The organism is Thioclava sp. 'Guangxiensis', assembly GCF_045348365.1.
Classification (GTDB): domain Bacteria; phylum Pseudomonadota; class Alphaproteobacteria; order Rhodobacterales; family Rhodobacteraceae; genus Thioclava; species Thioclava kandeliae.
Genome location: NZ_CP155823.1, coordinates 519,044 through 576,714, shown reverse-complemented (window position 1 = coordinate 576,714; position 57,671 = coordinate 519,044). Strand labels below are relative to the sequence as shown.

Below are 57,671 nucleotides of genomic sequence, written 5' to 3'. Positions count from 1 at the left end.
GCGCTACGCGGCGTGAGCTTCTGCATATGCTGATGGTCGCAGGCGTTGGCCTGAGCGCGGGCGGCACACTTTTAGGCCTTGCAGGGCGCGCGAATGCCGCAACCCCCATGCGCGGTGGCCATCTGAAAGCGGCAGGCTGGTCGGCCTCGATTGCCGATACGCTCGATCCGGCCAAGGGCTCGAACACGACCGATTATGTCCGCGCCTGCACATTCTATAACCGGCTGACCTTCATCGACCGCGCGGGCGTGCCGCAGATGGAACTGGCCGAGAGCATCGAGACACCAGATGCCCAGACATGGCAGATCACTCTGCGCAAGGGTGTCACGTTCCACAACGGCAAGAGCTTTGGTGCGGAGGATGTGGTCTATTCGCTCCAGCGCCATCTGGATCCGGAGGTCGGCTCCAAGGTCAATGCGATTGCCAAGCAGATGGTCGAGATCTCGGCCACCGGAGCACTCGGCGTCCGGATCGTGCTGGCCGAGCCCAATGCCGACCTGCCCACGATCCTCGGGCTCCATCATTTCGCCATCATCGCGGATGGAACGACCGACTTCACCACAGCCAACGGAACCGGTCCCTTTACCTGCGAGGTCTTCGAGCCGGGCGTGCGCTCTGTCGGGCAGCGTAACGACAGCTACTTCAAATCCGAAGGCCCCTATCTCGACAGTGTCGAGTTCTTCGCGATCGCCGATGCCAGCGCGCGCCTCAATGCGCTGATGTCGGGCGATATCCAGATCGCGGCCAAGATCAACCCGCGTGCCATGCGGACGCTCGAGGGACGGGACGGTATCTCGACGCTGACCACGACCGCTGGCAATTACACCGATCTCAATATGCGTATGGACCTTGATCCAGGGTCGAAGGCGGGTTTCATCGAAGGCATGAAGCATCTGGTCAATCGCGAGGCGATCCAGAAATCCGTGCTGCGCGGCTTTGCCGATATCGGCAATGACCAGCCCGTCTCGCCGGCCAGCCGCTATTACAACACCGAGTTGAAACCTGCGGAATTCGATCCCGACCGTGCCAAGGCAGCCTTCGATAAGGCGGGCCTGTTGGGGGTCGAAATCCCGATTGTGGCCTCGGAGGCCGCCGCGTCCTCGGTCGATATGGCGACGCTCATCCAGCAGGCAGGGGCAGGGATCGGGATGAATATCAGGATCGATCAGGTGCCCGCGGATGGCTACTGGTCGAATTACTGGCTCAAGGCGCCAGTCCATTTCGGGCATATCAACCCGCGGCCCACACCCGATATCCTCTTCTCATTGCTTTACAGCTCGGACGCGCCCTGGAACGAGAGCCGCTATATCTCCTCCCGTTTTGACAGTCTTCTGAAAGAGGCGCGCGGTTTGACCGACGAAAGCAAGCGCACCGAGATCTACTGGGATCTGCAGGAGATGGTCGCGCAGCAGGCAGGGACGATCATTCCGGCCTATATGAGCAATATCGACGCCTATACCGACCGGCTCGGCGGGTTGGAGCCCAACCCCTTGGGCGGATTGAACGGCTACGCATTCTCGGAATATGTCTGGCTCAACAGTTGATGGCAGCGCTTTCTCGGATGCGATTGTGGGAGCAGGGGAGGCGGAGGGAAACCGCCTGTCCCGACATGGCGCCATGACCCGCGGCGACTTATGGTTTGATCGGCGCCTGTTCGATCGGGCCGGGTCTACGCTGTGTCATCTCAGATGGAGTTTGCAGGGCACCTTGATGAGTTTATGCGCGGCCGGAGCTTCCTCCATCTGGGCCATCAGGCGGGCGATCAGGTTGGGCACATCCTGTTCGATCATGCCGACATTCTGCGGCAGCAATGCGGCAAACGGATCGTAGTCGAAGGTGCCATAACGGATGGCGGCTGCCTCCGGTGGTGGTAGTGCCTGCATCCAATGCACCACCCCTTCAAGGGTAATGGTCGAATTCACAAAGAGCCCGTGCGGCCGCGAGGGGAGATCTTCCAAGACCCGACGCGCTTTCAGCGGTGCATAGCCGGGCGTCAGTATATGCTCCGCTGGCACGTCGAGCCCTCGTGCGGCATGCGCATCGAGGAAGCCACGCCGCCGTTCCCGCGTGTTATGATCGTCCAGCCGCCCGCCGATAAACACCAAGGCCTCACATATGCCGAGATCCCTTTTGCAGGCATCGAGGATGGCATTGGTCAGGCTGAAGGCGCCCGCGTAGCTGTCGGATATGATGGAGGGGGCCAGGCTGCCCGGCAGATCGAGATTGATTGTCGGCACGCCATTTGCGGCACATAGTTCCGCGATGCGGTCCGGATTGGTGCTGCCACAGGCAACGAGGCGATCCACCTGATAGGAAAGCAGCCCCCTTGCAGCCTCGATCTCCAGATCGGGGTCGCGCTGTGTGCAGGTGATGACAGGGAAGAGCCCCGTCGCCCGCGCGGCTTCCTCGAATTGCTCGGCGATCGCGCCGAAGAAACGGTTGTCGTATTTCGGCACGACCATGCCGACGATCTTGGATTTGTCGCGCCGCAGGACACTTGCCTGAATATTGACCGCATAGCCCTGCTCCTCGGCCGCGCGCAGGACGCGATCGGCCAGATTCTGGCTGATTCGGCGCTTCTTCCACGATCCGTTCAGCACAGAGGACACCGCTGTGGGTGAGGTTCCGACGATCTCGGCCAGATCGTAGATCGTTGTCCGCCTTGCAGAATTGGCGTTGCTGGCTGACATCCTGCCCATCTCCCGCGTGTACGTCCCGTTGACGGATGTTGACAGCTCTGATGCGCAATGGCAATGATGCTCCATCGGTTGAGCATCTTGAGGAGAGGATGCTCTATCGAAAGAGCGCCCGAAGGTGGCGCATGGGGATCAGCTATGTGTCCTGCGATGTCTGTCGGGGGCCCAAGTTGTCTTGTGCATCATCCGGAAGGCCGGTCTGACAGGAGGAGTAACATGACCAAATTCCGTATTTTCGCCGCATCCGCACTTGCGGTCGCTGCGGCCCATGCCGCCCATGCCGAAGCCACCGTGGCCTTTCTGATGCCCGATCAGGCATCCACCCGCTACGAGCAGCATGACTATCCCGGTTTCCAGGCCGCGATGGACAAGCTCTGTGCCGAGTGCAAGGTGATCTACCAGAACGCCAATGGCGACGTCTCGCTCCAGCAGCAGCAATTCAACTCGGTCATCGCGCAAGGCGCCTCGGTGGTCGTTCTTGATCCGGTCGATAGTTCGGCTGCCGCGACGCTGGTCCAGATCGCCCATAGTCAGGATGTGAAGGTCGTCGCCTATGACCGCCCGATCCCCGATGTTCCGGCGGATTTCTATGTGTCCTTCGACAATGAGGGCATCGGCCGGGCGATCGCGCAATCGCTGGTGGATCATCTGAAGGCCGAGGGGGTCCCGGAGGGCGAGGGGGTGCTGCAGATCAACGGTTCTCCGACCGATGCCGCCGCAGGACTGATCCGCGACGGGATCGACAGCGCGCTCGACAATTCCGCCTATAAGACCCTGTCCGAATTCGATACGCCGGATTGGGCGCCGCCCAAGGCGCAGGAATGGGCGGCTGGCCAGATCACCCGTTTCGGAGACGAGATCAAAGGGATCGTGGCGGCCAATGACGGCACTGCCGGTGGGGCGATCGCCGCGATGAAGGCCGCGGGCGTCAGCCCGCTGCCGCCGGTGACCGGCAATGACGCGACCATCGCGGCACTGCAGCTCATCATTGCGGGCGATCAATACAACACCATTTCCAAACCCTCCGAAATCGTGGCCGAAGCCGCCGCCGGGGTGGCGATGAAACTCGTGAGGGGCGAGACACCCGATGCGACGACCGAACTCTATGACACGCCGTCGCAGCTCTTTGTCCCCGCCGTGGTGACGCAGGAGAACATCAAGGCGGAGATCTTCGACAAGGGCATCCAGACCGCCGCCGAAGTCTGCACCGGTGAATATGCCGAACCCTGCGCAAAGCTGGGTCTCGAATAAGCGGCTGCCGGGGGCGGAGACCCGCCCCCGGCTTTCAAGGGAGGAGACTGGATATGCACAAGGGTGATCTCATCCTGAAGCTGCGCGGCGTGACCAAGCAGTTCGGCGCGGTGACCGCGCTTCACGATATCGAACTCGACGTTCATGCGGGCGAAGTGGTGGCGCTCGTGGGCGACAATGGCGCGGGGAAATCCACGCTGATCAAGGTTCTGGCGGGTGTGCACCAGCCCACCAGCGGGAGCATCGAATGGTGTGGCAGGCCGGTGACGCTCGATAGCCCCGGCACCGCGCTGGAACTGGGAATTGCCACCGTCTTTCAGGATCTCGCCCTTTGCGAGAATCTCGATGTGGTGGCGAACCTCTTTCTCGGGCACGAGAAGGGCCCCTGGGCGCTCGACGAGGTCGAGATGGAAGTCCGCGCCTGGACATTGCTGCAGGAACTGGCCGCGCGTATCCCCTCGGTGCGCGAACCGATCGCCTCGCTCTCTGGCGGCCAGAGACAGACGGTGGCCATCGCGCGCTCGCTGCTGCTCGACCCCAAGATCATCATGCTGGACGAGCCGACCGCAACACTGGGTGTCGCCCAGACCGCCGAGGTGCTGAACCTGATCGAGCGGGTGCGTGACAGGGGGCACGGGGTGATCCTCATCTCGCATAACATGGAGGATGTGCGCGCGGTGGCCGACCGGATCGTCGTGCTGCGCCTTGGCGAGAACAACGGTGTGTTCACCGCACAGACCTCGCATCAGGATCTGGTCGCGGCGATCACCGGCGCCTCCGAGAATTCTGTCTCGCGCCGTATGGCCCGCAAGCAGGGAGAAATCGCATGAGCAATGCACAGCTCGACCGCGCCGATACGCGCGTGCGCCATGACGAGGGCCTCGCGGGCGCGGGTCGCGCCTTCATCGACCGGGTCCGCTCCGGCGATCTGGGGATGCTGCCTGTCCTTTCGGGACTGGTGCTGATCACATTAGTCTTCAGCACATTGAATCCGGTGTTTCTGGCACCGAACAATCTCGTGAACCTGCTATTCGATGCCGCCGCTATCGGGCTGATCTCGCTTGGCGTGGTCTGCGTGCTGCTGCTGGGCGAGATAGATCTGTCTATTGGGTCGATGTCGGGCCTTGCCTCGGCGCTGACCGGTGTGCTCTGGGTCAATTCCGGCCTTCCGATGCCGGTGGCCGTTCTCGGGGCGGTTCTCGCAGGAGCGGCAGTGGGCTTCATCTACGGCGTCCTGCGCAACAAATTCGAGATGCCGTCCTTCGTGGCGACCCTCTCGGGTCTGCTGGCGCTGCTGGGATTGCAGCTCTATCTCCTTGGCGCCACCGGTTCGATCAATCTGCCCTATACCTCGCCGCTTGTGAAATTCGGCCAGATCCTCATCATGCCGGCATGGTTGTCCTATCTGGCGGCGATCCTGCCGGGCGCGCTGATGCTCTATGGGGGGATGAAGACCATGCGCCGCCGCCGTGCGGTCAATCTCTCGAGCCCCGGCCTGTCCGTGCTACTGGTCAAGGCAGGGGTGATCACCGTCGCGCTTCTGGCCTGCGTCGCCTATCTCGAGCAGGGCCGTGGCGTGCCCTATATGTTCGGCGTCTTCACCCTGTTCGTCTTCGCGCTCGACTATGCGCTGCGCCGCACCAAATGGGGCCGTTCCATGTTTGCGGTCGGCGGCAATGCCGAAGCCGCGCGCCGCTCAGGTATCGACGTCAAGAAGATCCGCCTGTCGGCCTTCATGGCCTGCTCCTCGCTTGCGGCACTGGGCGGTGTTTTCGCCGCCTCGCGCCTTGCCTCCGCCTCCCAGCAGGCCGGAACCGGCGATGTGAACCTCAACGCGATCGCGGCCGCGGTCATCGGGGGCACGTCGCTGTTCGGGGGCAGGGGCTCCGCCTGGTCGGCGCTTTTCGGGATCATCGTCATCCAGGCGATCTCCAACGGCCTGACCCTTCTCAACCTCTCGTCGAGCCTGCGCTACATGATTACGGGGGCCGTGCTGGCCATCGCCGTGATCGTCGATAGCCTCGCCCGCCGCTCCCGTGCCTCGCATGGCCGTGCCTAAGGATCCGACATGAAACTCGAAAACAAAACAGCAGCGATTACCGGCGCGGCGTCCGGTATCGGACTTGCCTGCGCCAAGGGCCTTCTGGACGAGGGGGCCAGCGTCGTCCTGATCGACCGTGACGCCGAGAAGCTGTCCCAGCTCTGCGAGGCGCTGGGAGACAGGGCCCACCCGCTGGTGCTCGATCTCTTCGACGGGCAGGCCGTCTCGGCAATGGTGCCGCAGATCGAAGCACGGGTAGGGCCGCTTGACATCTTCCATGCCAATGCCGGCGCCTATGTCGGTGGTGCCGCAGCCGAAGGTGATCCGGATGCCTGGGACCGGATGCTCAATCTCAATATCAACGCGGCATTCCGTTGTGTGAATGCCGTCCTTCCCGGCATGATCGAACGGAAATCGGGGGACATCCTGTTCACCTCTTCTGTGGCAGGTGTCATCCCCGTGGTCTGGGAGCCGGTCTATACCGCGTCCAAATTCGCCGTGCAGGCGTTCTTGCATTCCACCCGTCGTCAGGTCGCGCCGCATGGCATCCGGATGGGGGCCGTCCTGCCCGGTCCCGTGGTGACCGCATTGCTCGATGACTGGCCGCAGGAAAAGATGGACGAGGCATTGGCCAACGGGTCCCTCATGCAGCCCGAGGAGGTGGCGGAAGCCGTTGTCTTCATGCTGACCCGTAAGAAAGGTGTCGTCATCCGCGACATGGTGATCCTTCCCAATAGCGTGGATCTGTAAGATGCATCTGATCGGCATAGACGTGGGAACGGGCTCGGCGCGCGCGGGTGTCTTCGATCTGCGGGGCGCTCTCAAAGGCACATCCGTGCAGGAGATCGCGCTCTGGAAGGGGCAGGGCAACCGCGTCGAGCAATCCTCGGATGATATCTGGCGCGCGGTCTGCGGCGCGGTGCGCGGGGCCGTTGAAGCCTCGGGTATCGACCCCGCAACCGTCGGCGGCATCGGATTCGATGCGACCTGTTCGCTTGTGATCCTCGGGGCGGGCGGCGTGCCGCTCCCGGTTGCGCAGGACCGCAACATCATCGTCTGGATGGATCACCGCGCCACCGGGCAGGCCGAGCGTATCAACGCCTCGGGACATCGGGTCCTCGATTATGTCGGCGGCATCATCTCGCCCGAGATGGAAACGCCGAAGCTCCTCTGGCTCAAGGAGAACATGCCGGAGATCTATGCGCAGGCATGGCAGTTCATGGATCTTACCGACTTCCTGACATGGCGCGCCTCCGGTGATCTTGCGCGCTCCATCTGCACGGTGACCTGCAAGTGGACCTATCTGGGCCATGAGAACCGATGGGATGCGAGTTATTTCGAGCAGATCGGACTGGCCGATCTTTGTGCGGACGGGTTTGACCGGATCGGTCGGCGCGTGGTACCTGTCGGAACAGCGCTCGGTCAGGGGCTGACCGCTGCGGCGGCGCGGGAGATGGGGCTGCCCGAGGGAATCCCCGTCGGCGCGGGGCTGATCGATGCGCATGCGGGCGGGCTTGGCACCGTCGGCACTGCGGGGGATCCGACCGCCGATCTGGCCTATGTCTTCGGCACCTCTTCCTGCACCATGACGACCACCCGCGATCCGGCCTTTGTGCCGGGGGTCTGGGGGCCGTATCATTCGGCGATGGTGCCGGGTATGTGGTTGAACGAAGGCGGGCAGAGCGCGGCCGGAGCGGCGGTGGACCAGCTGCTGGATCACCATCCCTATGCGCCCGAAGCGCATCGGCAGGCCGCAGCTTGTGGCCAGTCCTTGCCCGCGTGGCTGGCCGCGCAACTCGGCGACAGGCCGGTTCTCGATCTGGTGGCGGGGCTGCATGTGGTGCCCGAGGTGCTGGGCAATCGTGCACCGCATGCCAACCCGCATCGTCGCGCGACGGTCATGGGGATCGGCATGGATCGGGGGCTGGAAAGCCTGCTGGCGCTCTATCTCGCGACGCTTTGCGGCCTGGGCTACGGGCTGCGCCAGATCATCGAGGCGCAGGACGCTCTCGGTGCCAAGGTGGAGCGTATCGCGATTAGCGGCGGAGCGGGGCGACATCCGCTGGTGCGCCAGATCCTTGCCGATACCACCGGCAAACCCGTGATTGCCCCCGAAACGGAGGAGCCGGTGCTTCTCGGGGCGGCGATGCTGGGGGCGCTGGCGGGGGGCGTCCATGCCGATACGGAGACGGTTATGCAGTCGATGTCGCGCAGCGGCAGCGTGAACCAGCCCGATATGGAGGCCTTCGCGCGTCATACCGCCCGTTTCGGGGTCTTTACCCGCCTGCAGGACATAGGAAGCGCGGCAACCGCGTGACCCGCAGACGCTGTCCATCATGGGGAAAGGTGTAGGCTGCTGGCAGGACAGGAGAAATTCGCTTGGCGTCTTGGACACCATTTGACGCAAAGCGCGGGAGAATGCCGCAGTGCACGAAAACACGGCCTTTCCCGCGACTGGCAAGATGGCCTTGCCGTGTCCGAGTTCCGAGACTGCCCACAGGATACGGGTGACGTGTTTGACCGTGTCATTGCGGCGGGGGGCAGTCCCGTTGACGGGAAGATCTGCAATGGCGATGGCACAAGGAGGGAATGACGCTTCTTCTCCGTCTGGGCAGTGAGTTTTTTGGATCATCGAGGAGACTGCCGAGGGCATTACGGGCTTCGCCTGCGGCGACACGGTTTACGGAATGATCAGAATCGGTGCCTTCTCGGACTCTCGCGTCGTCCCTGCGACGGATATCGCGCGGTCGCCCGAACGGATCACGGCCCTTGTCGAGGCCGGAACGGTCACGCCCTATGTGGAGCGGATCTTCCGTTTGGCAGTGGTCCGGCAGGCTCTGGAGTTACCGGAAGCCGGACGCACGCGCGGCAAGATCGTCCTGTCCATGGGCTGAAGGGGAAAGGTGATGCGGAATTCGGGAGATGGACCCTGCGCCGCGGAACATCCGTCGGCTCAGGTCTGCCGGCTCGCCTCGCGCGGTCTGGTAAGGACGGATGGCCTTTTGGGTGAAGCGCCTGCCCGAAGGGGGCAGGTGCGACGGGTCAGTGGTTGTGGCGCGGGAGTTTGCGCGAGATCGCGCGAAATTTCTCGGCTCCGCGGATGGTGGCGCCATCCTGCATCTGGGTGACCGTCTCGCGATAGAGCTGTTGCCATGGGGTGGCCGAGGGGGGCACCTTCGGTAGCCCTTCCGCCTTGCGCCGGTCCAGTTCGGCATCGGAGACCAGCATATCGCAGCGTCCTCCGGTCAGATCGATGCGCAGCCGGTCGCCCGTGCGGATCCAGGCCAGCCCGCCGCCCGCCGCGCTTTCGGGCGAGGCATTGAGGATCGAGGGGCTATCGGCGGTGCCCGATTGCCGCCCGTCGCCAAGTGTCGGCAGAGAGGTTATGCCGCGTTTCAGAAGCCGGTCCGGCGGCTGCATATTGACCACCTCCGCCGAGCCGGGCCAACCCAGTGGCCCTGCGCCGCGGATCACAAGTATGGAGTGTTCGTCGATGTCCAGCGCGGGATCATTGATGCGCGCATGGTAATCCTCCGAGCCGTCGAAGACGAAGGCCGTGCCCTCGAAGACCCCCTCCGAGCCGGGGGTCGTCAGATACCGCCGGCGGAAGTCCTCGGAGATCACGCTGGTCTTCATGATCGCGAAATCGAAGAGATTTCCCGTGAGGACAAAGAACCCCGCGCGCTCCATCATCGGTGCGCCATAGGGCAGGATGACCTCGCGGTCCGAACTCTGACGGCCCTCGAGATTCGCGCCCATATTTTGGCCCGTGACCGTCCGGCACGAGAGGTCCAGCTTGCCCGCCCCCATTAGCTCCCACATGATTGCTGGCACCCCGCCTGCACGGTGGAACCGCTCGCCCAGATATTTGCCCGCAGGCTGCACATTGGCCAGAAGCGGAATGTCATAGCCGTAGGTCTGCCAATCCTTGGCGGTGATCTCGACGCCCGCATGTTTGGCCATGGCCGCGATATGGGGCTGGGCATTGGTCGAGCCACCGATTGCCGCATTCACGCGGATCGCGTTCAGGAAAGCGGGCCGTGTCATGATATCGGAGGGGCGCAGATCCTCGTGAACCAGCTCGACCGCGCGTTTGCCGGTGCGATAGGCCATCTGTCCGCGCTCGCGATAGGCGGCAGGGATCGCGGCGCAGCCCGTCAGCGACATGCCAAGCGCCTCGGCAATCGCGTTCATCGTGGAGGCCGTGCCCATGGTGTTACAGTGACCCACCGAGGGAGCACTTTCCAGAGCGGTTTCCAGAAACTCCTCGCGGGTGATCTCGCCTGCGCCATATTTGCGCCGCGAGCGCCAGATGACGGTGCCCGAGCCCACCAGATCGCCCTCGTGCCAGCCATCGAGCATGGGCCCGCCCGACAGCACGATGGCCGGAATGTCGACCGTGGCCGCCGCCATCAATGCCGAAGGCGTGGTCTTGTCGCAGCCGGTGGTCAGCACCACCCCGTCAAAAGGATAGCCGTAAAGCAGCTCGACAAGTCCCAGATAGGCCAGATTGCGGTCCAGCGCGGCCGTGGGACGCTTGCAGTTCTCGAATAGGGTGTGGGTTGGAAACTCGATCGGGATACCGCCGGCATCGCGGATGCCGTCGCGCACCCGTTTGGCCAGATCCAGATGGTGGCGGTTGCAGGGGCTGAGGTCGCTGCCGGATTGTGCGATCCCGATGATCGGGCGTCCCGCGCGCAGCTCCTCGGGGGTGGTGCCATAATTCATGAAACGCTCGAGATAGAGCGCCGTCATATCGGCATGGTCGGGATTGTCGAACCAGTCCTGCGAGCGCAGACGGGGTTTGGGCGGGGTCTTGGTCATTGTGTCTCCTCCACAGGGTCGCAGGCATTCAGCGCCTCGAGATGCATCAGCAGGCCTGAATGGTCCGTCTCAGCATGGCCCTGTGCGACGAATTGCGCAAACAGGCGCCGGATCTCCTTTGAAAGGGGCAGGTCCAGCGCATGGGTGGCGGCCTGACTTAGCACCCCGTCAAGGTCTTTCAGTTGTAACCGGGAGGGGCCTCCGGGGGTAAAATCACGGTCGATCATCCGCTGGCCATGCAGCTCCAGAATACGGCTTTCGGCAAAGCCGCCACGAATGGCATCGCGGAAACGGGCGCGGTTCGCGCCGGCGGCCCCGACCATCACCATTGCCTCGGCAAGGGCGCCGATGGTGATGGCGACAATCTGCTGGTTGGCCAGTTTGCACACCTGCCCCGCACCGGTGGGCCCGACATGGGTCAACCTGCCGAGCGCGGCCATGACCGGTGCGATACGGGCGATGCTGTCGGCGGACCCACCGGCCATAAGCGCCAATGTGCCCGCACGCGCGCCATCGACGCCGCCAGAGACAGGGCAATCCACATAGTCGATCCCCGCTTGCGCCAGCCGTCGGGCGTGCGCGCGCGCGACGTCGGGCGCAATCGAGGAACAATCGACAAATGTGGCCCCTTTTTGCGGCAGGCCCCCTTGGACAAACAGCACATCGTCCACCGCCGCACCGTCGCTAAGCATCGTAAAGACCAGCTCGGCCCGTGCCACGGCCTCGCGCGGCGTCTGTGCGTGCCGCGCGCCGTCCTCGACCAGCGCCGCCGCCTTTTCCGGCGCGCGGTTCCAGACGGTGACATGATGCCCCGCGCGCAGCAGGCAGCGCACCATCGGCGCGCCCATCAGGCCGGTCCCCAGAAAAGCGATCGTCATTGGACCCCCTCCAGCTCGTCCTCGATATGGGCCTTGATAATCTGGGTGAAGTCACTCTCGGCGCGAAAGCCCAGAGCGCGGGCGCGGCTGGCCTCGAACCCCGGAGCCCAGCCCTCGCACATGGCGGTAATCGCGGGATCGGGGACGCGCCGGATCAGTTTGACCGCAGTGTCGCCCGCAATGCGGCGCAGGGCTTCTATCTGTTCGGCGACCGTGGCCGAGACACCGGGCATTGAGAGATTGCGCCGCGGACCAATGGCCGCGGTGTCCATGCTGGCAGCATGGAGCATGAACCCCACGGCCGAGCGCGGCGAGGCATGCCAGTGGCGGATGGTGTCGGGGACCGGAAGCACGGCGTCCTTGCCGACGAGAGGCTCGCGCAGGATGCCCGAGAAGAAGCCCGAGGCCGCTTTGTTGGGCGCGCCCGGACGGATGCAGATCGTGGGCAGGCGCAGGCCCACACCGTCAAGGATCCCGCGCCGCGTATAATCCGCCAGCAGTAGCTCGCAGATGGCTTTCTGGGTTCCATAGCTGGTAAGCGGGGTGTAGTGGAAGTCATCTGGGATAGGATAGGGCAGCGGTGCCCCCACCACCGCGATCGAGGAGGCAAAGACCACACGCGGGCAGTAGCTTTGCGTATGACGGATCGCCTCGAACAGGGCGCGGGTGCCGTCGAGATTTATGCGGTATCCCTTGTCGAAATCGGCCTCCGCCTCGCCCGAGACAATGGCCGCGAGGTGGAAGATCACATCGGGGCGGCGGGCGATCAGCGCGGGTGCCGTATGGGGGGTAGACAGATCCGCGGCCTCGCAGTGGATATCGATCTCGCTTTGCGGCTCATGCGGGGGGATGACATCGACCAGATCCATCCGCTGGATGAGCGTTCCGCCGAGATGGCCGGTTGTCAGAAGTTTTGCCGTCAGCTTGCGCCCGACCATACCGGCGGCGCCGATTATCAGAATATGCATGATGTCTCCTCCGTTAAGGGCCAGCCTCCCAACTGGTCCAATCTTGTAATGTTGTCTGACAACATGGTAGGAAAAACAAGAGAGGATTTGCCCGATGGGAGGGCATAGAGAGGGAGGAACGGGGATGACCGAGGTGAATGTGCCGTCAGTCGCCAGAGAATTGCTGCAGCGATTGGGGCCGGAACTTGTTGTGACGGGGGAGGATGTCCTGCGCTATTGCCATGATTGGCATGGCGATGTGCAGTCTTCCGCGTTGGCGGTGCTGCGCCCCCGCAACACGCCGGAGGTGCAAGAGTGCGTGCGTGCGGCTGGAGCGCTGGGATTGAATATCGTGCCGCAGGGCGGCAATACGGGGCTTGTTCTGGGGGCGGTGCCAGATATGCCCGATCATCAGGTGGTGCTCACCCTGGAGCGCATGACCGCGATACGCCAGCTTGATTGTGACAATTTCTCGGCGGTGGTCGAATCGGGTATCGTCCTGGAGGAGTTCAAGGCCAAGGTGGCCGAGGCAGGGCTGTTCTTTCCCTTGACGCTCGGGGCGCAGGGGAGCTGCCGTCTGGGCGGGAATGTCTCGACCAATGCGGGTGGAGTGAATGTGCTGCGCTACGGGATGACCCGCGATCTGGTGCTGGGGCTTGAGGTCGTCTTGCCCGATGGCAGTCTTTTCGAGGGGCTCTCGAGCCTACGGAAAGACAACAGAGGTATTGATCTTAAACATCTTTTCATCGGTTCGGAAGGAACCATCGGTATCATTACAGCAGTCTCCGTCAAGCTGCTGCCCGCTCCCGATCAGGTGGCGACGGCGCTGTTGGCGCTCGAGTCGCTGGAGGATGCGATCACGCTTTACCGGCATGCGCGGCGGCAATGTTGTGACCTCATGTCGGCCTTCGAATTTTTGCCGCCACTGGCATTCGATCTGGCCAAGGAAGGCATCCCCGATCTGGTCCTGCCGATGGCGGCGGAGCATCCCGCCTATGTGCTCATGGAAATCGCGGGCTCGGGGCTGGTGGATATGGACGACCTCATGGCGCGCTTTGTGGAATACGCGTTCGAGGCGGGGCTGGTGCTGGACGGGGTGGTGGCCCAGTCGCAAGCGCAGGCGCGTAATCTCTGGCTGATCCGGGAAGGCATGAACGAAGGTCAGGCCAAGCGCGGCAAGCATCTGCGCACCGATCTGTCCGTGCCATTGTCGCGGGTGGCGGCATTTGTGGCCGAAACCGAGGCCGCCATTCTGGCCGATATGCCCGATGTTATCTGTGTCTCCTACGGGCATGTGGGCGATGGCAATGTGCACCTGAATGTGTTGCCCGATCTGTCCGGTGATATCGATGCGCAGATCTGCCGCGCCAAGCAGATCGCCAATCGGGTGCTGGATGGGTATCACGGTTCGATCAGCGCCGAGCATGGCATTGGTCGGCTGAAAAAAGGTGATTTTTCTGAGAGGCTTCCTGAAGTTCAGCGCCGTTTGAATGTCGCGATCCGCAAGTCGGTCGATCCGGCGATGGTGATGAATAAAGGGTGCCAGATCGACCTTTGACTGCTATGGTCTGCTTGTCTGGTAAGAGGAAATGGTATGGAAAGCGGTTTCGAACAGATCAAGCGTGTGGCGCATCTTCCGACGCGGATCGCGTCGGAATTTGCCAAGCGTATCTATGACGGTGCGTTGCAACCCGGCGACAAGCTGCCCACCGAGCATGCGCTGTCGAAAAGCTTCGGCGTCAGCAGGACAGTTGTGCGCGAGGCGATTGCACAGCTGCGCAGCGAGGGGCTGGTCGAGACACGGCAGGGGGTCGGGGCGTTTGTGCGTGAGCGCCCCGCGCGGCAGATCCTCCTCGAAGATGCCAAGTCTATGGACCGGCGTAACTTTCGGGATCTCTATCAGTTGCGTGTTCCGCTAGAGATGGAGGCCGCTGCTCTTGCTGCAACCCATCATACCGCCGAACAGATGGAGGCGCTGAACGCGGCCTTGGCGCAGATCTGTGCCTCTGAGGATTGGGGCAACTCGGGTGTGGCTGCCGATCTGGACTTTCATCGCATCATCGCGGAATCGACGGGAAATAATTATTTCGCACAGTTTATCGGCGCGATTTCCGACCGGATCAGCCACGTCATCGCGATCGCCCGCACGGAGGGTCAGCTGGAAGAGGTGATCGAGCGCACGATCGAGGAACATACGGCTATTCGTGACGCGATCAGAACTAAAGATCCGGTAATGGCACGAGCGGCGATGCGCCGTCATCTGATCGGTTCTGCCCAGAGAGTTGGTCTAACTCTCGAATTTTACGTATAAAAACCTACTTCCGACATTTTCCTGACTTTGCCGAAGTTTTCTCTTGCGCCGGTTGGCGCGCTGCTGTTGTAATGTTGTCAGACATCTAATGTCGTGCGCAACGAGTGGAGGCGGTGCGTAAAATCAAGGGAGGAGATTTTGGCTTCAGCATCTGTGTTGAAGGCCAATCGGGTTTTGCCGGATGATGCACATCTGGCAAAGCTTGTTGGTCGTGTCTGGTCGCAGGCACAAGGTGGCCCCTGTATTGTCACAATCCGTGATGGGAAACTTTATGATCTGACGGCGCAGGCCGTTACGATGTCCCATCTTCTCGAAAACAAGAATGTCTTGACGCTGTTGGCGGCGGAGGATCTGCCCTGTCTCGGACCGCTTGACGCATTCCTTGACGGCTCGGAAGGACGGCTGCTGGCGCCTGTGGATCTGCAGGCCATCAAGGCTGCGGGCGTAACTTTTGCCGAGAGTATGCTTGAGCGGGTGATCGAGGAACAGGCGCGCGGCGATGCAGGGCGTGCTGCCGAAATCCGCGCCCACCTCGCGCCGGTAATCGGCGAGAATCTGCGCGACCTGCAGGCCGGATCGGAACAGGCGATGCAGGTCAAAGGGCTCCTGCAGGAAATGGATCTGTGGTCGCAATATCTCGAGGTGGGCATCGGTCCGGATGCCGAGATTTTCACCAAATCCCAGCCGATGTCGGCGATGGGCTGCGGCGAGACGGTCGGTATCCATCCGATGTCGCATTGGAACAACCCCGAGCCGGAAGTGGTGCTTGTCACGCGCTCCGACGGCGAGATCCTCGGGGCCGCACTGGGCAATGATGTCAATCTACGTGATGTCGAAGGGCGCTCGGCATTGTTGCTGGGCAAGGCCAAGGACAATAACGCCTCTTGTGCGATCGGTCCGTTCATCCGCCTCTTCGATGCCCATTTCTCCTTACAAGATGTTGAAAGCACAACGGTTTCCTTGACGGTTACAGGCGAGGACGGCTTCATCATGTCAGGCGAGAGCCCGATGCGGGCCATCTCGCGCCGCCCGGTCGATCTGGTGAGCCAGATGCGCAACCGCAGCCATCAGTATCCCGACGGTGCGGTGCTGTTTCTGGGCACGATGTTTGCCCCCACCAAGGACCGCCACGGCGAGGGGCAGGGGTTCACCCATGTGGTGGGGGACCGTGTCGAGATCGCGGCGCCGCAACTGGGGTGCCTGACCAACTGGGTCGACCGCGCCGATCATTGCCCCGAATGGAGCTTCGGTATCACGGCCCTCATGCGCAACCTTGCCGCCCGGGGTCTCGGGGAAAGGTTCTGACCATGACCCGATTGATCACATTATTCTATCGTCTGCTGGACCTCGTGCTGGTCGCCCTCCTGTCGGGCATGGCGCTGATGGTCTTTCTCAATGTCGTGCTGCGCTACGGGTTCAATTCGGGCATTGCGGTGTCCGAGGAGCTGTCGCGGTTCTTCTTCGTCTGGCTGACCTTTATCGGCGCGGTCGTGGCCCATCACCATCACATGCATATGGGGATGGAGACCTTTGTCGCAGCACTTGGCCGCAGGGGCCGGATGCTGATGATGGGCGTGGCCGAGCTGCTCATTCTGGGCTGTGCCTGGGTGCTGTTCATCGGCACCTGGAAACAGCTGCCGATCAATATGTCGATGGGCGCGCCCGTGACGGGGCTGTCGATGGCATGGGTCTACGGGACTGGGCTGTTCACGGCGGCGATGATCGCGCTGATCTCCGGGACGCGGCTTCTCCGCCTTGTCACGGGGCGGATCACCGAGAAGGAGATCGCGGCCTTCGCGGGCGAGCGCCATCTGATCGACGAGCCACTCCATGAGCCGGAAGGAGATGCGAAATGACGCTTGTTGTCTTTATCGCCTCGCTGATCGGATCGATGCTGACAGGGGTGCCGGTGGCCTTCGCGCTGATCGTCTGCGGTGTCGCGCTCATGAGCTATATGGGCATGTTCAATACGCAGATCATCGCCCAGAACATGATGATCGGCGCGGATACCTTCACCCTTCTGGCCATCCCTTTCTTCATTCTGGCGGGGGAGCTGATGAATGCGGGCGGGCTGTCCAAACGCATTATCGATTTCTCCGTAGCCTGTGTTGGCCATATCCGCGGCGGGCTTGGGATCGTGGCGATCTTTGCCGCCATCATTCTGGCCAGTATCTCGGGATCGGCGGCCGCCGACAGTGCGGCGCTGGCGGCGATCCTGCTGCCGATGATGGCGCGGGCGGGGTATAACCTGCCACGTTCGGCGGGGCTGATCGCGGCAGGCGGTGTCATCGCGCCGGTCATTCCCCCCTCCATGGCCTTCATCATCTTCGGTGTGGCTGGCAATATCTCGATCTCCAAGCTGTTCATGGCGGGGATCGTGCCGGGGGTGCTGATGGGGCTCGTGCTGATCGTCACCTGGATCATCGTGGCGCGCAATGACGATGTCGCCACGCTGCCCAAGGCCGGTTGGGCCGAACGTGGTCGGACGGGCGCGCGCGCCATCTGGGCGCTCGGCATGCCGGTGATTATTCTGGGCGGCATCAAGTTCGGCATCGTCACCCCGACGGAGGCTGCCGTTATCGCCGCGTTCTACGCGTTGTTCGTGGGGACCTGCGTCTATCGCGAGTTGCACCTGCGGGATCTGCCCAAGGTGATCCGGAATGCGGGCCGCACGACGGCGGCGATCATGTTCCTTGTCTGCGCGGCGCTTGTGTCCGCATGGCTGATTACGGCGGCCAATATTCCCGCCGAGATCTCGGGCTATATCGAGCCACTGATCGACCGTCCCATCCTGCTGATGCTCGCGATCATGGCACTTATTCTGGTGGTGGGCACGGCGCTCGATCTGACGCCCACCATTCTGATCCTGACACCGGTCCTGTTGCCCATCATCAAGGAAGCGGGCATCGATCCGGTCTATTTCGGTGTGATGTTCATCATGAACTGTTGCATCGGCTTGCTGACACCGCCTGTCGGTGTCGTGCTGAACGTGGTCAGCGGGGTAGGGAGGCTCCCCCTCGGTCGCGTTATTGTTGGTGTCTGGCCGTTCCTGCTGGCCCAGATCCTCGTCATCCTGACGCTGGTTCTGTTCCCGCAGATCGTTCTGGTGCCCGCGCAGTGGTTCTACTGACCGCTGCATCTCGAACCAAATCTTTTTCAACCGATTAGGGAGGATCACATGAAAAAGTCACTCAAGGCCGCACTTCTGGTCACGGTTGCCTGTGCCGTTGCAAGCCCTGCACTGGCCGATTTCAAGCAACGCAATATCCGCGTGTCGAACGGCATTGCCGAGGACCATCCGGTCCATAACGGCATGGATGCGATGCAGCAATGTCTGGACGAGAAGACCGGTGGCAAGATGAAGATGACCGGCTTCTGGGGCGGGGCGCTGGGAGGAGACCTGCAATCCACACAATCACTGCGTTCGGGGGTGCTGGACTCGGTGGTGACATCGTCCTCGCCGCTGGTGGGCATCGAACCCGCGCTCGGCGTCTTCGATCTGCCGTTCCTGTTCCGCACGAACGAGGAAGCCTATGCCGTGATGGATGGCGAATTTGGCGATTACATCAACGAGAAGCTCGAAAAGGTCGGGCTGATCAATCTGGCCTATTGGGAGAACGGTTTCCGCAACGTGTCAAACTCGAAACGCCCCATCACCAAATGGGAGGATTTCGAAGGGCTGAAGATGCGCGTCATGCAGAACAATATCTTCCTCGACACGTTTTCGAATTTCGGGGCCAATGCCACGCCCATGTCCTTCGGCGAGGTGTTCTCGGCGCTCGAGACCAAGGCGATCGATGCGCAGGAAAACCCCTATGTCACGATCGATACGTCGAAATTCTTCGAGGTGCAGAACTATATCAGCGAGACGAAACACACCTACACGCCCTTCCTGTTCTTGTTCTCGAAACCGATCTTCGACACCTATTCCCCCGAGGAGCAGGCCGCGCTGCGCGACTGTGCGGTGGTCGGGCGCGATGTCGAGCGTGATGTCATTCAGGAGCTGAACAAGACCTCGCTTGCCAAGATGGAAGAGGCGGGGCTGGAGTTCAATGTGATCTCGCCGGAGGAGCAACAGCGGATGCTGGCGAAATCGCAGGAGGTCTATGACACGCATAAAGACGAGATCGGTGCCGATGTCGTCGAGATGGTGCAGAGCACACTGGCCGAGATGCGCGCCCAGTAAGCCTGTCGCGCACCCTGCTTCGTGGCGGGGTGCGCCTTTGCGATCATGCGAGGTGAGAGATGAAGATCACCGCACTCCGGACCCTTCGGGCCGCGGAATTCGCCAATATCCTCTGGGTCGAGATCGAGACCGATGCCGGAATTACGGGCCTTGGCGAGACCTTTTACGGTGCGGGCGCGGTTGCGGCCCATATCCATGACACGCTGGCCCCGCGTCTTCTGGGGCGCGCCCCCTTCGCCATCGAGGCCTTGCATCGCGAGATGCTGAACCTGCCGATGGGTCAGGCCTCGACGGGGGCCGAGCATCGCGCCGCATCCGCCATCGATCTCGCATTATGGGATATTTTCGGCAAAGCGATGGGCCAGCCCGTATGGCAGATGCTGGGCGGGCGGTGCTGGGACCGGTTGCGCCTTTACAATACCTGTGCAGGCACGCGCTATGTGCGCAGCCACAACATCCGCCCCGTGTCGAACTGGAACAGGGGAGAAGGCGGGGATTATGAGGATCTCGACGCCTTCATGACCCGTCCGGCCGAACTGGCGGAGGAGCTTCTGGATCAGGGCATTACCGCCATGAAAATCTGGCCGTTCGATCCGCATGCGGACGAATTTCGTGGCCAGCATATCTCGGGGGAGGGGCTGAAGGCGGCGCTGCGCCCGTTCGAGGCCATCCGCCGCGCTGTGGGCGACAGGATGGATATCATGCTCGAGATGCACGGGCTATGGGCCCTGCCTGCGGCCAAGGTGATCCCAAGCGAGGTCGATGCCTTCCGCCCCTATTGGTACGAGGACCCGGTCCGCATGACCAATGCGCAGGCGCTGGCCGAATTTGCCCGCGCCACGGCGACATGGACCTGCGCCTCCGAGACGCTGGGCACCCGCTTTGCCTATAAAGACTATCTCGACCGCGATGCGATGGCGGTGGTGATGGCCGATCTGTGCTGGACCGGCGGGCTGACCGAGGGGCGCAAGATCGCCGCGCAGGCCGATACCTATCACCGTCCCTTTGCCGCCCATGACTGTATCGGGCCGGTGGGCTTTGTCGCCGGTATCCATGCAGGCTTCAGCCAACCCAATACATTGATCCAGGAGAGCGTGCGCGCCGCCTATCTGGGCTGGTATCTGGAGCTTGTCGAAGAATTGCCGCGCATCGAGGCGGGCTATGTCTACCCGCCCGAGGGCGCAGGGCTGGGCATGCGGCTGCGCGCCGATCTCTATACCCGCCCTGATCTTGAAACACGCATGACGGAGGGCTGAAGGATGCCTGATTTCTCTCTTGGCGGGAAAACCGCCCTTGTGACCGGCTCCTCGCGTGGGCTGGGGCGCGCCTTTGCCACCGGTCTGGCCGAGGCGGGGGCGAAGGTGATCCTGAACGGGATCAACCCCGACCGGCTCGAGGCGACCCGTGCCGAACTGGCGGCACTGGGCCATGATGTGCAGGCTTGCGCCTTCGATGTCACCTGCGAGGATCAGGTGATGGCGGCGTTCGAGGCGCTCGATGCGCAGGGCGTGGCCGTGGATATCCTCGTCAACAATGCCGGTATCCAGCACCACCAGCCCCTGCTCGATCTGGCGCTGGCCGACTGGACCCGTGTGCTGGAGACCAATCTGACGGCGGCCTTCCTGTGCGGGCGCGAGGCGGCACGCCGTATGGGGCCGCGCGGCGGCGGCAAGATCATCAATATCGGATCGCTCATGAGCCAGCTCGCCCGCGCCACCGTCGCGCCCTATACGGTCGCCAAAGGCGGCATCCGGATGCTCACGCAATCCATGGCTGCCGAATGGGCGGGCGCGAATATCCAGGCCAATGCCATCGGTCCGGGCTACATGATCACCGATATGACGCAGGCGCTGCAGGAGGATCCGGCTTTCGACGGGTTCGTGCGGGGCCGCGCCCCCGCAGGCCGCTGGGGCCGCCCCGAGGAGCTGCAGGGCGCGCTAGTGTTCCTCGCCTCCTCCGCCTCGGATTACGTCAATGGCCAGATCCTTTATGTCGATGGCGGCATGACCGCTGTTTTGTAATACCTTTCAAGGAGATAAAACCATGCCAGCCCCTTTGAACCCGTTCAAGAAAGCCCTGCAGGAGAAGCGCCTGCAGATCGGTCTGTGGCAGGACCTCGCCCATCCCTATTGCACCGAGCTTTGCGCTGATGCCGGATATGACTGGCTGCTGATCGATGGCGAGCACGGCCCCAACGATCTGGCCACCATCTCCGGCCAGATCGGAGCCCTGCGCGGCAGCGCGACCCATGCCATCGTGCGAGTGCCGGTGGGGGAGGCATGGATCATCAAGCAGGTGCTCGATGCGGGGGCCCAGACGGTTCTGGTGCCGATGGTGGAAACCGCAGCCCAGGCCCGCGATCTGGTGCGCGCCATGCGCTATCCGCCGCATGGCATCCGCGGGGTCGGGGCTGTGGTAGGGCGCGCCTCCGGCTTTGGCCGGATACCCGATTATGTGAAAACCGCTGATGCCCAGACCTGCCTTCTGGTGCAGGTCGAAACCGCCAAGGGGCTCGAGAACCTCGACGAGATCGCCAGTGTCGAAGGGGTTGATGGTATCTTCATCGGCCCCGCCGATCTGGCGGCCAGCCTTGGCCATCTGGATGATCCGGCCCATCCCTATGTGCAGGAGGTCATCGAGGACATGATCGCCCGCATCATCGGCCACGGCAAGGCGGCAGGCATCCTGATCGGGGATCTGGGACTGTCGAAACGCTATGCCGAATTGGGGGCGAGCTTTGTGGCGATCGGCCATGATGTGGGGCTTCTGGCCATCGGGGCGTCAAGGCTCCTCGAGGACTTCCACGCCACGGCCCCCGCCAAAGCCAGCGCCACGACCAAGGTCTATTGAGGCATACCAGTTTTGGTATGCGATGCGCCGATATTGATATTTGAATGCTATCCCGCGGCTTTCTAATCTCCCCTCGAGCGGGAGAGGAGCCCGCGATTGAGGATATCACAAGAGCACTCGCCTCTATATGGCGCGTCCGGCCGATGGCTCGGGCGGGTCCGCTCTTGTTCAGGAGGAGAATTCGAATGACGGTCTATCTCAGTCAGCTGAAGGCGGGGGGTGTCATCATCCGCCAGGGCGGGGCCGCACGGCTCGTGCAGGGCCTGACGACCTATGAACTGGCGCGTGACGCCATTGCCCGGGGGCGACCTCTGGCCACGATCCTGCCCGAAGGGGGCGAGACGGTGGATGTGGCGGAACAGGCCGCCAAAGGCGCGCTGGATGTGCCGATGCGCCATCCCGAGCCCGCGCGGATGTATCTGTGTGGCACGGGGCTCACGCATACGGGGTCGGCCTCGACCCGCAATTCCATGCATGCCAAATCCGAGACCCATGTCTCGGACAGCATGAAGATGTTCCAGATGGGGCTCGAGGGTGGCAAGCCCGCCAAAGGCGCCATCGGTGCCCAGCCCGAATGGTTCTACAAGGGGCCGGGCACTCAGGCGGTGGCCACGAATGATGCGCTGATCTCGCCCGCCTTCGCCCTTGATGGCGGCGAGGAGCCCGAGATTGCGGGCTTCTATCTGATCGGTCCTGATGGCAGGCCCCATCGCGCGGGCTTCGCTCTGGCCAACGAGTTTTCCGACCATGTGACGGAAAAGCTGAACTATCTCTATCTGGCCCATTCCAAGCTGCGCCCTGCCGCCTTCGGCCCCGAGATGCGTCTCGGCGATTTGCCCAGACATATCGAGGGCCGCTCGCGGATCCTGCGCGGCGATCAGGTGATCTTCGACAAGCCCTTCCTGTCGGGGGAGGACAACATGTCCCACACCATCGCCAATCTCGAGCACCATCACTTCAAATATGCGCCCTTCCGCAGGGCGGGGGATCTGCATGTGCATATGTTCGGCACCGCGACCCTGTCGTTTGGCAGCCAGATCGCGCCGCAGGCGGGGGATGTGTTCGAGCTTTTCGCCCCCGAGTTCGGGCAGCCCCTGCGCAACCCTCTGGCGGTGGCCGCCGATGAGGGGTTTGTCGACGTGGCGGCATTGTAAGGAGATGTCCATGGCACAGAGCTTCACCCCCGCGCCCTGGCCGCGCAAGCTGCGCTCGCAGGAATGGTATGGCGGCAATTCGCGCGATACGATCTACCACCGTGGCTGGCTGAAAAACCAAGGCTATCCGCATGATCTCTTCGACGGGCGGCCGATCATCGGCATCATGAATACATGGTCCGAACTGACGCCCTGCAACGGCCATCTGCGCGAACTGGCCGAGAAGGTGAAGGCAGGCATCTGGGAGGCGGGCGGTTTTCCGGTGGAAGTGCCGGTCTTCTCGGCCTCGGAGAACACCTTCCGGCCCTCGGCCATGATGTTCCGCAACCTCGCGGCGCTGTCCATCGAGGAAACCCTGCGCGGCCAGCCCATTGACGGCTGCGTGCTGATGGTGGGCTGCGACAAGACCACCCCCTCGCTTCTGATGGCGGCGGCAAGCTGCGATGTGCCCTCGATCGTGGTGACGGGCGGCCCGATGCTGAACGGGTCGTTCCGTGGCGAGCGCGTGGGCTCGGGCACCCATCTGTGGAAATTCTCCGAAGCCGTGAAGGCCGGAGAGATGACGCAGGACGATTTCCTCGAGGCCGAGCAATCCATGAGCCGGTCCACCGGCACCTGCAACACGATGGGCACGGCCTCGACCATGGCCTCGATGGCCGAGGCTCTTGGTATGGCGCTGTCGGGCAATGCGGCGATCCCTGCGGTCGACAGCCGCCGCCGCGTGATAGCGCAGATGTCGGGGCGGCGGATCGTGCAGATGGTCAAGGACGATCTCAAACCTTCGGATATCATGACCAAGGAGGCGTTCGAGAACGCGATCCGCACCAATGGCGCGATTGGCGGCTCGACCAATGCGGTGGTGCATCTGCTGGCGATTGCGGGGCGGATGGGGGTCGATCTGACGCTCGATGACTGGGACCGCTGCGGGCGCGATGTGAAGACCATCGTCAATCTCATGCCGTCGGGCGCGTATCTGATGGAGGAGTTCTTCTATGCCGGTGGTCTGCCGGTGGTGATCAAACGGCTCGGGGAAAGCGGCCAGCTGCACAAGGAGGCGCTGACCGTTTCAGGCCAGACCATCTGGGACGAGGTCGCCTCGGTGCGCAACTGGAACGAGGATGTCATCCGCCCTGCCGACCGTGCGCTGACCGATCAGGGCGGGATCGCCGTGCTGCGCGGCAATCTCGCGCCCAAGGGAGCCGTGCTCAAACCCTCGGCGGCCAGTGCGCATCTGCTGACCCATCGCGGGCGGGCGGTCGTGTTCGAGGATATCGACGATTACAAGGCCCGCATCAATGACGAGGCGCTCGATATCGACGAGACCTGCGTCATGGTGCTCAAGAATTGCGGCCCCAAAGGTTATCCGGGCATGGCCGAGGTGGGCAATATGGGCCTGCCGCCCAAGGTGTTGCGCAAGGGGGTGACCGATATGGTGCGGATCTCGGATGCGCGTATGTCGGGGACGGCCTATGGCACGGTGGTGCTGCATACCGCGCCCGAGGCCGCAGCCGGCGGGCCGCTCGCGGTGGTGCAATCGGGGGATATGATCGAGCTGGATGTGCCCAACCGCCGCCTTCATCTGGACATCTCCGAGGCCGAGCTGACTGCCCGTCTGGCGGCATGGACTCCGCGCCACGAGATTGCCACCAGCGGCTATGCCTATCTGCATCAGACCCATGTCGAGGGGGCCGATACGGGCGCCGATCTCGACTTCCTGAAGGGCTGCCGTGGCAATGCGGTGGGCCGTGACAGCCACTGAGGCTTTTGAACATCCCCGCGAGGCCGCGCCACGGAGGAGACGGGCGCCCTTTGCGGGAGAGGGAGGATTTATGGAACAGACCTATCTGAAAGGCGCTGTGTCCGGCCATGCCGGCCGCGCCGATACGACCGACAGTCAGGAAAAGCGCATTATCAGGCTGATCAGCACCCGCCTGCTGCCGTTTCTGGCGCTGCTGTATATCGTGGCCTATGTCGACCGCGCGATGGTGGGCTTTGCCAAATTGCATATGAATGTGGATGTGGGGATCAGTGAAACCGCCTATGGCATGGGGGCGGGGCTGTTCTTCATCGGCTATTTCCTGTGCGAGGTGCCCTCGAACCTTGCGCTGGACAGATATGGCGCGCGCATCTGGTTTGCCCGCATCCTGATTACATGGGGGGTGATCACCGTGGCGATGGCGGCGATCAGCGGGCCCGTGTCGTTCTATGTGCTGCGGTTCCTGCTGGGCGCGGCCGAGGCGGGGCTCTATCCGGGCATCATCTATTTCCTGACGAAATGGTTCCCGCTGCGCCACCGCGCCCGCATCATCGGATTGCTGGTGCTGGCCCAGCCGATTGCGCTGATCATCACCGGCCCTGTGGCAGGCATGATACTGGCGGGAAATGGTGCCTTCGGGCTGGCCAACTGGCAGCTTCTCTTCGTGGTCTGCGGATTGCCCGCGATCCTGCTGGCGGGGCCGACATTGCGCCTGCTGCCGGACACGCCCGCCAAGGCGCGCTGGCTGCCGCGCGAGGACCGGATCTGGCTGGAACGCCAGCTCGATCAGGAGGCGGCCAGCCGCAATCTGGTCAGCCACGGTAACCCGCTCAGGGCGATGCTCGACCGCCGCGTGCTGTTGCTGGCCGCGCTGTTCCTGCCGTTTCCGCTGGCGATCTACGGGCTGTCGCTTTGGCTTCCCACCATCATCAGCCAGTTCGGCACCAGCGATACCGTTACGGGCTTCCTTTATGCCATACCCTATCTCTTCGCGGTCTTGGGGCTGATCTATGTGCCCCGTTCGTCCGACCGAAAGGGCGAGCGCCACTGGCATATGGTCCTCATGGCGGGGGTGGCAGCCCTGTCGGTGGCGGGCTCGGCGATGGCCAGCGCACCGGTGCTGCAGATGGCGCTGCTCTGCGTGACGGCCTTCTGCATCTACTCCATTCAGGCGGTGATCTGGGCCTTGCCCGGCCTCTTCCTGACAGGGGCGCGTGCCGCAGTAGGCATCGCCACCATCAACTCTCTGGCCAATCTGGGCGGCTATATCGGACCCTTCGGGATCGGGCTCCTGCGCGATGCGACGGGTAACCTGTCCTCGGGCCTCTACTTCATGTCGGCGGCTCTGGTGTTCGGCCTGGTGATGGTCTTTGTGGTGCGCCACGCGCTGGGAGATACCAATCAGGGGTTCGGGCGCTAGCGCCCACCCCGTCCGCCAGTCCGCGGATCACGTCCGGCGCGCGAGATCTAACCCTACGATATAGAAGGATATCCTTATGAAATTTACACCGCATGGCAAACATCTGATCGCAGGCGAATGGGTGGCCAGCTCCGAGACATTCGAGAACGAGCCGGTCTATGGACCGGCTGTGGCCTTCTCGATGGGAACGGTGGAATTGGTGGACCGTGCCGCCCGTGCCGCCGAGGAGGCCTTCTGGTCCTATGGCTATGCCTCCCGCGAGCATCGTGCCGGCTTCCTCGAGGCTATCGCCGAGGAAATCGAGGCGCGCGGCGCGCAGATCACCGAGATCGGCTGTCAGGAAACCGGTCTGCCCGAGGCGCGTCTGAATGGCGAGCGCGGGCGTACCGTGGGCCAGCTCAGGTTGTTTGCCACCACCCTCCGCGAGGGCAGCTATCTCGATATCCGCCATGATGCGGCTTTGCCCGACCGCCACCCCCTGCCGCGCCCCGATCTGCGGTTGATGCAGCGCCCGATCGGGCCGGTTGCGGTCTTCGGGGCGTCCAATTTCCCGCTGGCCTTCTCGGTGGCGGGGGGCGATACGGCGGCGGCACTGGCGGCGGGCTGTCCGGTGGTGGTCAAGGGCCATTCCGCCCATCCCGGCACGGGCGAGATCGTGGCCGAGGCGATCCATGCCGCGATCCTGCGCACCCGGCAGCATCCGGGGGTGTTTTCCATGGTGCAGGGCGGCAAGCGTGAGGTGGGGGCCGCTCTCGTGCAGCACCCGGATATCAAGGCGGTGGGCTTTACAGGATCCTTGGGCGGGGGACGCGCGCTCTTCGACCTGTGCGCCGCGCGTCCCGAACCGATCCCGTTTTTCGGCGAGCTGGGCTCCGTCAACCCGATGTTCCTGCTCCCCGAGGCGCTGCATGCGCGCGCAGGGGCTCTGGGTAAGGGCTGGGCGGCCTCAATGACCGGATCGGCGGGGCAGCTATGCACCAATGCAGGTATCGCTGTGGTTCCCGAAGGGCCCGCGGGAGATGCCTTTGTTGCGGCCACGGCCGAAGCTCTGAAGGAGATCGGACCGCAAGTGATGCTGACCGCAGGGATGGCGCGCGCCTATCGGGAGGGTCAGGCACGGTTTGACGGGCGTAATTCCGTGCGGCCTGTCTACACCACCACATCGGAGGGCCGCGAGGCACGGCCCAATCTCTATGAGGTCAGCGCCCAGACATTCGTGAACGATCATATCCTCTCCGAGGAGGTCTTCGGTCCGCTCAGCCTTGTGGTGCGGGTGGCCGATGGCGCGGAAATGACCGATCTTGCCCGCCGCTTTGAGGGGCAGCTGACCGCGACTGTGCATATGGAGGCAGGCGATAGCGCTCTTGCGCGCGCGCTGCTGCCCGTGCTCGAACGCAAGGCGGGCCGCGTTCTGTTCAACGGTTTCCCGACGGGTGTCGAGGTGGTGGACAGCATGGTGCATGGCGGGCCCTATCCTGCCTCCACCAATTTCGGGGCCACCTCGGTGGGCACGATGGCGATCCGGCGCTTCCTGCGACCGGTCTGCTACCAGAACATCCCCGCCGAGATCCTGCCTGCGGATCTGGGCTGAGACCGGTCCGCCTGCGCGGGGGCATTATGCGCCGGGCGCCAGCCTGGCGCGTATTGCGGTAAACAGGGCCTCTGCTGCAGGCCCGAGATGCTGGTCCCGCCATCGCAGGATCTGATAGGGCGCGACATGGATCGGGGTGTCGAGCGGCAAGCGCCTGAAGGCCGCACTGACCGGATGGTCGATCATCATCTCGGCCACCTCGCGCGAGAGGGCGGCAATGGCATCGCTGTCGCGCAGAAGCGCGATGATGACCAGGATCGAAGAGGCCGAGACGACATTCGCAGGCGATGTGAGGCCGTTTTCATGAAAGGCGTTTTCGACCGCGCGACGGATCGGCGTGCCGTGTTGCTGCATGACCCAGAGGCGGTCGTGCAGGGCTGCGAGATTGAGCGGTTTTTCCGCCAGAAGCGGGTGATCGTGCCGGACCAGAAGATCGACCGCCTCTTCGCGTCCGGGCCAGATCGCAAATCCGCGATCGTCGACGCTCTCGGGCAGGCGGGCCAGAACGAAGTCCAGTTCATTGCGCTGGAGGGCTTCGACAAGCTGGGTGGAGGGCGCGACCTCGAGCGTCAGATCCACTTCGGGCGAGGTGCGTTTCATCTGTGTGATTGCGGGCACGACGATCCCGATGGCAGGTCCTGTCACCGCACCGATACGCACCCGCCCGCTTTGGCCCGCCTTGAAGGTGCCAAGGGCTTGCGATAGGCGCGTCTGCGCAGAGACAAGCTCGGCCGCATAGGCCGCCAGAAGTGCGCCTTCGGCGGTGGGCTCCATCCCCTTCGGTGTGCGCACAAACAGCGCGGCCTCATAATGCGTCTCCAGCTCGCGCAGCATGCGCGAGGCTGCGGGCTGGGCAAGTCCGCAGATCTCGGCGGCAAGCCCCAGCTGGCCATAGCGGCTGATCGCTGCGACGAGTTGCGCCTGCATTGGGCGCAGGGCCATGAAACGGGCCATCAGACCAGATCGGCCATGGGGATCAGCGCCCCGCGATGCCTGACCACGCGGCGCGCCATGTCATGGCCCGCCGCGATCGCGCGTGCAAGCGGTCTGCCGGTGGCCAGTTCGGCCAGACAGGCGCCATTGAAGCTATCGCCCGCTCCGGTTGTGTCCACCGGCTCCACCTGTTCGAGCGCATCGAACCGGTGGTCCTCTCCGGCATGGTGGGCCATGATGCCGGCCCCGCCATTCTTGACGATGACGGTCCGCGCGCCGGATGCGGCATATCGGGCGCAGGTCTCCTCGGGCGTCCGGTCGCCAAAACAGGCGGCCTCGTCATCGAAACTTGGCAGAATAACCGATGCTGCGCCCGCTGCGCGGGTGAGCCAGTCGCGGGCAGAGTGCGGGCTCTCCCAGAGTTTCGGGCGGATATTGGGGTCCAGAACCGTCATCACGCCCTCCGCTCTGGCCTGCGCTAGCGCCCCGATCAGCGCCTCGCGGCCTGAAGGGGACAGGATCGCGAGCGTGATGCCCGAGATATGAATGACCGCCGCGCCTGCCATCGTTGCCGCCAGCGCCTGCGGATCATCCGCGAGGGTTCTTGCGGCCGAGTTCTCGCGCCAGTAGGTGAAGCTGCGCTCTCCGGCGGCCAGCGTAATGGCATAGAGCCCGATCGTTCGCGTCTCGTGGAACCGCAAGGCGCCCGTTCCGATGCCGTTATCTTCAAGGAAGACCGGGATGCGCGCCGAGAACCGGTCGCGTCCGATGACCGTGGCATACTCCACCTGCCATTGCGCGGGCAGCTGCGCTCGCGCATACCATGCTGTGTTGAGCGTATCGCCTGCAATGCCCATATGCCAGAGATCACCGTCCGCTTCGGACAGTTCCAGCATACATTCCCCCACCGACAGAAATCGCATCTTCTTGTCTCCCCCCAAGAACGGTTTTCCTGTCAGCAAGCTCGCTTAAAGTGAGCCTCGGTGCAAGCGCATGTCTGTGCCGTATAGGCGTTCGGGCCGCTGGACGAAGCCGATGTCCTGTCGGTGTCGCCGTGCCGGAGGAGGGCACGCGTGCAAATATGACGGATGCACAGGTTTTGGGAACAAAGATCGGGGGTGGCCGCGCAAGCGTGCGGCAGGGGGTATCAAAGATCGGTGTTTTGCCTCTGGATTGCCAATGCCAGATATCCTGCCGGGGAATTCGCGTTTAACTAGGACCGGATTCTAATAGATTTTCATCCGCGACATGTCGAAGGATCTCTCATGTCACCATCCGGCTTCAACATTTTTTCATTCACAGGAAAGATGAAGATCCTGCATCTGACCTGGTTTGCGTTCTTTCTGACCTTTGTTGTCTGGTTTAACCTCGCGCCGCTTCTGGCGCAGATACAGGCGAGCCTTGGCCTGAGCAAACCGCAGGTGACGACCCTTCTGATCCTCAACGTGGCGCTGACTATCCCTGCGCGCATCATCATCGGTATGATGACCGACCAGTTCGGACCACGCCGCGTCTATTCTGGGCTTCTGATTCTCTGCTCGATCCCGTGCTTCATCTTTGCCGTGGCGGACAGTTTCACGCAGCTGGCATTGGCGCGTTTCGCGCTCGGGTTCATCGGGGCGGGCTTTGTTATCGGGATCCGGATGGTTTCGGAATGGTTTCCGGCCAATGAGCTCGGCACGGCCGAGGGTATCTATGGTGGCTGGGGCAATTTCGGCTCGGCCGCGGCGGCCTTTACCCTGCCGACCATTGCGCTGGTGTTTGGCGGTGAGGATGGCTGGCGCTGGTCGATCGGGCTGACGGGGGCGCTCTCGCTGGTCTTCGGGTTCATCTATTACGCCTCGGTGCAGGATGTGCCCAAGGGCTCGAAATATTTCCGCCCCAAGAACGCCACCGCAATGGAGGTAACCTCCAAGAGCGATCTCTACTTCCTCCTCGTGATGAAGGTGCCCTTGTATATCGCGCTCGGGGCGCTGGCCTGGCGGCTGAAGAATGTGGATATCTTCACCCCGATGACGACCAATATCGTCTATTTCGGCCTTCTGCTGCTCTATATCTATGATGCGATGCTGGCCGTGCGCGCCAATCGCCGCGTCTTCAAGGAGGAGGTGCCGGAGTTCCAGCGCTACAAATTCAAGCAGGTGGCGATCCTCAATATCCTCTATTTCGCGACCTTCGGTTCGGAGCTGGCCGTGGTTTCCATGCTGCCCCTGTTTTTTGCCGAAACCTTCGGCCTGAGCCCCGTGGTGGCGGGGATGGTGGCCTCGGCCTATGCCTTCATGAACCTCATGTCGCGTCCGGGCGGCGGGATCATCTCCGACCGCTACGGGCGCAAGAAAACGCTCTTGATCCTGACCGCCGGTCTGGCGGTGGGTTATGCGCTTATGGGGATCGTCGATAGCAGCTGGCCGGTCTGGCTGGCGGTGGTTGCGGCCATGGCCTGCTCGTTCTTCGTGCAGGCGGGCGAAGGCGCGGTCTTTGCGGTGGTGCCGCTGATCAAACGCTCGCTTACCGGCCAGATCGCGGGGATGACGGGGGCTTACGGCAATACCGGCGCGGTGATCTACCTGATCATCTACTCGCTCGTGCCGGCCTCGACCTTCTTCCTTGTGATCGCGGGCACCGCAATCATCGGCTTTATCGCGCTGTGTTTCCTCGAGGAGCCCTCGGGCGAGATCGCCGAGGTTGACGAGGACGGCTCGGTGACCATGATCAGGGTGGGCTGAAGGCCTGCCACAAGGCAGGGCGGCGGGAGGGATCGCCCTGAATATCGGGCATCGCAGTGAGGGAGGTCATCATGGGCAGCAGACCCGTTCCGAGTTATGCGCGCATGAAAGACCAGTTCCCCACCCATCCGTTAAAGGCCGTGATGGGCGGCTATTCCACCGCTGGCCCCAAGCCGCGTAATGATGACGCGATCTCGGGGCGCATCCCGTCCGAGCCCTACGAGCTGCATGCCAAGGGCGCGGTGATCTGCATCGCCGACGGCATCAGCACGGGGCGCAATTCGGACAAGGCCGCGCAGATGGCGGTGCTGCAATTCGCGCAGGATTACTATTCCGCCCCCGAAAGCTGGACGGTGGCGGATTGCTCGGCGCGGCTGATCTCGGCGCTCAATTCCTTCTTCAACGCCCAGAACCGTTCCGGCTCGCCCGAGGCCGAAGGACAGGTCACCACCTTCACCGCGCTTATTGCGCGGGGCCAGTCGGCGCATATCGTGCATCTGGGCGATACGCGCTGTCTGCGCTTGCGGGGCGCTGCGCTCGAGGTGCTGACCACCGATCACACCACCGCCTATATGGGCAACGGTCAGGCCCTGACCCGTGCGCTGGGGATCGACAGCCATGTGCAGGTCGATTACCGAGAGGAGGTGATGCAGGCGGGTGATCTGTATCTGCTGCTTTCGGACGGGGTGCATGGGGTGCTCGGTCTGCGCGAGATCGGCGCCGTGCTTGCGGATTTAGACCTCGGCAACCAGAAGGCGCTGGAAAAGGCGGCATGGACGCTGTGCGATGCGGCGCTGAAGGCAGGCAGCGATGACAATCTCAGCGCCATGCTGATGCGCATCGAGGCGCTGCCCTCGGAAAGCGTCAGCGAGGCGCATCAGCGGCTGACCCAGCAGACGATCCCGCCCGCACTTTCGCCCGGAAACCGGATCGATGGCTACGAGGTGACCCAAGTTTTGCATGCCTCGACCCGCAGCCATGTCTATCGCGTACGCCGCGCCGATCTGGAGGGAAGTTTCGTGCTCAAGGCCCCCTCGCGCAACTTTGCCGAGGATCTGCATTATCTCGAGGCCTTCGCGCTGGAACAATGGGTCGGCCGCCGGATCGACCATCCGCAGGTGATGAAAATCCTGCCGCAGGAAGACAGCCGCTTCCTCTATTGCATCGCCGAGTGGGTCGAGGGCGAGACCCTGCGCGACTGGATGCGCCGCCATCCGGTGCCAAGTCTTGCGCAGGTGCTGCCGGTGCTCTCTTCGCTGATTGCCGCGATGCGGGTGTTCCACCGGCTCGGCATGGTGCATCGCGATCTCAAGCCCGAGAATGTGATGGTCATGCCCGACGGGCGCGCCAAGATCATCGATTTCGGCTCGGTGCAGGTGGCGGGCTTCAAGGGGCTCTTGGCAGGGTTCCAGACCGAGCGCCCCGAGGGATCGCTCAATTATATCGCCCCCGAAGTGCTGACGGGGCAGGGCGCGACCAAGCTCTCCGATCTCTTCTCGATCGGGGCGATTGCCTATGAGATGCTTGCAGGCCATGTGCCTTTCGACCTTGAAGACCGCGCGGGCCATCTGCCTTCCAGACCCTCGGACTGGGCGCTAAAGCCGCTTGTAGAGACGCGCCCTGATCTGCCCGAGGCCGTAGGCGCGGCCCTTATGCGGGTGCTCTCTTTCGATCTCACAGCGCGCCCCGTTGTGATGTCGGAATTTCTGGCCGATCTGCGTTCTGCGCAGTCCCAAGGGGCTTTGGTGCCCGAATTCGTGCCGCTTCTGCAGCGCGGCAGCAAGGGGTTCTGGCGGGCGTGGGCGCTTGGCGCCAGCGCATTGGCGCTGGCGCTGGGGGTCATGCTTGTCCTCGGATCTGGTTTCGGGCAGCCATAAGCAGCCCAGCAAGCTCGGCTTTGCACGAGCCGCAATTGGTGCCCGCCGAAAGACCGGCCCCGATCGCTTCGACACTCTCGAGCCCCTTCTCGGCGATCTCGCGCAGGATCGTATTGCGCCCCACCGCAAAGCACGAACACACCACAGGCCCCGGATCGGGCGTATCGCCCCGCGCCTGACCGGCCAGCGCCCAAGCGGCTTCTGTCCCCGACAGACCGACCAGAAAATCGCATATGAGCGCCACCGGTTCGGAGCCGGTATAAAGCGCATGATCTGGGCGGGGGATGGTCGAAGCCCGCATATCCCATGCGGCGGGAGGCAGGAGCATATGGGCAAACTGCGTGGAAATCGTGGCCGCTGTCAGATCCCTCACGGTTTCCGCATCGGGCAGGGTTGCCATTGGATTGGAATGAAGGCTCCAGCACGCCGTGACTTTTTCTTCGCCCACCGCTTCGGGTGTGGAGGAAAGTTTCCGGTCACTTTACACGGCGGCACCGTCATCGGAGTGTTCCATATCCATATGGCAGCATGCGAGGTTTGACCCCGTTCGCACGATCAGATCGGCCTCTTCAAGACTGGCATCGATGCTCGCTCCTGTATCGGTGCTGCCCCCTCGCGGCGCGGAAGGACGCTGCCGGGGGAGGCGTGGAGGCACCGGGGCGATGAACGGCGTCGCGCCCGTGGCGATGGACCGCTTGTCAGAGGGCACCTCTCCCTGTTCGCCGATCACGACCTTACAGGCGCGGTCGATGAATGCGCGCGCCCGCCAAGGCGTGTTGATACCTTATGAGCGGTATAGCAGCTCTTGTCATGGGTAACGATCTCATAGGGGTTCTTTCTTGAAAACACGGGAGGCCGCATGATCCGGTCATAATTGCGGCGAGGACACACTGGAGCGCGCTGCCCTTATGCCTGTTGAGCATCACGAAACAGCGCTCGGTCGCATCCTTTCCGGGCGGCCTTCGCCTTTGTCAGAACGCCTCCCGCCCCCAGCCGCATCCCGTGCCATATGCGCTGGCTTGAAAGACAAGCCTGTCAGCATCCGGCCTCCAGATGTCGTCGATATGCGTGGAAGTTACAATGGGTGGATCGGCGACGGGTGGCCGTCTTCGCTTCTTGGAAACAGTGATCTTGGGGGCATCCGGTGGAAAATGATGCTCCGGCATCTCGGACAGGATCGATCTTCAATGCGTTCATGTGAGCGTAGAGCGGAAGATCGGGAAAGCCCGCGCTTATGGATCCGCTTCACGACGACGGATATCGCGGGAGAATACTGGCAAAAGGGGTCGTTTTCTGCGGACTGTCTTGCGCCGCCGGTCGGGTGCGGGCCTTACAGTTCGTCATGGCAAGATAAAAAGCGATCAGGCAGACCGCGTATGCGTCGCGCAAGAAAAAAGGCGGATCTGTGATCCGCCCTTTCGATAGTCTGGGTGCTTGATGCCCGTCTGCCTCAGCGATCCGTGTCGCGTGCCAGTCGGGCTGCTTTCAGCCGCGCCGTTTTTTCAGCGCGTTCTTTATGCTCGTCGTCTTGGATGTTCCTGAATGCCGCATCGGTCTTTTCCTGAGGGCTCGCAGACCTGCGGGAATTCTCCGTAGATAGCGCCTTCTGGTCAGGACGCGACGAGGCCGTCACACCGAAATCAGAGACTTTTCTGAAAAAATCGTCGGCCGAGCTGCTCAAGCGAGTTCGAGATCAGCAGCGGATTCGCGACCGTCGCGACCTGCGCGAAGCTCGTAGTTTACCTTCTGGCCGTCGTTCAGACCTTGCAGGCCGGCGCGCTCGACTGCCGAGATATGCACGAAGATATCTTTGCCGCCATCATCGGGCTGAATGAAACCAAAACCTTTGGTGCTGTTGAACCATTTTACGGTGCCGCTGGCCATATCCGTAGTCTCCAAGTAGAAAGCGCTGCCCGCGATATGCGACAGCTCGGCGAAAGTGATCCAAGTCGATCAGCCGAGACCGCAGAGGCGGGGGCAGAAATTCGATCAGAATAGCAATTGCGCACCCAACATGAAGGGAGATCGTCAAAGAGACAAGGGAAATTTTAGACTTCGGCGGATCTTGGCGCGGGATTTTCGCGACAGGGCGTGGAAGGGTGTCACGGTATTTTACACAGTGCGACACATATTCGAGATTTTTTTTCAAAAATCCGTGGAACGAACATTACGCTCAATAGTTGGGCAAGTGATCGACAAACGGAGGAAAACAAAATGAAATTCATGACCACCACTGCCGTCGCAATGGCCCTTATCGCTGGCGCTGCCTATGCAGATGACCACAAAACCGATGCGTCCATGGAGGCTGGTGCCGAAGCCAAAGTGGCGACCGAGGCATCCGCAAACGGCATCGATATGTCCGACTCGACGAATCTGATCCGCTCGCGCGACATCACCGGCGGTGACATCTACACCATCGCGAAGGATGGCGGCCAGAGCTGGGATTCGATGGATTGGGATGCGCTCGCCTCGGATTGGAACGATGACGGCTTGAACGACATCGGCGAGATCGAGGACGTGGTTCTCTCGCCCGAGGGCCAGATGGTCGGCGTCGTGGCTGAAGTCGGCGGCTTCCTCGACATCGCTGACAAGCATGTGGTGATCCCGGTTGACGCAACCCATCTGGTGCCGATCGATGACGGCAAATACGCAATCGTAACGTCGCAGACCGAAGAGCAGCTCGAGCAACTCAAGGATGTTGACGAAGGCTTCTGGAACTAAGACGCCAGACCACGGGCTTGCCCCTTTGCTATCGTGCCATCGCCATCAGGCGGTGGCACTTTTTTGGGTTGATCGCGCCAGTCCACAGGGCCCGTCCGGTATCGGCGGCTCCGTTATGTATCGCGGCGCGTGCCACGCCGATGCCGGTCAGGTGCGGATCCAAGATCTGGCCGATACGGTGGCGGGTCTGGATATCACACTCCGCATTGGACCCCTGCAAAGAAACGGGCCGATGCCAGCAGTCCGGATGACACGGGCGCGCGCAATGACCAAGGCACTGGCAAGCCGCAAGACGACGGACGTATTGGGGCCCATAACCTGCATGATGAGGCTGACCAAAACGAATGTGCTCACGGCGCTCAGGATAGGGGGCAGCACCCGATGTCCGGGGTGATGGAAATCTCCGCCTGTCGGGAAGTATGATCACGGCGCGCGCCTATACGTCTCGGGTTTCTGACGGGAGCTGTGATGTTGGCGCAGATAGGACCTTATCCCTGACCTCCCTTTCCACGCTACTCTGTGTCGGGCTGGCGTAAATCTTGGCGCGGGGCCCCGGCGGGCTGGAGGCGCATGTTGCGCCAGCGATCCGCGCGGCGGGCCTGCACCGCCGCGGAGCACTGCCCTCGAGCGCCATCCGGTCTTTTATCCGCGAAGGCGACCAGTATCCTTCTCGGGGAGAGGCCGCCACATTGCCCTACTCTGCACCTATATCCTTCGGCTGAAGCATGTGGTTTTTCATGGCTGCGTGCCCCCCGTGCGAGGCGCATAGGGTATGATCGGAATGCGATGGCACCCGGTGTCCTGCGCCGCTCTGCCGAGCCGACCGACCCGCGTCTGCGCTTGCTCGGGTCGGTGTTTCCGGCAGGTGGTAAGGCACGCGGATCCGTGCTGGGTGCCATTCCATGACAAAAGCGCCATGACAAAAGGGCAGCACGGGGATGCTGCCCTTCCGGTCTGTCGGTGTCGGCTGGACCTTACTTGCTCGGCCACGGTTTGCAGACGGCATCCACGTTTTCGGCGGTGACCATCGGGTGGGGCACATAGACCGATTTCGGCATGTCCGCGCCGTTGAACAGATCCACTATGGATTGCACGGCATATTGCGCCTCATCCAACGGCGATTGCAGAACGGTGCCATATTGCAGGCCGGCCTTGATGTTCTTGATGCCGACCGGTTCGCAGCCGCCACCAATCATTGCCATCGTCTTGGGGTCGAGCCCCGCGCGTTCTGCCGCAATCAGGACGCCCTGCATCATGATATCCTCCGCCGCATAGACGCCCACGATCTTATCGCCATATTTGGTGAACAGACCCGCAGCCGCCTGTGTCGAGGTTCCGGTATCCCAGTTGCCGGGCTGTGCGCCAAGGATTTCCAGTTTGGGAGCAATCTTGGCGAGCGTCTCGGTGAAGCCCTTGGTCATCGAGATGGTCTGCGCCTGACCGACGAGGCCGGTAATCATGATCACGCCGCCTTCCAGAGGCTTGCCCTTCGCTTCCAGAGCCTGCACGAGCAGCTGCGCGGATTTGGATCCCTGCTCCTCATAATTGCCGCCGGTATATTGGGTCCAGAGGTCCTCGCGGGCCTGATCGGGCTGCACATCGGTCAGCAGCAGCGGGATATCCGCGCGCTGGATCTTGCGCATCGCGGGGAACAATGCGGTGCCGTCGATCGTCCACATCAGGATTGCGTCAGGCTTCTTGGCGATGGCCTGATCAACCTGCGTGGCCTGCTGGGCGGCGTCGAACTTGTTGGTCACGACCTCGAGGTCGATGCCCTTTTCGGCGGCCATTTTGCGGATCTGGTCATTATAGACCGCGCAATATTCGCAGATATCATCGGCACCGAGGAAGATGACCTTCTTGCCTTTCTGTGCATCGTCAGCGGCGAAGGAAGCGGTGGCCAGAAGAGAGCCTGCAAGCAGGGCGCCGAGGGTGGAGCGGATGAGAGTCATGGAAAGACCTTCCTGTTGGGATGACGTTGTTTCTTGGTTTTGGTGTGTTGGTGCTCAGGACCCCGAGGCCCTGAGCCGCGTTTTCAGCCAGAGCGCTGGCGCGCCTCCGGCAAGCACCGCGATCAGCAGAACGGCACCGTTCAGCAGCAGGATCGCGGGAGAACTGGCACCGATAAGCCCCAGCCCATTATTGAGAACGGCCAGCACCATCACGCCCACGGCCACGCCGAAGGGGCGCCCGACGCCGCCCGAAAGAGCGATGCCTCCGAGGATCGCCGCCGAGGCGGCCTGCAGCAGAAGGTTCGCACCGAAGGTCGAAGAGGCGCGGCCCAGCGTGATGGCCAGAAGCGCACCGGCAAGGGCGGCGAAGAGGCCAGAGAGCACGAAGGTCGTGACGATCGCACCGCCCACATTGGCGCCGGCCATGGTGGCGGCCTTGCGCTGGCTGCCGGCAGCGATGATGTCGCGGCCCATACGGGTGAGGACCAGCATCAGACCGGTGAGGATAAAGAGCGCGATAGTGATCACCGAACGGGGCGAGAAGACGCCGAACCAGTCCATGTTGAAGGCATCGGTCAGATCGTAATTGGCAAAGCTGACCGCCTGTCCGCCTTCCAGCCAGACCGCAAAGCCCGACAGAAGGATCATCACGCCCAGCGTTGTCACCAGCGAGGACACGTTAAGCTTCAGCGTGACGACACCGTTGAAGAGCCCGACCAGCGCGCCAAAGGCCAATGCGGCGACCAGCCCGAGAGCCGCGTTATCGGCGCCGCATTTGAGCATGATGAGCCCCGAGACGGCGACCATCGCGCCGCCCGACAGGTCGAACTCGCCCGCCAGCATGGTCAGGGCCAGACCCAGGGCCACCAGACCCAGCAGTGCGAAACTGTCGCCAAGCGCGAAGATATTGCCCGCAGCAAGGAAGTAGCTGTTGAGCGCGGTGAAGATCACGCCCATGCCGATCAGCAGCACCCAGCGCAGGACAAGAAGGGGGTTTTCTGCAAGCGTTTTCATAGCGATCCTTTTCAGCGCTTCTTGCGGGCCAGAAGGGCACCGGCCGTCACGGCCACCAGAACGGCGAGCCCTTTGACCATCAGCTGGACCTCATAGGCGAAGTTGTTGACGAGAAGGATATTGGTCAGGACCGCCAGAAACAGCGTGCCCCAGGCCACATCGATGATCCGGCCACGGCCACCGCCAATGGCAATGCCGCCTACCAGCATCGCGGCGATGGCGCTGAAATCGAGGTCGGCGCCCACCCGCAGGTTGCCCGTGCCCGATTGGGCGGCAATCAGGGCCCCCGCAATTGCGGCTCCGGCCCCTGCCAGAACATAGGAGAGGATGACCATCCGCGTGACCCGCAGGCCCGCCAGCTCGGCGGCGGCGGCATTGGTGCCGCGCAGGCGCAGCTCCCATCCGGCGCGGGTGCGGCTCATCAGGATTTCGCCCAAGACAACAACGATGAGGAAAATCACCGCCTGCCACGGAACGCCGGGCAGGATGGCGCCGCTTCCCAGCCATGTGGGACCGCCCCCGGCCAGAACCGTGCGCCCGTCCGACACCCATGTCGCCAGACCTGCAATCAGCGAGCCTGCCGCGATGGTCGAGATGATGGCATTGCAGCGAAGCCAGCCCACGACCAGCCCTGGCAGGAGTCCGAAAACCAGACCCAGCAGGATGCTGGCCAAGAGCGCGGGGATCACACCCCAGCCGGAGACCATGACGAAGATAATCGACGAGAAGGCCGCCGTGCTGCCAAGCGACAGAGCGAAGAGATTGCCCGAAATGGTGACGGAGGCCAGACCGACTGCGGCAATTCCCACGGTCGATGCCGCAAAGAGGATCGAGGAGATATTCGAAGCGGTGGCGAAATTGTCGATTGTCGCGCAGGCCACCAGAAACATGACGACCGTGGTGATCTGGATTACCGTGGCCTGCACGCGGGCGGGGGCGAACATCCCCGATACGCGCGAGGGCGGGGAAAGAGGTGCGACGCTCATGCGGCAGTCTCCTTTTCGGGGCCATGGAGGATATCGTGCAGGATCGCATCGGCATCCATCTCGGGGCGGTCGGCATCGCGCACCACGGCTCCGCGATAGAAGGTCACGATACGGTCGGAGGCATCGAGCACCTCTTCAAGGTCGGTAGAGTAGAAGAGAATGGCCAGCCCCTCGGCCTCGGCCAGACTGCGCAGCTGGTCATAGATCTCGGAGCGTGCGCCGATATCGACACCACGGGTCGGCTCGTTGAGCAGCAGAAGACGCGGCCCGAGAGCTGCGGCCTTGCCCAGCGAGACCTTTTGCTGGTTGCCACCCGACAGGGTCGAGACATCATGGGGCAGACGCGCCGGGTCGATGGCAAAGCCGCGGGCCAGCCCGGTTGCCTTTTCGCGGATCGCTGCCGGAAGTATCCAGCCTTTTCTGGACACGCGATCAAGGATCTGGCTGACCAGATTGGTCCCGATCGGCGCCTCGAGAAACACCCCACGGCGGGCGCGGTCCTCGGACACATAGGCGATACCTGCGGCATAGGCCTGCGTGATGTTGCGCGGCGTGACGTCCGCGCCATCAAGCGACAGTGTCCCCTTGGCGGGTTGCAGGCCCGCAAGGCTTTCCAGAAGCGCATCGGCCCCCGAGCCAAGCTGGCCCACCAGCGCCAGGATCTGGCCCGGCTGCACATCCATGCTGACGGGCGCGACACGGCCCGGCACGCTCCAGTTGTTCAGTGACAGGCGCGGGGTTACGCCATGCCGGGCATGGCTCGGGGCGATCTCGCCGATCTTGATCTCATGGCCGATCATCGCCTCGACCAGCGTCGCATTGGTCAGCGCCGATGTATCGGCGGTCATCACATGCTGGCCCGAGCGCAGCACGGTGACGCGGTCTGTCAGCGCGAAGATCTCGTTCAGGCGGTGCGAGATGATAACGATGGTGGTGCCTTTTTCAGCCTTCAGGCGGCGCAGAACGGCAAAGACCTTCTCGATCTCGCCATCCGACAGGGTCGCGGTCGGCTCGTCGAGCAGCAATACCTTGGCCCCGCGTGCGATGCCGCGTGCGATCTCGATCAGCTGGCGCTCGGCCAGCGGTAGGGTCTCGGCCAGCGCATCGAGCGCCACATGCTCCAGCCCCACGGAATCCAGCACCTGACGGACATGCGCGCGGAACGGCTCGCGGCGGTAGATCCGGCCCACCTCGCGCGCGCCCAGCATGACGTTATCCAGAACGCTCAGATGCGGGATGATCGACAGTTCCTGGTGGACGATTGACAGGAGCGCCGGATCGACGGGCGTGCCCAGTTCGATCTGCATGCCGTCAATGCCCAGTTCGCCCTCGTCGGGCATCACAAACCCGCCGAGGATTTTCACCAGCGTGCTTTTTCCCGCGCCGTTTTCACCGCATAGGCCGTGGATCTCGCCTGCCGCCAGATCGATGTCCATGCCGCGCAAGGCACGGACACCGCCATAGCTTTTCTTGAGGCCCCTTGCGCTCAGGATGGGTGCGCTCATGCGTTCTCCGATCCGACCATCGGCAGCTCGGCCAGCGTTCTGGACAGGTTGATCATGTCCCAAGGCAGGAATTCGGTGATGGCGAGGCCGACCATATCCAGTTCGCCCGCCACGCCCTTCAACAAGCTGACGATCTCTTCCAGCTCCAGCTTGCCGGTAGCGACCCCCTCAAAGGCACCTTCGGGGGCGTCGGGTTTGTTAAACAGCAGGTAGTCGCGGCCGACGGGGTTCAGCACGTCAAGGTCGAAATGGACTGCAACCTTGGTCGCGCCCGAGGCCTTCAGCCAATCGACAACCGCTTGCGGGTTGGCGCGCAACGCATCGGGGCCGATCACGCTCATGCTGCGGTCTGCCAGATAGGTTTCTTCGACATCCATCATGTCGTTCACGCCGACATAGAGAACCTTCTTGGGATCGACCGGACGTTTCACAACAGAGGTGAAATCGGCATCGCCATCACCCAGCAGCATTGCCAGCACATGGGCGTGAGCGTGACTGAACAGGCTCTTGTTCATTACGTCGGGATGAGCATCGACCCAGAGAACGGCCATGTCGTCTTCGTATTTCTCGGCCAGATAGGCGATGGGGGCCAGATCGACAAGGCAGTCGCCGCCCACCGTCATGATCGCTTCGGGGGCATGTTTGGCAATCGCCTCGCGGGCGGCGTCCAGCTGCGCCAGCAATGCCGCGCGCGCTTTGATGCCGTCCTGCTCGGAGCGGTCGCTCTCTACGGGGATGGCGATCGTCTCGACAGGCCCCGTTGCATCGGGCAGCAAAGCCTCGAGGATCTTTGCGCCCACGCGATACGCCGGCAGGTCACCGCCCTGCCATTGGGGCATTACAAGGCGCAGGGTGGTCTGGGAAGTGCGGGTCATGTGATCTCCGTCGATTTGCAGCGTCATTTGGAAGGATGATGGCCATTTCTTGTCCCGGATCGCTTGGCTTACACGGCCAGAAAGTCGGACTCGCTGGCCAATTGTCAGAGGGTTCCGGGGCCACGACATGTAGGGCGCAATTCGCACTTTGTGTGATATTTAGGCTTAGTGATGAGTTGATGATGAAAATATCGTCACATATTGGGCAATTTGCACCGGATCATGCGGCAGGACTCGCGCAAATGGATCAAACCTCTTAGCGGAGGTTATAGGAAAATCCATCTCTTCACGGTTATCAGGGATACAGGAATGCAGCATCTGAGCACCGCACATCAGGCGCCGGGAATGCAGTATGATTTCTGGCACAATATCGTCGAGACCTCCTTCACCCATTGTGATGGCATCGCGCCCGATCGGTCGCGCTTCTATGCGGAGATCGATATCGCGCGCTGCGGCGACAGCGAGCTGACGCTGCTCTCCTCTGATCCTGTCCGCTACGACCGCAAGGAACGCCATATCCGCCAGAGAGACGAGGAGACCTTCTTCATCTCGGCGATGCTGGAGGGTGGCGGCTTCTTCCGCCAGAATGACCGCTCGGTCCGCCATGACGCGGGCACGGTGCTGATCTATGACGGTTCGCGCCCCTATCATTACGATTATCCCTCCCGTTACCGTACTGCGCTACTGCGTGTGCCGCGCCGTATGATAGAGGCACGGATGCTGGGCGTGTGCGATCTGGGGGGCACCCTGCTCGAGGCGCACCGTCCGCAAGCGGCGCTGATCCGTAACCTGATCACCAATCTGATCGACACTGCCCGCGAAACCGATGTGCCCGAGCAATTCCTGTCGCCGACGCTCGACCTGATCTCGGGAGCCGTTGGGCAGGGCGCGCCGCGCACCGAAGTCGCAGGCCGTAACGATACGCTCAACCGCATCAAACGCTTCATGATCGCGCATATGGCCGAAGAGGATCTGTCGGTGGCCGATATCAGCGAAGCGCAGAATATCTCGGTGCGTTCGCTGGGGCGGGTGTTTGCCGCCGAGGGTACCACGCCGATGAGCTGGCTGCGCGACCGGCGTCTGGCCGAAGCCCATGCGATGCTTTCGGAAGGGCGCGCGCGCTCTGTTACCGAGGCGGCGTATGCATGCGGCTTCCGCGATCTGAGCTATTTCGGACGGGCGTTCAAGAAAGCCTACGGCAAGACACCGCGGCAGGTCTCCACCCTTTGTCATTGAGACGGCTCGCATTCGTCCGTCACGGTCAAATATGTGACCGTCAAGGACGAGCGAGTGGCAGGGTCTTGTGCAAATCTGGGGTCACCAACAGATATGGAGACCGCAATGTATACCGTCGCCTTCATCATGAAGCGCAAGCCCGGCATGTCGCTGGAGGACTTCTTGGCATATTACCGTGACCGTCACGGACCCCGCATGGTCGAGCTGATCAAAGATAAGGGGCTAATTTCCTATGAGCATTTTCCTGTGGCCCCGCAGGATAAGGGCCGCTATCTGGCCGAGGGCGGTCCGGCCTATGACGCCGTCTCCGTCTATAGCTTCGCCACCGAGGCGCAGGCCGAGGAGTGCTGGGACCTGCCTGAGGTGATCGAGGACAGCGCCGCCTTCATCGATCTCGACGCGATGGTGACCCTGCCTACGAACCGCCGCACCGTCTTCATGTTCGGCTGATCCCGCCTTCCGGACCGGCATATCCGACGCGCCCGCCTGCCAAGGTCGGGCGCGTTGTGCATTGTAGGCTGCTCTTTTTGGCGGGTCTGGGCGAGACTATGGCCGTTGAGTCCAAGTTTTCTGACAGCTGCGCGCGCATTCTGGGCAAAGTAGGGCCGGTGAGGTCCGTTTTTGTCAAAGGGGCCCGGAGCGGCTCTGTCAGGGAGACTGCAATGTCCGAACAACTACTCGAAACCCGATCCTTCGATTATGTGCCCGACGCCGAACGGCATGGCAATGTCCGCTCGCAGGTGCAGCTCTGGTTCATGATCAATGCGCAAATTCTGACGATCTACACGGGAGCGGTCGGCGTGGCCCAAGGGCTGTCTCTGGGCTGGGCGCTGATCGCGATCCTGACCGGATCGCTGGTCGGCACGCTGTTCCAGGCCTTCCACGGGGCGCAGGGCCCGGTGATGGGTCTGCCGCAGATGATCCAGTCGCGTGTGCAGTTCGGCTCGCGTGGCGTTTTGCTTCCGATCCTTGCCGCCACTCTCTCGCCTTTCGGCTTTGCGGTCTTCCTGATCCAGACCTCGTCCTTCGCGGTCAGTGATGTCACGGGGATCGGTTCGCTGACGCTGCTGCAGGTCTTGATCGCGGTGATCGCGGGCGCGATCGCGATTGTCGGCTTCCGGCTGGTGATGAAGGTCGAGAAATTCGCCTCGTGGCTGACGCTTGCCAATTTCGCCTTGCTGACGCTTGCCGTCTTCACCGTCCTTCCTATCGGCGAGCTGTTCGACAAGGGCGGGTTCATCACCCATGCCTTCTTCCTGCAATTCGGCGTCTCGGCGATCTACCAGCTGGCCATTGCACCGCTGGTGTCGGATTACACCCGCTATCTTCCCGCGAGGACCAGCGGTGTCAAAGTGTCGGCCTCGGTCTTCTTCGGGACCACGCTTTCCGCAGTCTGGCTCGAGAGCATCGGTGCCATCGTTACGACCGCCTATCCGGATCTTGATACCATCGCTGCCGTGCGCCAGCTGGGTGACGGTTTCGGCTTCGGGCTCGGGGGCTTTACCATGGTGGTCGCAGCGCTCAGCTGCCTGATCACGATCTCCATCACTGCCTATAGCGGCACGCTTGCACTGATCTCGGGGCTCGAGGCCTTCCGCCCGCTGCGTCCGACCGCAAAGCTGCGCACCGTGTCGATCACCCTCGGTATGATCCTTGCGCTGATCTGCTCGCTCGCCATGTCGCAGGATATGCTCAACACATTTGGCGCCTATCTCGCGATCCTTGGCTATGTGCTGATCCCGTGGACGGCCGTGAACCTGACCGACTACTACCTTGTGCGCAACGGTCGCTATTCGATTACCGATATCATGCGCCCCGATGGCGGAATGTATGGTGCGTGGGGTGGTATCGGCATTGCCAGCTATCTGATCGGGTTCGTGGCGATGATCCCCTTCTTCAGCTCGGCTCTCTATACCGGCCCGCTGGCCGCGAGCATGAACGGTGTCGATGTCTCCTTCATCGTCGGTCTGCTGGTCTCCTCGGTAGTCTATGCTTTCCTGGCTCGCCGGATCGATCTTGCCGCCGAGATGCAGCTGGTTCGCAACGCCCCGCTCAATACCTTCGACCACGCCTGAGTGGCGGGTCCTGACCGTGCGCCTGTGGAGCGCACGGCCTGCCAATCGCCAGGGCGGACGCTTGCATAATACGTCTGCCTTGGCACTCTTGGCCAATACAGCCAGCTTATTCGGCATTTTCAGCACAGACAGTTCGGGCATTTGGCGTCAGGGTAGCAGTATCGAAAGAGCCGCGCTCAGGCGGCCGTTACCAGAACAAGGGAGCCGAAGATGTCCGATCATTCCCACGGGACGCAACCACCCTCTGACAAGGCATTGCGTGTGCGCGCGATGGAGCAGCTGCTCCTCGAGAAGGGGCTCATCAAGGAAGGTGCCGTGGATGCGATCATTGATATCTTCGAGCATCAGCTAGGCCCCAAGAACGGCGCCAAGGTCGTGGCCCGCGCATGGACCGATCCCGCCTATAAACAGCGTCTGATGGAGAACGCCTCCGACGCCATCCTCGAATTCGGCTTTGCGGGTTTTCAGGGCGAATATATGGTCGTGTGCGAGAATACGCCCGGCGTCCACAATGTCGTCGTTTGTACCTTGTGCTCGTGCTACCCGTGGCCGGTGCTCGGCCTGCCGCCGAACTGGTATAAGGCCGCGCCTTACCGCTCGCGCGTTGTGATCGAGCCGCGTGCCGTGCTGGAAGAGTTCGACCTGCATATCCCTGATGAGACCGAAGTCCGCGTCTGGGACAGCAATAACGAACTGCGCTATCTGGTTCTGCCCGAGCGTCCCGCCGGCACCGAAGGCTGGTCGGAAGAACAATTGGCCAAGCTGGTGACCCGCAACTCGATGATCGGAACCGGTGTGGCGATGACCCCCGCAGAGCTGGCCAAATCCGGAAATACCGAGGAGGCCGTGCTATGAACTCGATCCACGATCTGGGCGGGATGCACGGCATGGGACCGATCGTGCTGGATGTCAACGAACCCAAATTCGCCGAAGACTGGGAGGCGCGCACCTGTGGCTTCCACCTGCTGACGCTGATGACCGGAATCGCCGTAGCCGATGAAGCGCGCCATTCGATGGAGCGTATCCCCGCGCTGCACTGGCTGGCCTCGCCCTATTACGAGCACTGGCTCGACGGGACCGCGACCTATTTTCTTGAGAAGGGCATCGCTACTTCCGAGGAGCTGGCCACCGGCAAAGCGCAGGCGCCGCTTCCCGAATGGGCGGCGAAACTGAAGGCGTTGACGCCCGAAGAAACCGCCAAGATGTTCACCACCAACCACCCTGTGACCGGCGAGGCCGAAACAGAGCCGAAATTTGCGGTGGGCGACAAGGCGATGACGCTGAACATCAACCCAAAAACCCATACCCGCCTGCCGCGCTATACCCGTGGTAAACCCTGCACCATCGTAGCCTACCGAGGCGCCTGCTTTTATGCGGATGCGCGCTCTGTCGGGGATTATGGCGCGGTCGATCACACCTATACGGTGCGGTTCGAGGGCGCTGATCTCTGGGGGCGCGACGCGGGCGCCAAAGACGCGGTCTATATCGATCTCTACGAACAGTATCTGGAGGCCATGTGATGGAAATCGTAAGTATTATCCAAGCGCTTGATCCTTGCCGCACCGACCTGAAATCGTTGGGAGCGCAGGATCTTGGCGCACCCGGTTTCGGTGAGCCATGGCATGCGCAGGTCTTCGGCCTCTCGATGGCACTGGCGCAGGCGGGCGTGTTCAGCTGGGCCACATGGGTCGAGACCTTCTCGACCGAGATCCGTGCCAATCCTCAGACGGGCACCGAGACCTCGGAAGATGCCTATTACCGGCAGTGGTCGGCAGCGCTTGTCACGCTTCTGCGCAAAACGGGTGTCATGACCGACGAGGAACTGGCCGAGACATCGGAACATTGGCGCCGGTCCTATATTGCCACCGAACATGGCAAACCCATCGTCTTCCGCCGCGATCTGCCGGATCTGCCCGATATCGATGGTCATCACCACCATCACCACCACCATCCCGAACCGGTGCCGGTCGCGATCAGCGAAAAGGCCTGATTTTTCCTGAATAGCAGGGAGTGTCCTGCATCGTCACCGCGAAAGATCGCGGTGACATTCTCGAACCTCTGCCGGTTCGGGCAGGGCTTTTGTGTGCCCGCCCGACCGGCCAGCAATGAAAGCCTTCCATGCATTACCAGTCGATCACGGCACTGGCCGAAGACATCAAGACCCGCAAGATCTCGCCCGTCGAGGTAACGGAGCACATGCTGTCGCGGATCGAGACGCTTGATCCGAAACTCGGCGCCTATGTGACCGTGACGGCAGAACGCGCGATGGATCAGGCGCGTCAGGCCGAGGCCGAGATCATGGCGGGCAAATATCGCGGGCCGCTGCATGGCGTGCCGATGAACTACAAGGACATCCTCTATACCGATTTCGCCAAGACGACCGGCGGCACTCGTATCCACAAGGATTTCCAGCCCGATTTCACCGCGACCGTGATCCGCCGTCTGGAAGCGGCGGGCTCGATCACGCTGGGCAAGGTCAAAACCACCGAGCAGGCCTATGCCAACCACCACCCTGATGTGACGCCGCCGCTGAACCCGTGGTCGGCGGGCCACTGGGCGGGCTCGTCCTCTTCGGGCACGGGCGTTTCGGTGGCGGCAGGCATGACCTTTGCCTCATTGGGCTCCGACACCGGCGGATCGATCCGTTTCCCTTCGGCAGTGAATGGTGTGACAGGGCTCAAGCCCACTTGGGGCCGGACCTCGCGTTATGGCGCCTTCGAGCTGGCGGCATCGCTTGACCATATCGGACCTCTGGCACGTTCTGCAGCGGATGCGGGGATTGTTCTGCAGGCGATGGCGGGTGCCGATATCAATGATCCGACCACATTGACGGCCCCCGTGCCGGACTATGCTGCCGAAGCGGGCCAGTCGATTGCCGGTCTGCGCATCGGGATCGACCGCGCCTATATTTCCGAAGGGGTCGATCCGGCGAATGTGGCCGCCGTCGAGGCGGCGGCAGAAGTGCTGCAATCGCTGGGCGCGGTGCTGGTGGATGTCAGCGTCAAACACTGGAAAGAGGCCGCGATCTCGTGGCTACCGCTCTGCGCGCCCGAGACCGCCGCCGCCCATGACGATTTCTACCCGCGTCTGAAATCCGACTATGGATCGACGCTGGCTGCGTTGATCGACATGGCCGAAAGCTACAGCACGCGTGATGTGGCGCGCGCCCATCAGGATCGTCTGATCTTCTCGGGCCATCTGGAAGCGATGTTCCGTCAGGTTGATCTGCTGCTTATTCCGGCCACCATCTGGCGGGTGCCGGCACTGGCCAACTGGGCCGATTATGCCGAGGGCGACAATTCGGAATTTATCCGCTTTACAGGGCCTTACGATATGTCCGGCTCGCCATCCATCACCATGCCGGGAGGGTTCGACCAAGATGGTCTGCCGCTCGCGGTGCAGCTTGTCGCGCCGCATCTGGGCGAGGGGGCTCTCGTGCGCGCAGGCAGCGCCTTCCAGAAGCTCACCGACTGGCATCAGAAAATCCCGCCGCTTTCCGCGTGATCCGCGGAGCGCAGCACCAACAGGAGAGAGGGCAGGTTCCATAAAGAGCTCCGCCCGAATGAAAGAGGGAAACATGAAGCTTACCAAAACTGTACAACTCGGGATCGCGGCGTTGGCACTGTCGGCGGGCGCGGCCTTTGCGGAAGCTGACCAGCATCCCCTGAAGGTTGGCACGATCGACGAATTCAAGGATATTTCGCAGTTCTGTGGCACCAAGCCCCTGCGCGTGGCTTATTCGACCGGCTCTTCGGGTGATCCGTGGCGCAAGATTTCCAAGGCGGAATTCGAGCTCGAGGCGGCGAAATGTCCCAATATCAAAGAAGCCCGCTATGTCGATGCACGCGGCTCCGTCGAGCAGCAGATCTCCGATATCACCGGTCTGGCGGCGCAGGGCTTTGACGTGATCGTGGTACGCCCCGATGGAGGGCAGGCACTTCTGCGGGCGATGAGCCAGGCCATGAAGCGCGGTGCGAAGGTCGTTCCCTTCTATGGCGGCACCTCCTGGCCGGGCACTCCGGGGAAGGATTATGTCGGCATGGTCACGGCCGACCAGAATATCGAAGGCGAGATGGCGGCCAAATGGATCGTCAAGCAGCTCAATGGTGAAGGCAATGTCATCATGCTTGGCGGCGCGCCGGGGGCGGACTCGACCCAGAACACCTTTGACGGCGCGATGAGCGTTTTCAAGGACCATCCGGGTATCAAGATGTTGGAAGATGCGCCCGTCACCACCAATTGGGACCGTGCGCAATACCAGCAGGTCATGACCTCGCTTCTGGCGAAATACCCCAAGATTGACGCCGTGATCTCCGATTACGGGATCGGCTCGATGGGCGCTATCCGTGCCTACGAGATCGCCGGCAAGAAAATCCCGCTCTGGGCGACCCGTGACGGGAACGAGCTGGCCTGCTACTGGAAAGAGCATCACGCCGACAATCCGGACTTCCAGCTCTTCACCACCTCGGCAGGCACCTGGCTGACCCGTCTTGCCCTGCGCAAGGGTGTGGCTGCGGCCAACGATATCGAGAATGACGAGCCGACGATCATCATCGATCCGGTGATCGACGAGACGACCTCGGATGACCCGAAAAAGGCGCCGGTCTGTGATCCCGACTTGCCCATGGGCGCCCATGTCTCCTCCTTCACCATGACGAAAGAGCAGATGCAGGACGTCTTTAAGTAAGCGAAGACAGAAGGACCCTTCCGATGACCAACTATTTTCAACGTAACGAGTTCAGGGCCATTGCGGCCCTGATCCTGCTGCTCATCGTCGGAGGGGTTGCAGCGCCGTCGACCGTGACGCTGACGGCTCTTGCGGGACTGATGCCCTTTGCGGGGATCACCGCAGTGACGGCAGTCGGCCAGCACCTCGTGATCCAGCAGCGCGGCCTAGATATCTCGGTCGCGGGGCTGTTCTCGCTATCGGCCGTGCTGGTGACGGCACTCGATCCGGCAGGAACCAGCGGTATGACCGCGACCGGGCTCGTGCTGCTGGCTCTTGCGGTGGGTGCGGGGATCGGCCTGATCAACGGTCTGACCGTGACCCGCCTCGGCGTGCCGCCTCTGGTGGTAACCATTGCGATGAATTCCATACTGCTTGGCCTTGTGTTGCAGTTCTCCGGCGGCGCGCCGCAGGTGGTTCCGGTGCCGATCGCCGATATCGCGGTCGGGCGGGTTCTCGGCCTGCCCAATGCTTTCCTTGCGGGACTGTTACTTGTGGTGCTGGTGGCCTTTGTGCTGACACGGACCACGCTCGGGCGCCGCTTCAAGGTGGTGGGGCTCAACCCGCGCACCGCCGCCGCCCTCGGTTTCCGTGTCGAGCTGTTCCAGCTGGGCGCCTATGTGGCCGCTGGCGTGCTCTTCGCCGCAGCCGGTGTGATCTTCGCAGGTCTTTCCAACGTGCCGTCCCTGATGGGCGGGGATGCCTATATGCTGGCCTCGGTGGCCGCCTATGTCGTGGGGGGCAATTCGCTGACCGGCGAGCGATCCTCGGTTCTGGCCACGGGGATCGGCGCCTTCTTCCTGACATATCTGGGTCAGCTCGTCGTGTCGCTGGGGCTTGATACCTCCGTGCAGTATCTCATTCAGGCGCTCATCGTGCTCTTGGGGGTCTGCCTGCCGACCATCGCCCAACGCCTGAAGACCGCGTGAGGTCGTAACATGAAAGATACCCAAATGACCGACCTCATGGAGACGCCCGCAGCCGAACCCGTGCTCGTTCTGGATGCCATCAGCAAATCCTTCGGCCCCGTGAAGGCGCTCAAGGGGGTCAGCCTCAAGGCATGGCCCGGCGAGGTCCATGCGATCGTGGGCGAGAATGGCGCGGGAAAATCCACGTTGATCAATTGCGCAGCGGGCGTGCTTGCGCCCAATACCGGCACAGTGACCATTGCAGGCCGTCTGGCCAAGGCCCAGCCCGCCTTCGTGCGAGAGATGGGTCTGTCGGTGGCCTTCCAGCATCCGGCGCTCGCCCCCGATCTGACCGTGCTGGAAAACCTCCGCCTTGCGCGCAAGGATCTGAGCATGGAGGCGGCGCAGGCGCTTCTGGATCGCGTCTCGACCAAGGCGCTGGCGATGGACCTGAAATCGCGGGCGGGCGAGCTGTCACTGGCGCAGGAGCATGTGCTCGAGATCGCGCGAGCGCTGGCGAGCCGCCCGAAAGTCTTCATCTTCGATGAGCCGACCGAGCCATTCCAGGATCCCGAGGTGCGTCATCTCTTCAGGCTCATTGCCGAGCTGAAGGCCGAGGGCACCGCGATCATCTATATCTCGCACCGTCTCAAGGAGGTGATGTCCATCGCCGACCGGCTCTCGGTGCTGCGCGATGGCGATCTGATCGAGACGCGGGTGGCGTCGAAATTCACCCCGCAGGAGATCGTCGATCTGATCGTGGGTCGCCCGCTGGGTCAGGTGTTCCCCGCCAAGGGCAAGATCGGCACGGGACCGAAGCCGCTGGTGGTGGCCGGTCTCTCGGGGCATGGCTTCAGCAATGTCTCGCTGGAAATGCGTCCGGGCGAGATCGTGGGTCTGGCCGGTGTCGAAGGGCAGGGGCAACGGGAGTTCCTGCGCGCCCTTGCCGGCGTGAGCCCCGCCACTTCGGGCGATATCCGGGTGGATATGGTCGAACCCAAAGCGGGGGTCGCCAATTTCCGTCGTGCCGGCATCGCCTTTGTGCCCGACGACCGCCATGCCGAAGGTCTGGTCCTGTCGCTGTCGATCAAGGAAAACGAGGGGCTTGGCCAGCTCGAGCGGATCTCTTCGAACGGGGTTCTGTCGGAGACGCGCGAAAAGGCGCTGGCTGAGAAAATCCACGCCGATTTGCGGGTGAAGGCCCCCACAGTCGAGACGCCGGTCTCGGCACTGTCGGGCGGCAACCAGCAGAAGGTTCTGATGGGTCGCGAGATGGCGATGGGCCCCAAGCTGATGCTGGTCGACGAACCGACCAAGGGCGTCGATGTGGGGTCGCGCTCGGATATCTATGGCAAGCTGCGCGAGATGGCCAATCAGGGCGTGGCCGTGATCGTCTGCTCTGCCGACGGGGTCGAGATCGAGGGTCTGTGTGACCGCGTTCTGGTCTTCTCGCGTGGGCGGGTCGTGGCCGAACTGTCGGGCGCGGATGTCAATGATGCCAAGATCACCGAGGCCAATCTCAACGCCACCGGTATCCGCGAGGCTGCCGATGATGTGAGCCGCAAGACCAGAAGCCGCTGGCTCTCCTCGGACCAGCTTCCGGCCGGCATTCTGGTGCTGCTCTCGGTTCTGGTAATGGGCATTACCCAGTGGCAGAGCCCCTATTTCCTTTCGGCCTTCTCGTTGCAATCCATCGCCACGCTGACCGCGATCCTCGCGCTTGCGGGCTTTGCGCAGATGTTCGTGATGATGAAGGGGGGCATCGACCTCTCGGTGGGGCCGGTCGCGGGGCTGGCCGTGGTGCTGGCCTCCTTCCTCGTGACCGACACGCCACCTCTGGGCACTTTTGGCGGGATCCTTGCCATTCTGGCGCTCTGCACCCTGATCGGGCTGGCGCATGGTCTGCTGGTGGAAAAGCTGAAGCTTCCGGCCATCGTTATCACGCTTGCGACCTATACCGGCCTTCAGGGTCTGTCGCTGATCCTGCGGCCCTCACCTGCGGGGATGATCGGGGGGGACTTCATGGATGGGGCACAGGCGCTTGTCGGGCCGCTGCCCGCAGTCTTCGTCGTGATCGTTCTGGCGGCGGTTGCTGCCGAATACCTGCTCTTCCGGCGTCCGGCAGGTCGCGCCTTGCGGGCGGTCGGCTCTAATCCGAAATCCGCCGAAATGATCGGTCTCAAGCGCGCGCGCATCGTCATTCTGGCCTTCGTCACCAGCGGTTTCCTTGCGGGGCTCGCGGGCGTGCTGCTGTCGGCGCAGGTGGGGATCGGTTCACCGACCACGGGTATCAGCTACACGATGATGAGCATTACCGCCGTGGTGCTGGGCGGGGCGCAGATCACCGGCGGGCGCGGATCCTTCCTCTCGACGATGGCGGGCGCGTTCTTCATCCAGACCATCGTTGCGGCGCTGCCTTTCCTCAATCTCGGCGCGGTGTGGCAATATGTGCTCATCGGGGGCGCGACCTTCATCGCGGCGGCCCTGTTCAGCACTGCGAGAAAGCCCGCCAGAGCGCATTGAGCCGCGTTGACGGAACTGGAAAAGCCCGGCAGATCTGCCGGGCTTTTTCCATGGGCGCATAAAAGAAGGGCCGGACGCGCCGACCCTTCCACAATTCATGAAAGACGTGCCGTTTAATGCAGATCCTTGAGAAGGGATTTTGGCGTAAGGCCGAATTCACTCTTGAACGCACGGGAAAAGTGGGAAAAGTCGCTGAAGCCGCATTTCAGGGCAACCTCCGAGACCCGCAGCTCGTGACCCGAGCAGAGCATCTCGTGGGCGCGCTTGAGGCGCTGTGACCAAAGCCAGCGGATGGGGGTGGTATTTTCTGTCGCGAAGATCCGGTTGAGCGTGCGGCGCGAGACACCGAGGACATCGACCAGCCTGTCGCTATCGATGTCACAGTCCTCAAGATTGGCAAGGATCCAGCCCTTTGCCTTGTCCAGCAGGCCGATATGGCGGCTGTTTTCCATCTGCGAGATGCCGTGTTCGCATTCGAAGGCGGCCGTCAGGAGGTCGATCAGTGAATTGGCCACACGCTGTGTGGCCGGGCTGTCGGCGGGAAGATCGAGATCCTGGATCTCCAGCATGATATGCGTCAGCATCTTGCCCAGAGGCGTGTTCCCCGACAATGCGCGCGCGGTCATCGCTTCTGCGTGTGGCATGCGGTTGAGAAGCAGCGAGCGCGGCACCCTGATCCAGTTGCCGCCATAGGTTTCTGCCATGTCGATCTGGAAGGGGCTGTTGGCGTCATACATGATGAAATCGCCGGTCTTCTGGACCGCATCACGTCCCGACTGAGCAACATGGGCCTGTCCGCGTGTCAGACGCGAGACGAAGAAACTGTCGAGCGGCATCTTTCGCATACAGTTCACGGTGCGTTTGCTGGTCATGCCGCTGGTTTCCAGCTCGCTTACGCCAAGCGAGCCGAGGGGACGCATGCGGATCTTCGCCTCGAAATCTTTTGCATTGCCGCGTGCGCTGTTCTCGGCAGGGCAGAAATGGGCGTGGATCACATCGTTCCAGAAGGCGAAGCGGTCTTTTGCTGGCAGCGCCTGCGCGTTGATGAAGGTCGATGATTTGACATTGGTCGTCAGAGGAATCATTGGCACACTCCGTACATGAATCCGTCATGGGCGATGGCCGCGCTTGCGATCAACAGGCGAGAGAGAAAGCTGATACCACGTTCTGCCGATTGTCTAATTTGTGGGCAAAAACATGCGGCGCTGGCCATATGGTGGGCAGAATCATAATATTCACCCTCCGCTCGCCCCGATTTCGGGCGCGTTCTGCCTCTGGAGCGGGCGTCAGGCTTTGGCCGGTTCAGTCAAATTTATTGGCGCAGTCGGCACTGCCGAGATCGTCGCGCGCGGCTAGACTGGTTGGCATTGCCCAAGAAGGATCAGCACTGTCATGGCCCCCAAACTGCCCACTCAGGCGCAGATGCGTGACCTCGCCGCAAACTGCGGTCTCTCGCTTTCCGACGAGGAACTGGAGGATTACCGTAAGGCGATCGGCGACCGGATCACGTCTTACGAGCGGCTCGATGGGATGGCTGACGATATCCCTCAATCCTCATATCCGAGGCTGCAGGGATATCGCCCGCAGGCCGGGGAGAACCCGCATAATGCCTGGTACTGGAAGACCTCGATCAAGGGGGCGCCAAGCGGTAAGCTGAAGGGTAAGACGGTCTCGCTCAAGGACAATATCATGCTGGCCGGTGTGCCCATGATGAACGGGTTCTCGGTGCTTGATGGCTATGTGCCCGAGTTCGACGCGACCGTGGTGACGCGCATTCTTGATGCGGGTGGCGAGATCGCGGGCAAGGCGCATTGTGAATTGCTGTGCATGACGGGCAGTTCCTTCACCAATTCGACCGGCCCCGTGCATAACCCGTGGCGGCAGGGCTATTCGGCGGGCGGCTCGTCCTCCGGTTCCGCGGTGACGGTAGCCACCGGCGAGGTGGACATGTCTGTTGGTTGCGATCAGGGCGGCTCCATCCGTATGCCCTCGTCCTTCTGCGGCATCTACGGCATGAAACCCACCCATGGCCTGGTGCCCTATACCGGCATCATGCCGATCGAGATCCAGATCGACCATGCCGGTCCGATGACCCGCACGGTCGAGGATAACGCGCTGCTGCTGGAGGTTCTGGCAGGCGATGACGGGTTTGACCCGCGCATCAAGACTCCGATCGTGAAAGACTATACCAAGGCGCTGACCGGCGAGGCCAGAGGGCTGAAGATCGGCATTCTGAAAGAGGGCTTCGAGGACCGTCACGCCGACCCGGCGGTCAACGAGAAGGTGCGCGCCGCGGCAAAGCGGTTCGAGGCGCTGGGTGTGGAGGTGGTCGAGATCTCGGTCCCGATGCACCATGATGCGGGCCATATCTTCCAGGCGATCTGCACTGAAGGCACCTATGCCACCATGTTCGAGGGCGACGGTTTTGGCGCTTCGCGAAGCGATCTTTATGCGACCTCGTTGATGGACCGCTATCGCAGCTGGCGGATGCGGGCGGACGAGCTGTCCTCACATGCCAAGATCGGGCTGTTGGCGGGGCGGTATTTCAAGGACCAGACCGGCACGCGTTATTATGGCAAGGGCATGAACCTCTCGCGCCGTCTGCGCGCAGCCTATGATGCGGCGCTCGCCAAGGTCGATTTGCTCCTGATGCCGACGACCGCCGTGACCGCGAAACCTTTCCCGACCCGGGACATGTCCTTTGACGAGGTCATCACCCGCGGGCTGGAAATGGTCGGGATTACCTGCGCCTTCGACATCACGCATCATCCCGCGATGTCCGTGCCTTGTGGTCTGGCCGATGGTCTGCCGGTGGGCATGATGTTGGTCGGGCGGCATTTCGACGAGGATGTGATCTACCGCGCGGCCCATGCGTTCGAGCAGTCAGGCGACTGGAAGACATTCTGAGGGTTCAGGCTTCCCCGTCAGGTCGGGTCTCCATGCCCGCCTGCGACTTGCGGCGCGGTCTTATGATCGCGCCGTTTTTTATTCTGCCTTACTCGGTCAGGCAGGCGGTGCGCACGGCAAGCGCCGTCTTGTTGCGTGCACCGTGTTTGTGCATCGCGTTGGAGATATGCGTGCGCACGGTGGCAAATCCGATCTGCAGGTGTGCGGCGATTTCGCGGTCGGTCAGACCCTGTCCCAACAACTGGCAGATCTCGGTTTCGCGGGGGCTGAGCGCAGGCGGGGGCTCTGCCGGAAGGCGTTCCAATGCTGCCTTGAAATGAGGCGCGAGCCCCGCCAGCAGCATCGTTTCGCGGGAGGCGAAATTCTCGCGCGTGCTCCGCCGCCAGAACCGCAGGTCGCCGAGGTCGTGCCCATCCGCGCCAAAGGCGAAGAGATTGAGCCCCCATTCGAGTTTGTCGCGCTTGAGGAGGTCTTGATAGAAGGCCGTGCGCCGAAGCTCCGTGCGGTCGATGACCTCATCCAGGATGACCGGTCTCGCGGTTTGTCGCATCCGGAAGGTGATCGGGTCATCATATTGGAAAGTCGAAAGATAAAGGGCCTCTATCTCGGGATTACCACCCTCGTAGACCAGCTTTCCGAAGCGGGCCTCCGTGTCATCCCAGCTACAGCTCGAGACGGTATCGGCCCGCATCACGACGCGGAGATCGCTCAGAATATTCCGCCGGACCTCTTCACGCGAACGCGCCTGTGCAAGTGTTGCGATCACCGCCGCATAGCTGTTGATTTCGGTGCTGGTAAGGTC

Annotated in this window: 49 protein-coding genes (2 of these 49 running past the window's edge); 34 read left to right on the top strand and 15 right to left on the bottom strand. The window is 62.4% G+C overall.

Translation table 11 applies throughout. The features are described from left to right. Window positions 1-1,544, top strand: the 3' portion of a protein-coding gene (locus ABEB22_RS16095; RefSeq protein ID WP_349295411.1) for an ABC transporter substrate-binding protein. Its footprint begins 70 nt before the window's first position; only the last 1,544 of its 1,614 coding nucleotides appear in the window; its start codon lies beyond the left edge, outside the window; it ends in the stop codon at window positions 1,542-1,544. Window positions 1,545-1,679: 135 nt separating this feature from the next. On the opposite strand, the gene ABEB22_RS16090 is transcribed toward ABEB22_RS16095, so the two are convergent. Continuing rightward, window positions 1,680-2,690 (bottom strand): LacI family DNA-binding transcriptional regulator, encoded by a 1,011-nt coding sequence (locus tag ABEB22_RS16090; protein WP_349295410.1) that lies wholly within the window; start codon window positions 2,688-2,690, stop codon window positions 1,680-1,682. A 222-nt stretch (window positions 2,691-2,912) separates the two neighbouring features. Between ABEB22_RS16090 and ABEB22_RS16085 the strand changes: the two genes are divergently transcribed. The 6 genes from ABEB22_RS16085 (at window position 2,913) to ABEB22_RS16060 (ending at window position 8,882) form a co-directional block, all read left to right on the top strand. Continuing rightward, window positions 2,913-3,947, top strand: a complete 1,035-nt coding sequence (locus ABEB22_RS16085) for a sugar ABC transporter substrate-binding protein (RefSeq protein ID WP_349295409.1) — start codon at window positions 2,913-2,915, stop codon at window positions 3,945-3,947. 53 nt (window positions 3,948-4,000) lie between these two features. Then, on the top strand, window positions 4,001-4,777 hold the full coding sequence (locus ABEB22_RS16080) for an ATP-binding cassette domain-containing protein (RefSeq protein ID WP_349295408.1): 777 nt from the start codon (window positions 4,001-4,003) through the stop codon (window positions 4,775-4,777). Further along, window positions 4,774-6,006: an ABC transporter permease subunit gene (locus tag ABEB22_RS16075; protein ID WP_349295407.1), complete on the top strand. Its 1,233-nt coding sequence runs from the start codon at window positions 4,774-4,776 to the stop codon at window positions 6,004-6,006. Before ABEB22_RS16080 ends, ABEB22_RS16075 begins: the two co-directional genes overlap by 4 nt. 9 nt (window positions 6,007-6,015) lie before the next feature. Beyond that, window positions 6,016-6,738: an SDR family oxidoreductase gene (locus ABEB22_RS16070; protein ID WP_339114652.1), complete on the top strand. Its 723-nt coding sequence runs from the start codon at window positions 6,016-6,018 to the stop codon at window positions 6,736-6,738. 1 nt (window position 6,739) lies between these two features. Beyond that, window positions 6,740-8,305, top strand: coding sequence for an FGGY-family carbohydrate kinase (locus tag ABEB22_RS16065; RefSeq protein ID WP_349295406.1), 1,566 nt, complete (start codon window positions 6,740-6,742; stop codon window positions 8,303-8,305). Between the two features lie 370 nt (window positions 8,306-8,675). Then, entirely contained in the window at window positions 8,676-8,882 is a 207-nt protein-coding gene (locus tag ABEB22_RS16060; protein ID WP_349295405.1) for a zinc-binding dehydrogenase, read from the top strand. A gap of 148 nt (window positions 8,883-9,030) precedes the next feature. Here ABEB22_RS16060 and ABEB22_RS16055 read toward each other — a convergent pair whose 3' ends face one another. From ABEB22_RS16055 to denD, 3 genes are read right to left on the bottom strand one after another with little or no spacing between them, the layout of a single operon-like run. Then, window positions 9,031-10,812: an IlvD/Edd family dehydratase gene (locus ABEB22_RS16055; protein WP_349295404.1), complete on the bottom strand. Its 1,782-nt coding sequence runs from the start codon at window positions 10,810-10,812 to the stop codon at window positions 9,031-9,033. Continuing rightward, on the bottom strand, window positions 10,809-11,690 hold the full coding sequence (locus tag ABEB22_RS16050; protein WP_349295403.1) for an NAD(P)-dependent oxidoreductase: 882 nt from the start codon (window positions 11,688-11,690) through the stop codon (window positions 10,809-10,811). The genes ABEB22_RS16055 and ABEB22_RS16050 overlap by 4 nt, the downstream gene beginning before the upstream one ends. Then, window positions 11,687-12,658, bottom strand: a complete 972-nt coding sequence (denD, locus tag ABEB22_RS16045; protein WP_349295402.1) for a D-erythronate dehydrogenase — start codon at window positions 12,656-12,658, stop codon at window positions 11,687-11,689. The genes ABEB22_RS16050 and denD overlap by 4 nt, the downstream gene beginning before the upstream one ends. Window positions 12,659-12,782: 124 nt before the next feature. Between denD and ABEB22_RS16040 the strand changes: the two genes are divergently transcribed. From ABEB22_RS16040 to ABEB22_RS15980, 13 genes are all read left to right on the top strand, one after another. Continuing rightward, window positions 12,783-14,195 carry an FAD-binding oxidoreductase gene (locus tag ABEB22_RS16040; RefSeq protein WP_349295401.1) on the top strand — a complete coding sequence of 471 codons (1,413 nt, stop codon included), beginning with the start codon at window positions 12,783-12,785 and terminating at the stop codon, window positions 14,193-14,195. A 36-nt stretch (window positions 14,196-14,231) separates the two neighbouring features. Then, window positions 14,232-14,948 carry a FadR/GntR family transcriptional regulator gene (locus ABEB22_RS16035; RefSeq protein WP_349295400.1) on the top strand — a complete coding sequence of 239 codons (717 nt, stop codon included), beginning with the start codon at window positions 14,232-14,234 and terminating at the stop codon, window positions 14,946-14,948. Between the two features lie 138 nt (window positions 14,949-15,086). Further along, window positions 15,087-16,253 (top strand): fumarylacetoacetate hydrolase family protein, encoded by a 1,167-nt coding sequence (locus tag ABEB22_RS16030; protein ID WP_349295399.1) that lies wholly within the window; start codon window positions 15,087-15,089, stop codon window positions 16,251-16,253. Window positions 16,254-16,255: 2 nt separating this feature from the next. Beyond that, window positions 16,256-16,804 (top strand): TRAP transporter small permease, encoded by a 549-nt coding sequence (locus ABEB22_RS16025; protein WP_349295398.1) that lies wholly within the window; start codon window positions 16,256-16,258, stop codon window positions 16,802-16,804. Further along, window positions 16,801-18,078 (top strand): TRAP transporter large permease subunit, encoded by a 1,278-nt coding sequence (locus tag ABEB22_RS16020; RefSeq protein WP_339114642.1) that lies wholly within the window; start codon window positions 16,801-16,803, stop codon window positions 18,076-18,078. The genes ABEB22_RS16025 and ABEB22_RS16020 overlap by 4 nt, the downstream gene beginning before the upstream one ends. 48 nt (window positions 18,079-18,126) lie before the next feature. Beyond that, window positions 18,127-19,134 (top strand): TRAP transporter substrate-binding protein, encoded by a 1,008-nt coding sequence (locus ABEB22_RS16015; RefSeq protein WP_349295397.1) that lies wholly within the window; start codon window positions 18,127-18,129, stop codon window positions 19,132-19,134. Window positions 19,135-19,193: 59 nt separating this feature from the next. Continuing rightward, window positions 19,194-20,390, top strand: coding sequence for a mandelate racemase/muconate lactonizing enzyme family protein (locus tag ABEB22_RS16010; RefSeq protein ID WP_349295396.1), 1,197 nt, complete (start codon window positions 19,194-19,196; stop codon window positions 20,388-20,390). Between the two features lie 3 nt (window positions 20,391-20,393). Then, a complete protein-coding gene (locus ABEB22_RS16005) occupies window positions 20,394-21,155 on the top strand; it encodes an SDR family oxidoreductase (RefSeq protein WP_349295395.1) in 762 nt (253 codons plus the stop codon). 22 nt (window positions 21,156-21,177) lie between these two features. Beyond that, window positions 21,178-21,984 carry an HpcH/HpaI aldolase/citrate lyase family protein gene (locus ABEB22_RS16000; RefSeq protein WP_339114638.1) on the top strand — a complete coding sequence of 269 codons (807 nt, stop codon included), beginning with the start codon at window positions 21,178-21,180 and terminating at the stop codon, window positions 21,982-21,984. A gap of 185 nt (window positions 21,985-22,169) precedes the next feature. Beyond that, entirely contained in the window at window positions 22,170-23,138 is a 969-nt protein-coding gene (gene araD1, locus ABEB22_RS15995) for an AraD1 family protein (protein WP_339114637.1), read from the top strand. 10 nt (window positions 23,139-23,148) lie between these two features. Next, window positions 23,149-24,897 carry an L-arabinonate dehydratase gene (gene araD / locus ABEB22_RS15990; protein WP_349295394.1) on the top strand — a complete coding sequence of 583 codons (1,749 nt, stop codon included), beginning with the start codon at window positions 23,149-23,151 and terminating at the stop codon, window positions 24,895-24,897. Window positions 24,898-24,967: 70 nt separating this feature from the next. After that, window positions 24,968-26,314, top strand: a complete 1,347-nt coding sequence (locus tag ABEB22_RS15985; protein ID WP_349295393.1) for an MFS transporter — start codon at window positions 24,968-24,970, stop codon at window positions 26,312-26,314. Window positions 26,315-26,390: 76 nt separating this feature from the next. Further along, a complete protein-coding gene (locus ABEB22_RS15980) occupies window positions 26,391-27,905 on the top strand; it encodes an aldehyde dehydrogenase (NADP(+)) (RefSeq protein WP_349295392.1) in 1,515 nt (504 codons plus the stop codon). Between the two features lie 24 nt (window positions 27,906-27,929). Here ABEB22_RS15980 and ABEB22_RS15975 read toward each other — a convergent pair whose 3' ends face one another. Together ABEB22_RS15975 and ABEB22_RS15970 are read right to left on the bottom strand one after the other, a co-directional pair. Continuing rightward, complete coding sequence (locus ABEB22_RS15975; protein ID WP_339114633.1) at window positions 27,930-28,859, bottom strand: LysR family transcriptional regulator; 930 nt, start codon at window positions 28,857-28,859, stop codon at window positions 27,930-27,932. Next, window positions 28,859-29,761 carry a sugar kinase gene (locus tag ABEB22_RS15970; RefSeq protein WP_349295391.1) on the bottom strand — a complete coding sequence of 301 codons (903 nt, stop codon included), beginning with the start codon at window positions 29,759-29,761 and terminating at the stop codon, window positions 28,859-28,861. Before ABEB22_RS15970 ends, ABEB22_RS15975 begins: the two co-directional genes overlap by 1 nt. 342 nt (window positions 29,762-30,103) lie before the next feature. On the opposite strand from ABEB22_RS15970, the gene ABEB22_RS15965 reads away from it, so the two are divergent. Next, on the top strand, window positions 30,104-31,564 hold the full coding sequence (locus ABEB22_RS15965) for a NarK family nitrate/nitrite MFS transporter (protein WP_349295390.1): 1,461 nt from the start codon (window positions 30,104-30,106) through the stop codon (window positions 31,562-31,564). Between the two features lie 71 nt (window positions 31,565-31,635). Beyond that, entirely contained in the window at window positions 31,636-33,441 is a 1,806-nt protein-coding gene (locus ABEB22_RS15960; RefSeq protein ID WP_349295389.1) for a bifunctional protein-serine/threonine kinase/phosphatase, read from the top strand. On the opposite strand, the gene ABEB22_RS15955 is transcribed toward ABEB22_RS15960, so the two are convergent. Next, window positions 33,404-33,814: a (2Fe-2S)-binding protein gene (locus ABEB22_RS15955; RefSeq protein WP_406871169.1), complete on the bottom strand. Its 411-nt coding sequence runs from the start codon at window positions 33,812-33,814 to the stop codon at window positions 33,404-33,406. The two genes, ABEB22_RS15960 and ABEB22_RS15955, sit on opposite strands and share 38 nt — an antisense overlap. A gap of 1,304 nt (window positions 33,815-35,118) precedes the next feature. Then, entirely contained in the window at window positions 35,119-35,325 is a 207-nt protein-coding gene (locus ABEB22_RS15950) for a cold-shock protein (protein ID WP_339114628.1), read from the bottom strand. Between the two features lie 330 nt (window positions 35,326-35,655). On the opposite strand from ABEB22_RS15950, the gene ABEB22_RS15945 reads away from it, so the two are divergent. Then, complete coding sequence (locus tag ABEB22_RS15945) at window positions 35,656-36,162, top strand: PRC-barrel domain-containing protein (protein WP_350935289.1); 507 nt, start codon at window positions 35,656-35,658, stop codon at window positions 36,160-36,162. 974 nt (window positions 36,163-37,136) lie between these two features. On the opposite strand, the gene ABEB22_RS15940 is transcribed toward ABEB22_RS15945, so the two are convergent. Genes ABEB22_RS15940 through ABEB22_RS15920 form a run of 5 tightly spaced genes read right to left on the bottom strand, consistent with a single transcriptional unit; the run spans window position 37,137 to window position 42,494 of the window. Beyond that, a complete protein-coding gene (locus ABEB22_RS15940) occupies window positions 37,137-38,114 on the bottom strand; it encodes a sugar ABC transporter substrate-binding protein (RefSeq protein WP_349295386.1) in 978 nt (325 codons plus the stop codon). Between the two features lie 54 nt (window positions 38,115-38,168). Continuing rightward, entirely contained in the window at window positions 38,169-39,128 is a 960-nt protein-coding gene (locus ABEB22_RS15935; protein ID WP_349295385.1) for an ABC transporter permease, read from the bottom strand. 11 nt (window positions 39,129-39,139) lie between these two features. Continuing rightward, a complete protein-coding gene (locus ABEB22_RS15930; protein WP_349295384.1) occupies window positions 39,140-40,114 on the bottom strand; it encodes an ABC transporter permease in 975 nt (324 codons plus the stop codon). Next, entirely contained in the window at window positions 40,111-41,619 is a 1,509-nt protein-coding gene (locus ABEB22_RS15925) for a sugar ABC transporter ATP-binding protein (protein WP_349295383.1), read from the bottom strand. The genes ABEB22_RS15930 and ABEB22_RS15925 overlap by 4 nt, the downstream gene beginning before the upstream one ends. After that, on the bottom strand, window positions 41,616-42,494 hold the full coding sequence (locus ABEB22_RS15920; protein ID WP_349295382.1) for an arginase family protein: 879 nt from the start codon (window positions 42,492-42,494) through the stop codon (window positions 41,616-41,618). The genes ABEB22_RS15925 and ABEB22_RS15920 overlap by 4 nt, the downstream gene beginning before the upstream one ends. A gap of 309 nt (window positions 42,495-42,803) precedes the next feature. Between ABEB22_RS15920 and ABEB22_RS15915 the strand changes: the two genes are divergently transcribed. From ABEB22_RS15915 to ABEB22_RS15870, 10 genes are all read left to right on the top strand, one after another. Further along, a complete protein-coding gene (locus ABEB22_RS15915; RefSeq protein ID WP_349295381.1) occupies window positions 42,804-43,730 on the top strand; it encodes an AraC family transcriptional regulator in 927 nt (308 codons plus the stop codon). 105 nt (window positions 43,731-43,835) lie between these two features. Beyond that, complete coding sequence (locus ABEB22_RS15910; RefSeq protein WP_349295380.1) at window positions 43,836-44,180, top strand: EthD domain-containing protein; 345 nt, start codon at window positions 43,836-43,838, stop codon at window positions 44,178-44,180. A 212-nt stretch (window positions 44,181-44,392) separates the two neighbouring features. Continuing rightward, window positions 44,393-45,805, top strand: coding sequence for a cytosine permease (locus ABEB22_RS15905; protein WP_349295379.1), 1,413 nt, complete (start codon window positions 44,393-44,395; stop codon window positions 45,803-45,805). 210 nt (window positions 45,806-46,015) lie between these two features. Continuing rightward, window positions 46,016-46,660, top strand: coding sequence for a nitrile hydratase subunit alpha (gene nthA, locus ABEB22_RS15900; protein WP_349295378.1), 645 nt, complete (start codon window positions 46,016-46,018; stop codon window positions 46,658-46,660). Further along, window positions 46,657-47,325 (top strand): nitrile hydratase subunit beta, encoded by a 669-nt coding sequence (nthB, locus tag ABEB22_RS15895; protein ID WP_339114617.1) that lies wholly within the window; start codon window positions 46,657-46,659, stop codon window positions 47,323-47,325. The genes nthA and nthB overlap by 4 nt, the downstream gene beginning before the upstream one ends. Next, on the top strand, window positions 47,325-47,795 hold the full coding sequence (locus ABEB22_RS15890) for a nitrile hydratase accessory protein (RefSeq protein WP_339114616.1): 471 nt from the start codon (window positions 47,325-47,327) through the stop codon (window positions 47,793-47,795). The genes nthB and ABEB22_RS15890 overlap by 1 nt, the downstream gene beginning before the upstream one ends. A gap of 128 nt (window positions 47,796-47,923) precedes the next feature. Next, window positions 47,924-49,309, top strand: coding sequence for an amidase (locus ABEB22_RS15885; RefSeq protein WP_349295377.1), 1,386 nt, complete (start codon window positions 47,924-47,926; stop codon window positions 49,307-49,309). 73 nt (window positions 49,310-49,382) lie between these two features. Continuing rightward, window positions 49,383-50,492 (top strand): substrate-binding domain-containing protein, encoded by a 1,110-nt coding sequence (locus ABEB22_RS15880; protein ID WP_339114614.1) that lies wholly within the window; start codon window positions 49,383-49,385, stop codon window positions 50,490-50,492. 23 nt (window positions 50,493-50,515) lie between these two features. Further along, on the top strand, window positions 50,516-51,460 hold the full coding sequence (locus ABEB22_RS15875; protein ID WP_339114613.1) for an ABC transporter permease: 945 nt from the start codon (window positions 50,516-50,518) through the stop codon (window positions 51,458-51,460). Between the two features lie 24 nt (window positions 51,461-51,484). Next, window positions 51,485-53,962, top strand: coding sequence for an ATP-binding cassette domain-containing protein (locus tag ABEB22_RS15870; RefSeq protein ID WP_349295376.1), 2,478 nt, complete (start codon window positions 51,485-51,487; stop codon window positions 53,960-53,962). Window positions 53,963-54,075: 113 nt separating this feature from the next. On the opposite strand, the gene ABEB22_RS15865 is transcribed toward ABEB22_RS15870, so the two are convergent. After that, complete coding sequence (locus ABEB22_RS15865; protein WP_339114611.1) at window positions 54,076-55,047, bottom strand: helix-turn-helix domain-containing protein; 972 nt, start codon at window positions 55,045-55,047, stop codon at window positions 54,076-54,078. A 307-nt stretch (window positions 55,048-55,354) separates the two neighbouring features. Here ABEB22_RS15865 and ABEB22_RS15860 point away from each other — a divergent pair, with 307 nt between their 5' ends. Further along, window positions 55,355-56,869, top strand: a complete 1,515-nt coding sequence (locus ABEB22_RS15860; RefSeq protein ID WP_349295375.1) for an amidase — start codon at window positions 55,355-55,357, stop codon at window positions 56,867-56,869. A gap of 88 nt (window positions 56,870-56,957) precedes the next feature. On the opposite strand, the gene ABEB22_RS15855 is transcribed toward ABEB22_RS15860, so the two are convergent. Beyond that, window positions 56,958-57,671, bottom strand: the 3' portion of a protein-coding gene (locus ABEB22_RS15855) for a LuxR C-terminal-related transcriptional regulator (protein ID WP_349295374.1). It continues 12 nt past the right edge of the window; only the last 714 of its 726 coding nucleotides appear in the window; the start codon falls outside the window, past its right edge; it ends in the stop codon at window positions 56,958-56,960.

Bases quoted from the DNA above. Each gene is read 5' to 3' on its own strand.
- araD1 (WP_339114637.1), top strand. From the start codon at position 22,170: ATGACGGTCTATCTCAGTCAGCTGAAGGCGGGGGGTGTCATCATCCGC.
- ABEB22_RS15885 (WP_349295377.1), top strand. From the start codon at position 47,924: ATGCATTACCAGTCGATCACGGCACTGGCCGAAGACATCAAGACCCGC.
- ABEB22_RS15970 (WP_349295391.1), bottom strand. From the start codon at position 29,761: ATGCGATTTCTGTCGGTGGGGGAATGTATGCTGGAACTGTCCGAAGCG.
- ABEB22_RS15920 (WP_349295382.1), bottom strand. From the start codon at position 42,494: ATGACCCGCACTTCCCAGACCACCCTGCGCCTTGTAATGCCCCAATGG.
- ABEB22_RS15960 (WP_349295389.1), top strand. From the start codon at position 31,636: ATGGGCAGCAGACCCGTTCCGAGTTATGCGCGCATGAAAGACCAGTTC.
- ABEB22_RS16040 (WP_349295401.1), top strand. From the start codon at position 12,783: ATGACCGAGGTGAATGTGCCGTCAGTCGCCAGAGAATTGCTGCAGCGA.
- ABEB22_RS16055 (WP_349295404.1), bottom strand. From the start codon at position 10,812: ATGACCAAGACCCCGCCCAAACCCCGTCTGCGCTCGCAGGACTGGTTC.
- ABEB22_RS16070 (WP_339114652.1), top strand. From the start codon at position 6,016: ATGAAACTCGAAAACAAAACAGCAGCGATTACCGGCGCGGCGTCCGGT.
- araD (WP_349295394.1), top strand. From the start codon at position 23,149: ATGGCACAGAGCTTCACCCCCGCGCCCTGGCCGCGCAAGCTGCGCTCG.
- ABEB22_RS16075 (WP_349295407.1), top strand. From the start codon at position 4,774: ATGAGCAATGCACAGCTCGACCGCGCCGATACGCGCGTGCGCCATGAC.
- ABEB22_RS16090 (WP_349295410.1), bottom strand. From the start codon at position 2,690: ATGTCAGCCAGCAACGCCAATTCTGCAAGGCGGACAACGATCTACGAT.
- ABEB22_RS15875 (WP_339114613.1), top strand. From the start codon at position 50,516: ATGACCAACTATTTTCAACGTAACGAGTTCAGGGCCATTGCGGCCCTG.
- ABEB22_RS15965 (WP_349295390.1), top strand. From the start codon at position 30,104: ATGTCACCATCCGGCTTCAACATTTTTTCATTCACAGGAAAGATGAAG.
- ABEB22_RS16050 (WP_349295403.1), bottom strand. From the start codon at position 11,690: ATGACGATCGCTTTTCTGGGGACCGGCCTGATGGGCGCGCCGATGGTG.
- ABEB22_RS15905 (WP_349295379.1), top strand. From the start codon at position 44,393: ATGTCCGAACAACTACTCGAAACCCGATCCTTCGATTATGTGCCCGAC.
- ABEB22_RS15910 (WP_349295380.1), top strand. From the start codon at position 43,836: ATGTATACCGTCGCCTTCATCATGAAGCGCAAGCCCGGCATGTCGCTG.
- ABEB22_RS15925 (WP_349295383.1), bottom strand. From the start codon at position 41,619: ATGAGCGCACCCATCCTGAGCGCAAGGGGCCTCAAGAAAAGCTATGGC.
- nthB (WP_339114617.1), top strand. From the start codon at position 46,657: ATGAACTCGATCCACGATCTGGGCGGGATGCACGGCATGGGACCGATC.
- denD (WP_349295402.1), bottom strand. From the start codon at position 12,658: ATGCATATTCTGATAATCGGCGCCGCCGGTATGGTCGGGCGCAAGCTG.
- ABEB22_RS15940 (WP_349295386.1), bottom strand. From the start codon at position 38,114: ATGACTCTCATCCGCTCCACCCTCGGCGCCCTGCTTGCAGGCTCTCTT.
- ABEB22_RS15980 (WP_349295392.1), top strand. From the start codon at position 26,391: ATGAAATTTACACCGCATGGCAAACATCTGATCGCAGGCGAATGGGTG.
- nthA (WP_349295378.1), top strand. From the start codon at position 46,016: ATGTCCGATCATTCCCACGGGACGCAACCACCCTCTGACAAGGCATTG.
- ABEB22_RS15860 (WP_349295375.1), top strand. From the start codon at position 55,355: ATGGCCCCCAAACTGCCCACTCAGGCGCAGATGCGTGACCTCGCCGCA.
- ABEB22_RS15935 (WP_349295385.1), bottom strand. From the start codon at position 39,128: ATGAAAACGCTTGCAGAAAACCCCCTTCTTGTCCTGCGCTGGGTGCTG.
- ABEB22_RS15870 (WP_349295376.1), top strand. From the start codon at position 51,485: ATGACCGACCTCATGGAGACGCCCGCAGCCGAACCCGTGCTCGTTCTG.
- ABEB22_RS15890 (WP_339114616.1), top strand. From the start codon at position 47,325: ATGGAAATCGTAAGTATTATCCAAGCGCTTGATCCTTGCCGCACCGAC.
- ABEB22_RS16020 (WP_339114642.1), top strand. From the start codon at position 16,801: ATGACGCTTGTTGTCTTTATCGCCTCGCTGATCGGATCGATGCTGACA.
- ABEB22_RS16005 (WP_349295395.1), top strand. From the start codon at position 20,394: ATGCCTGATTTCTCTCTTGGCGGGAAAACCGCCCTTGTGACCGGCTCC.
- ABEB22_RS16080 (WP_349295408.1), top strand. From the start codon at position 4,001: ATGCACAAGGGTGATCTCATCCTGAAGCTGCGCGGCGTGACCAAGCAG.
- ABEB22_RS16035 (WP_349295400.1), top strand. From the start codon at position 14,232: ATGGAAAGCGGTTTCGAACAGATCAAGCGTGTGGCGCATCTTCCGACG.
- ABEB22_RS16085 (WP_349295409.1), top strand. From the start codon at position 2,913: ATGACCAAATTCCGTATTTTCGCCGCATCCGCACTTGCGGTCGCTGCG.
- ABEB22_RS16025 (WP_349295398.1), top strand. From the start codon at position 16,256: ATGACCCGATTGATCACATTATTCTATCGTCTGCTGGACCTCGTGCTG.
- ABEB22_RS15865 (WP_339114611.1), bottom strand. From the start codon at position 55,047: ATGATTCCTCTGACGACCAATGTCAAATCATCGACCTTCATCAACGCG.
- ABEB22_RS15975 (WP_339114633.1), bottom strand. From the start codon at position 28,859: ATGGCCCGTTTCATGGCCCTGCGCCCAATGCAGGCGCAACTCGTCGCA.
- ABEB22_RS15915 (WP_349295381.1), top strand. From the start codon at position 42,804: ATGCAGCATCTGAGCACCGCACATCAGGCGCCGGGAATGCAGTATGAT.
- ABEB22_RS16060 (WP_349295405.1), top strand. From the start codon at position 8,676: ATGATCAGAATCGGTGCCTTCTCGGACTCTCGCGTCGTCCCTGCGACG.
- ABEB22_RS16015 (WP_349295397.1), top strand. From the start codon at position 18,127: ATGAAAAAGTCACTCAAGGCCGCACTTCTGGTCACGGTTGCCTGTGCC.
- ABEB22_RS16065 (WP_349295406.1), top strand. From the start codon at position 6,740: ATGCATCTGATCGGCATAGACGTGGGAACGGGCTCGGCGCGCGCGGGT.
- ABEB22_RS15945 (WP_350935289.1), top strand. From the start codon at position 35,656: ATGAAATTCATGACCACCACTGCCGTCGCAATGGCCCTTATCGCTGGC.
- ABEB22_RS16000 (WP_339114638.1), top strand. From the start codon at position 21,178: ATGCCAGCCCCTTTGAACCCGTTCAAGAAAGCCCTGCAGGAGAAGCGC.
- ABEB22_RS15950 (WP_339114628.1), bottom strand. From the start codon at position 35,325: ATGGCCAGCGGCACCGTAAAATGGTTCAACAGCACCAAAGGTTTTGGT.
- ABEB22_RS16010 (WP_349295396.1), top strand. From the start codon at position 19,194: ATGAAGATCACCGCACTCCGGACCCTTCGGGCCGCGGAATTCGCCAAT.
- ABEB22_RS15880 (WP_339114614.1), top strand. From the start codon at position 49,383: ATGAAGCTTACCAAAACTGTACAACTCGGGATCGCGGCGTTGGCACTG.
- ABEB22_RS15985 (WP_349295393.1), top strand. From the start codon at position 24,968: ATGGAACAGACCTATCTGAAAGGCGCTGTGTCCGGCCATGCCGGCCGC.
- ABEB22_RS15930 (WP_349295384.1), bottom strand. From the start codon at position 40,114: ATGAGCGTCGCACCTCTTTCCCCGCCCTCGCGCGTATCGGGGATGTTC.